Source organism: Mesorhizobium sp. WSM4820 (assembly GCF_055811075.1).
In genome coordinates this window covers 1-56,215 of record NZ_JBVVQN010000023.1, presented here as the reverse complement: position 1 = coordinate 56,215, position 56,215 = coordinate 1, and the positions used below count along the sequence as shown (strand labels likewise).

The following is a 56,215-nucleotide window of genomic DNA, read 5'->3' as shown; positions in this document are numbered from 1 at the left end:
GGAATGCTTTTCATTCCATCTCCATCAGTTCAAGCGCGCGCTGATGCGCCGGCATATCCAGGCCGATGTCGAGGATGGGCGCGCTGTGTGTCAGCCATCCGACTGAGATGAGGTCGACCCCCGTCGCAGCAATCAACGGAGCCGTTTTCGGCGTCACCCGACCGGAAGCCTCGGTGATGGCGCGGCCACCGACGATTGCCACGGCGCGCGCAAGGTCCTCAACCGACATATTGTCGAGCAGCACTGCGTCGACTCCCAGCGTGAGCGCTGTATCGAGCTGCTCAAGGGTCTCGACCTCGACCTCGATCTTCACCATGTGGCCTGCGGCGGCGCGCGCCCGCTCTATTGCCGTGCGAATGTCGCCGGCGATCGCGATGTGGTTGTCCTTGATCAGCACGGCGTCGTCGAGCCCGAAACGGTGATTGGCGCCGCCGCCGACGCGTACCGCATATTTCTCCAGCGCGCGCAGGCCGGGCGTCGTCTTTCGCGTGCACACGATCTTCGCCTTGTGGCCACGCACGGCCTCGACCATCGTCGCTGTGGCAGTGGCGATACCGCTCAGGCGGCACAGAAAATTGAGCGCCGTGCGCTCGGCCGTGAGCAGGCCTCGCGCCGGTCCGCACAACTTGGCGATAGCCTCGCCCGCCGCGACATCGCTGCCGTCAGCTCGCCAGATGTGCATGTCGATCGCAGGCTCGACGAGCATGAAGGCGAAGGCGGCCAGATCGAGACCGGCAACGATGCCCATCTGTCGCGACTTGAGCACCAAGGTGGCCGTGCGATCACGCGGGATCACGGCGTCGCTGGTCAGATCACCGCATCTGCCCAGGTCTTCGAGAAGAGCACCGCGCACGATCGGCTCGATCAGGGTTGAGGGAAGGGGTGAGAACGAATTCATGTCAGGGTGCTCCGTATCGGCGCCCGCCAGCTGAGTGCGACGGCGGTCTGTATTGCGCTGCGCAGTGTCAGCCGTGACTGGCGCGCATCTGCATCGCGTCCGGGGAAATCGGAACGACAGTGCGAGCCGCGGCTCTCTTCGCGCCGCAGGGCCGCAATGGCGATCATCAGCGCGACCAAGGCGGGGCCGGAGGTAGCGCTGTCGTGAGCTGCGATCGGCAACAGGGTCGCCACCCCGTCGCGTAGCGTCTCGCTATCGCGTATGATGCCGAGCGCGGCCGAGACGATTGGGCGGATGCCGGAGGCGTCTGGCCGTCGAGGCACGAACGCGGAACACACGCGCGGACGCCGGGTGTGTGATACGTCGGCGACGCTTTCAGCAACCCAGCTCGCTGTGACCGCCGCTTCGATAAGCGAGTTGCTGGCGAGTCGGTTCGCGCCGTGCAGACCGGTGCATGCGACCTCGCCACATGCCCACAATCCCTCGATGGAGCTGCGGCCGGCAGCGTCTACAGCAACACCGCCCATGTGATAATGTGCCGCCGGGCGCACCGGGATCGGGTCGATCGCGGGATCGATGCCGGCCTGGCGGCACAAATCGGCGATCGCCGGAAAGCGCTTGTCAAATCTGAGGCCGAGACATCGCCTTGCGTCCAGGAACACACGGCGTCCGGCAGCGAGCTGGTGCCAAACCGCGCGCGCAACCACGTCGCGAGGCGCAAGCTCGCCCCCGGGGGTTTCAGCGAGGAAACGCTCTCCTTGCTCGTCGATGAGCACAGCACCCTCGCCGCGCACCGCTTCGCTCACCAGCGGCATCGGCCGCCGCGGACCCTCGAGGGCGGTCGGGTGGAACTGCACGAATTCCAGGTCGGCGAACTCCGCCCCGGCACAGGCGGCGAGCGCGAGCCCCTGTCCACATGAGCCAGGCGGGTTTGTCGTATCGCTAAACAAGCCGCCGATGCCGCCGGTCGCCAGGACCGCGCGGCGCGTTGGCAAGGCGATTGCGCCCGTGCACCCGGCCGCGACCACGGCGATAATCGCCCCGTCTTCCACGACAAGCCGGCGGGCCTCCACGTTTTCCAGGATAGTGATCGAGGTTGTGCGCCGTGCCGCGGCGATCAGCGCGCGGACCAGCTCGCGACCGGTGGCATCGCCCGCCGCATGCACGATCCGCCGCTGCGAGTGCGCCGCCTCAAGCCCGAGCCGCAACGCGCCGTCAGCGCGTCGGTCAAATGCGACACCGAAGCGCTCTAGAGTCCTGATCGCTTCAGGTGCAGCTCGGACCGTTCGCCGCACCGTCGTCACGTCGCAGAGACCGTCGCCGGCCGCGACGGTGTCACAAAGATGAAGTTCGGGACTGTCCTCGCCGCCGACGCTTGCCGCAAGACCGCCTTGGGCGAGCTCGCTGCAGGCTCCGGTTCCCAGCCCCGCATTGGACAGAAGCACAACCGGTTCCGGCGCCAGATGAAGCGCCGTCATCAGGCCTGCCACACCGGCGCCGATGATGACCGGCGCCCCGCCGATGTCATGAACGTCGAGGCTCATATGGAAAGCATACGCTCGACCGAGCGGCGCGCGCGCCCTGCAATCCCGGGATCGATCCGAACCTCATGCCGGTTCTCCTCGAGTGCGACGCGAATGTTAGCCAGCGTGATGCGCTTCATGTGCGGACAGAGATTGCAGGGGCGGACGAACTCGACGTCGGGATTCGCGATCGCGACATTGTCGCTCATCGAACATTCCGTCATCAACACTACGCGGGGTGGTTTTTCCCGCTCGACATAATCCGACATGGCCGCGGTGGAACCCGAAAAATCCGCCTCTGTGACAACGTCCGGGGGGCATTCGGGATGGGCCAGCACGATGACACCCGGATGTGCGGCGCGCAGTTCGCGAATATCGGCCGGGGTGAAGCGCTCATGCACCTCGCAACGACCCTTCCAGGCGATGATCCCGACCTTCGTCTCGGCGGCGACGTTCTTGGCGAGATATTCGTCGGGCAGCATGATCACACGCGGCGCGCCGAGCGATTCCACCACCGCCTTTGCGTTGCCCGAGGTGCAACAGATGTCGGACTCGGCCTTCACGGCCGCGGAGGTGTTGACATAGGTGACAATGGGCACGCCGGGATAACTCTGTCGCATCAGCCGCACGTCTTGTGCCGTGATCGAATCGGCCAGCGAGCAACCAGCGCCCAGGTCGGGGATAAGCACGGTCTTGTCCGGATTAAGCAGCTTGGCCGTCTCGGCCATGAAATGCACGCCGGCAAGGACGATGACTTGCGCCTCGACTGTCACAGCCTTGCGGGCCAGCGCCAAGCTGTCGCCGACAATGTCTGCGACGCAATGGTAGATCTCGGGCGTCTGATAGTTGTGCGCCAGGATGATGGCATTGCGCTCGCGCTTCAGCGCAAGGATGGCTTCGATATCGTCCACGAAAGACGGCCATTCAATCGGCGGAATCACGCGCCGGACGCGCTCGTAGAGGAACGCGGCCGTAGGCAGCACGGCGCTCATTGATGCCCCCGCTTATACTCTAGTTGAAGATAACCGGCATATACTTGCCGTGAGTATAAGGGATGTCAACCCCGCGCCAGCGGCAATTTTGTCCCGGCGATGGCCCTTTCGTCGAGAACGGCGTGGCGGAAGCGGTAGAGCTTCGCCGGCCGACCACCGGTCTCCGCAGTGGTCTCACCGGTCTCCTCGACCAGTTCCTGTTGCTCGATCAGGCGGCGAAAGTTCGGCTTGTGGATGAGCCTGCCGGCGAGCGCCTCCACGGTTCGCTGCAGCTGCAGTAGCGTAAAGGTCGGTCGCATAAGCTCAAAGACAACGGGCCGGTATTTGATCTTGGAGCGCAGCCGCGCAATGCCCGTTGCCACGATACGGCGATGATCAGCGACCATAGGTTTGCTCGGCACCAGGGGAAGCGGCGTCTCCCGTCCGCTTCCGGCCTCTTGGACCAGGCCTGCTTCATAAAGTAACTCATATCGCTGAAGCACGAGCTCCTCGTTCCAATAACGGTCGTCGAAGCCAAAGGCGATCGCCGCCCGCTGCCGGCGTTCGCGTCGCGTGGCCGCGTCGCTGGCTCCGTCTGCCCAACCGATCAAGCGCGGTCGCACAACATCCAGCACCACCGGCGGGGTGCCGGAGCGGTGGTCCTCCCATGGAAAATAGTCGTACCAGCTTTGCCAGCCGCACTTGGATGAGCCCGCTGCCTGTTCTTTGCTGGTCAAAGCGAGATAGCTGATGGAGATGACGCGTTGCTGGCGTTCGACGCCGATTCGGTCCCGATCGGCGAAGGTGTAAAGCTGCTCGATGTACCCCAAGGGCTGGCCGGTCTGCTGCTCGACCCACCCCCTCAAACCGGATTGCGGCGACCGGTGCTCAAGCGCAAAAGGTCCGGACGGCAGGGTGTCAGCCTCGCCGATGGTTAGGAGACAGGGGTCACTTTCATTTACGGCCACGACGACGGCGATCAGGTCCACTTTGACTTGGTCCGCCTTGCCGGCTTTGTCTTTCCTGGTTCCTGTTGCCTGATCGTCCATGTTCGTGAAAGTGGTTGACCCGTGCCCGGGAGCCTTAATCGATTTAATGTAAGCGAGGCTGTCCGCACGTCAACACCGCACAGCTGCATGCCCATTTTTAGCTCTTCGCACTTGCACAAAAATGTGCCAAACGCGACACCTGCGGCGGGTAACGCTAGGGAAGGAGGGATGGGTTGAGCGCAGCTGGTGATCCAAAGGGAATTGCACCGCCGGATGTTCGGATGCGGAAAGGCCAGACTCCACTCGTCTGCCTGACGGCATATACCACGCCGATCGCCAGGTTGGCCGATCGACACTGCGACATCGTTCTCGTCGGCGACAGCGTCGGCATGGTCCTGCACGGCCTCTCGTCGACGCTGGGCGTCACTCTCGACATGATGATCATGCACGGCCAGGCGGTGCGCCGCGGTCTGGTGCGAGCATTGATGGTCGTAGACCTGCCATTCGGTTCCTATGAAGAAAGCCCCGAGCAGGCCTTCCGCAACGCTGCGCGCCTGATGGCGGAGACCGGTTGTGCAGCGGTGAAGCTCGAGGGGGGCCAGACCATGGCCGAGACGATCCGCTTCCTCGCCGCGCGCGGCGTGCCTGTCATGGCCCATGTCGGCTTGACGCCGCAGGCGGTCAATACTCTCGGCGGCTACCGCGTCCAGGGGCGGGGAGACGATGCCGAGCGCATCAGGCGCGACGCCGGTGCGGTCACGGAGGCCGGCGCTTTCTCTGTGGTGCTGGAGAAAGTGCCCGAGCCGCTTGCACGGCGCATCACTGCGGAGATCGCCGTCCCCACGATCGGCATCGGTGCCTCGCTCGCCTGCGACGGCCAGATTCTGGTCAGCGACGATATGCTCGGGCTTTTCAGCTCTTTCCGGCCGAAATTCGTCAAGCGCTACGCCGAACTAGGCGACCAGGCCGATGCGGCGATAGCGGCTTACGCCGCCGACGTGAGGGAACGGCGCTTTCCGGCGGCCGAACATCTCTACGCCAACGAGACGGAGGCCGGAGGCGTCACATGAGCGTGCCGATCGTTCGAACCGTTGCCGAGCTCCGCGCTGTTGCCGCGGGATGGCGTCGCTCAGGCACCCGTATCGCCGTTGTGCCGACCATGGGAGCCTTGCACGAAGGCCATCTGAGCCTCGTGCGTGCCGCGCTTCAGAAGGCCGAGCGGGTAGTCGTGACGCTGTTCGTCAATCCCAAGCAGTTCAACAGTGCCGCCGACCTTGCCGCCTATCCCCGGACGGAAAACGAAGATGCTGCCAAGCTCGTGCCGACAGGCGCACATCTGCTCTATGTGCCGGATGCAGACGAGATGTACCCAGCGGGCTTCGCCACGGCCGTTTCGGTGTCCACTCTCAGCGAGGGCCTGTGCGGCGCCTTCCGGCCCGGCCATTTCGATGGCGTGGCGACGGTCGTGGCCAAGCTCTTCCTGCAGACCGGCGCTGACTTCGCCTTCTTTGGCGAAAAAGATTTCCAGCAGCTTCAGCTTGTCAGGCGCTTGGTCCGGGACCTTGACCTCCCGATCACCGTGCTCGCATGTCCGACAGTCCGCGAAGCCGATGGTCTTGCCCTATCGTCGCGCAATAGCCGGCTCTCGCCAGCAGAACGCGCCATTGCCCCAAAGCTGGCTTCGGTCTTGCTCGACACGGCTGAGCGGCTTGCGCGTGGCTCTCCTGTCCTGCCCATGCTTGATGAAGCGCGTGCAACAATTCTGGCGACAGGCTTTCGCGAGGTCGAGTACCTGGAACTTCGCGGCGAAACAGACCTGCAGCCGCTAGCAAGGCTTGACCGACCAGCACGCTTGCTTATCGCGGCTTGGCTCGGCGACACACGGCTCATCGATAACGTCTCAACATCCCCGGTTGGTATGCGGCCAGGTGCGCGGCGTTCGCTTCACGGGGAAGCAACAAAGTAATGCCGGCGATGATGGCGACCAAATCGTCCGCGTCGCATCGATGCGGGGTCATTTAAACCCAGGTTTCCGTCTGGCGTCGAGCAACATTCGAGGAGGTGGCGCAAAGGGGCTAATGTATCGCGTATTCGAAAACTTCGTAGAGCAACTCTCTGCAAGCGTCGATGCGGTCGACCTCCATGAGGCGATTGCGTCCGCCGCAGCCGGCTTCGACTTTCCGCTCTTCGCCTATTTCAGTTACCCGTCGGTCTCCGGCCAGACGCCGCGATTGATTTCAAATTATCCTTCATCCTGGACATCGCACTATCTGCAACTGCGCTACCACAGCCATGATCCGGTGATCCTGCGCGGGCTGCAAGGCTGGGATACTTTTGGTTGGGGCGTGGATCGACCCCGCCAGTGTCTGCCGGCCTCGCAGCAAGAGATCCTGGAAAAAGCAGCTCACTTTGGCATTCGCGGCGGATTGACCATGTCCATGCATGACCACCGCGGCCGGTTTGCGGCGCTGACCTTTGCTTCCGACCAGTCCCGCCCGCCTCTCTTGCGGTCACTCACTCGCTACGAAAAAGCATTGCAGCTGGTCGCAATCAACTTTCATATACATGCCCGGCGCCAGCTCGCCGAAGATTGCGTGGTGGATGGCATAACGCTGACCCCGCGGGAGTTCGAATCCCTGAAATGGGCGGCGCGCGGTAAGTCCGCCTGGGATATCAGCCAGATTCTCGGCGTCTCGAAACGCACCGTGACCTTCCATCTGGAAAACGCCAAGGCAAAGCTTGGCGTGCGAACGATCAACCAGGGCATAGCACGGCTGACTGCTTCCCGTCAGTGGAGATCCTGACGCCTTTTGTTGGAAAGCTGTAAAGGTCTACAGGCTGCATCAATGTCGGCTTTGCTCTTCGATAGCGGGAACACATCCTGCACGGAGGCGACAGATGATGCAGCTGATAACACCTGAGCTCTATGGCGAGTTTCCAAACGAGCTCAATGAAATGCACGGGCTCAGGCATCGGGTCTTCAAGGAAAGGCTGGATTGGGAAGTTCAGACCGAAAGCGAGATGGAAACAGACGCATTTGACAGCCTGAACCCCGTCTATCTGCTTCTCAAGGGATCCGACTGGCGAATTTGCGGTTGCGTCCGTCTTTTACCGACTACCGGACCGACAATGTTGCGCGACACCTTTCCGATGCTGCTGGGTGAGACTGCGGCGCCCGCGAGTGCCCGCATTTGGGAGAGCAGTCGTTTCGCACTCGATCTCCCTCCATCAGCGCCTAAGTCTGGCGGACTGGCGCAAGCAACGTACGAGCTCTTCGCCGGCATGATCGAATTCGGCTTGGCGAACAATCTCACTCGGATTGTGACAGTGACCGATACGCGCATGGAACGGATCCTGCGTCTCGCAACGTGGCCGTTGTCGCGCATCGGACAGCCGAAGCCGGTTGGTAACACGGAGGCGGTCGCCGGTTTTCTCGAGATTTCCCACGCTAGCCTCAAGCGCATCCGCTGGAGGGGACGTCTGAACGGACCTGTATTATGGCAACCGGTTCTCGGCCTGTCGGCGTAGCGCTTAACGATGCTCAGCCTGACCAATGCTCCCGCCCGCGTGCGCTACGTACGGTTGATATGCTGGCCGGACGGCGTAGTGCGAAGCTTACGACTATTCCGGTCGATTCCCCCGCACGACCTGGGGAAGTTTTTAGGTGCAATCCGCAGTTCCAGCGTTGCCACGCCAAATGGCGCGCCCCGCCGCAGACACCCGAGTTTTTGGACACTGTAAAAGCCCGGATTTCTTTACGCCGCAAAAAAGCAGCAACTCCGGAATCGTTCACAAGCAGCCAAGGCCTGCACCGCTGGACGATTGCTCCTCTCAGCGGTGCCTTCTGGTACCAAAAAAGCCCCGGCGCTGGGTCGATGCGCCGGGGCTTTGGGCACGTACGAGCTACACCAACATGTCCGCTTCTGAACGTGCGCTAATAAAGTGAATGAATGGTGAATCGCGCAATAGCTCGGCGAACGGGGTTCGTATTCATGCTCCCACGTAAGAAGTGTTGCTGGCATGGATCAACGCTGCCGTAGGCCTAAGAGCCAAGGCTGGGGTGAAGCCCGCAGGATCGGTGAATGGCATGATCAGTTTGCCACCTGATTGTAAAGCACCAGCGGTAGTGTGCTGAGTTCTGCAAAATGGCGGGGCATTAGCGGTGACGTTGGCGTGTCCGTCGCGCAGCCCCGTGTTTAGCGGAGCGGCGGACATGGCGGGCCGCGTCTCAGGCGGCCAGTGCTCTCAGGCTCTCCTTCTTGTGCTCGCGCAGATGATCCATGTTGAGGTAGCGGGTCGCCTCGAGCCAGTTCTCGTGGATCTCCACTGATTGCGCGATTTTCCTGCTCGATTAACTGCAGAAGCGCGGCGTAACCGCCAAGCAGGCGCACCGGCGGAATATTTTCGCGCAATCCCTGTAACGTGAAGGAGAAGGTCACTTAGGAGGGCGGCTCGTGCGCGTGAGGTATATCCGAACGTGTGCAGCAGATCGTCGCGCTCTCCCCGGACACATCCGCGCGCCACAGAGCCTCGGTGGCCGGCAGCTCGGACGCGCAGATGGAGCCAAAAATCCACAGATGCATTCCGGTCATATGCTAGCTGCCAAGCATATGACCGGCATTTCGCAAGGCGCCTAGGAAGAGACCGGCATGGACGGTGATATCGATCTTGGCCTGCATTGACAGGGGCATGCCGGCCCAGTTCTCCAATGGCGAAATGAAATGTGAGAAAGTGCCATTGACCATGCAAGAGCGGGTAACAAGGCCTTGTCTGTCCAACGCGACCACGCCCGTCTGGTCGGCTCGATATCGGATGGCTGCGATCCGCTGGACCTCCGAGTCACCATCGACCCGCACGTCGAAAACCAGGACACCGTGGCTCCTCGTGGCTATCTCTGCGGCTTTTTGGTTGAAGCTTAGGGAGAGTGAGCGGACGCTTTCGACCGCCATCTGGAAAATCGCCAAATCCAGTTCATCCAACGCCATGTAGGCTATTGCGCGCAATATAGGGGTGATTGCAACGACGGATTCGTGTTCCAGATCGAACTGATCCTGAAGCAGGGCGCGCGCACTGTCCTTGAACTTGGGCTTCTGCACTTCCGCCGTTAACGAACTCCGTACCTTCCTCGTTACTTCGCCAATTCGCGTGTGGCCTATGCAAGCATCCCTAACGCAGATTGGATGGGTCATCTTCTTTCCCAGCAATGCCTCGAGGTCGCTTCGCATCTGTCCTTCTGAGCATATGCTTGGGTTTGGACATCCATGAAAGAGCCCGCTGTCGACGCCCGCTGCGCCACGGCACGTCAGCGATCAGACTCCACCGGGTTCACAAAGTTGACTCGCTGGGGTAGGGGGACCGCAGAGAAATCTCCGGTCGCAGCCTTACCCGGTCAAAACAAGGATACCACGATGAAGACTCTCGTCATCTGCTCCGGCGGATTGGACTCCGTTTCCCTTGCTCACAGCGTGGCAGCGGAGCACGAGCTCGCCGGCCTCCTGTCTTTCGATTACGGCCAACGGCACAGGAAAGAATTGGGCTTCGCCGCTCTCTGCGCGGAGCGACTGAACACTATGCACCAGATCATCAACATCCCCGAAATCGGCCGCGGCCTTTCCGGCTCAGCGCTCACCGATAATTTCGACGTGCCGGACGGCCACTACGCCGAAGACACGATGAAGATCACGGTAGTGCCGAACCGGAACGCCATCATGTTGGCAATTGCCTTCGGTCTCGCCACCGCGCACAAGGCCGAAGCGGTGGCGATGGCCGTCCATGGTGGGGACCATTTCATCTATCCAGATTGCCGTCCGGCCTTCATCGAAGCTTTCCAGATGATGCAAGACCGCGCGCTGGAAGGCTACGCAGAGATTCGCCTTTACACGCCTTACGTCAACCTCACGAAGGGCGACATCGTCCGGGATGGAGCAAGATGCGGAACGCCATTTGCGGAGACCTGGTCGTGTTACAAGGGCGGCGAGCGTCACTGCGGACGGTGCGGGACCTGCGTGGAGCGGCGCGAGGCGTTTCATCTCGCGGGGCACGCTGATCCTACCGACTACGAAGACCCTGTCTTCTGGCTCGAGGCGCTGCGGAGGAGGAGCGCCTGATGTTCCGCATCACCAAGGAATTCCACTTCTCGGCCTCGCACCAGCTCACCTCTTTGCCGCCGGATCATCAGTGCGCACGCCTGCACGGGCATAACTACATCGTCGAAGTGGAACTTTCGGCGAAGGACCTGGACGCGCACGGCTTCGTGCGTGACTATCACGATCTGGCGCCGCTCAAACGCTATATCGACGAGAGCCTAGACCATCGGCACCTCAACGAGGTGCTGGGACATGAGCAAGTCACGGCGGAATACTTGGCCAGACATTTCTATGAATGGTGCAAGGCACGTCTGCCGGAAACCGCGGCCGTGCGGGTGAGCGAAACCCCGAAAACCTGGGCGGAATACCGGCCGTGACGGACACGCGTCCCGCAATCCGTGTGAGCGAGATATTTGGGCCCACGATCCAGGGCGAGGGAGTGCTCATCGGGTTGCCTACAGTCTTCATCAGAACCGGCGGGTGTGACTACCGGTGCTCCTGGTGCGACAGCCTCCATGCGGTGGACAGCCAATTCCGCCACGAATGGGAGATGATGCCAATCGATGCGGTGTGGCAAAGCGTCGTTGGGCTTTCCGGTGGCCGGCCAGTGATGGTGTCGCTGTCAGGCGGCAATCCGGCCATTCAGCCCTTCGGTGCGCTGATCGAGCGAGGCCATGGTGAAGGTTACCGTTTTGCGCTGGAAACCCAGGGTTCGGTGGTCAGCGACTGGTTTGCGGATCTTGATGTGCTGGTTCTCAGCCCAAAGCCGCCGTCAAGCGAAATGAGGACCGATTGGGCTGCATTCGAGGCGTGCATAGAAGCGGCGCAGCAGAAGCCGCAAATCGTGCTCAAGCTCGTTGTTTTCGACGAGAGTGACTACGCCTATGCCAAAGACGCCGCCGCGCGATTTCCGCGCCTTCCGGTCTATCTGCAACCCGGCAACCACACGCCACCGCGCCCTGGCAATGAAGACGCACCTGTCGACCTGGACGGAATAATAAAACGCATGGAGTGGCTTGTGGAAAAGGTGACACACGACAGGTGGTTCGAAGCACGCGTGTTGCCGCAGTTGCACGTTATACTCTGGGGAAACAGGAGAGGCGTCTAGTCGCGCCTGTGCGGGAATGCGCCCGCGGATTTTCGGTTCGACGGGTTGGCCGCCATTTGGCGGCGCTGCCGGGTACTTCCGGAGGTGCTCGATGCCGAGATGGTGCTGGGCGCTTCGAAAGTGAGCGCGCACCGGAGCGGCTAGGCTACCGCTCCGCTGTATTGTGGCCGCAAACTTTGGCAGCCATCTATCCATGGCGTGGATGGGCTTCATCGAAACAAACGATTTTCTCAACCTTCCGGAATCTCGCATTGACGTCAGCACCGGCACGCATCGACCATCCGCTGCCTCTGTCGCGTGAAAAGGGGCCCGAAAGGGGAAAAATCTTTGCATGACCTCAGACGTGCGCTGGAAATTGTCCTGGGAATGAGTTGCAGCAGGCCGACGATTTCGAATTGTCCGACCTCGATTTCTTAGCGGAGTCTTCCCCTCTCAGAACCGTTGAACGACCGGCGTCACCCAGGCCTAACTCATTCAGGCCAGTCCGCACCTGCCTCTTCCCGCAAAGAAATTCGACAGCCCATCTTTCCGCTCGTCGTTGCCGTCGCTGGTCGGCAAAGCTTCCGGACTGACCGGGGCTGACGCCGGAACTCCTCTTTCGGTTCGCAGACGCGAACACCGCAAATCACCAGTCGTTTCAGAGTCGCTTGCCGCGTTAATTTGTTAACGCGGATCAGATTGGAAGAATCCAACCTACACACACATAACTTGGCTAGCAATGTTGTACGTATAACCTCGGAATGGCAATGGGATACTTTACAAAGCGCGACGCCAATCAAATTATATACCGCAGTTGGGAAGAGTCGGAACAGCCAAGCGCCAAGATGAGAATTTTGGCGCTTAAGCTTGATCGTGTCGGGGACTTTTGGATGTCTCTAGCGCCCCTGATGGACCTGCGTCAGCGCTTTGCCGATGCCCACATTACGCTGGTGGTCGGAAGCTGGAACATCGACACTGCAAAACAGTTCGACCTCGCCGACGATTACGTTGCTTTTGACTTCTTTCCTCGCAACCCGAAGGTCGATACCCGCAAGAAAGCGGCCGACATACGGCCGCTGCTGACCGGCGAGTTTGATCTCGCCATTGATATGCGTGTCCCGGATGAGACAAGGCCCATTTTGCTCGAAATCCCCGCCAGGCATCGTGCGGCGATAGTTGATCCTTACGGAATGCATCAGATCGATATTGCGATAGCGCCATTCGATCTGAAATTGCGCAGAACCATCTTCTACAAGCTGGCTCAAAAAATAGGGATCGCCGACAAATTCCCTCGCACATGGCTTGATTGGTTCGTTGACCGTAAGCAGGTACGTCTCCAGCATGTGTCGGAAATCCTCCTGTTTCTGGTCGCAAAGGCAGCGGCCTGTTTCGACGCAGAAAGTGAAGCGGGCCGCCGACAGAGTTCGGCAGAAGGCAAGTCCCCGATCGTCGTGGCTCCGTTTTCGAATTCCAGCCTTCGCGATTGGCCGATCGAAAACTTTGGCAAACTTGTCGCTGCTCTTTCTACCCGCGGTGAGGTGGTTCTCGTCGGCCGTGGCGAAAGCCGGGAAGCGCTTGAGGAGGTCGCGATGACAGCTCGCGACCGTGGAGCCGCGGAGATTCGAACGGCTGTCGACTTGTCAGAATTGGAATTCAATCATCTCATGAATTCGGCCGCGCTCGTGGTGTCGAACAATTCAGGCACTGGGCATGTCGCTGCCCAGCTTGGCCGCCCTACTGTCGGCATTTTCACCGCGTCACATCTACCGGAAATTTGGGGTTTCCGTGGTCCCCTGGTCAGCATGCTTATGAGCGTTATTGAATGTCGCGGATGTGGTCTGGACAAAGTGCGGCGCTGTCCGGTCAAAGTCCGCTGCAAGTTCGACATCACGCCCGATCTGGTGATTGCCGAGGTAGACGCCTTGATGAATTATTGTAAGAGGCGGGACAAACTTATTGTGGCTCGCGGGCGGTGCGGCCAGAACGACGATCGCGCGCGAAGAGGCAGCTCAGGGCCCATGCCGTAACCCGGCCGGTCGATTACTCCATCTGTGGAGCGCCAGACTATACGGATCGCGGTAGCGATCCCCTGTCGACGGCGGTGTTTGATATCCGACAAGCTCAGCCGACTGGGCGATGGCTTGGACATAGCCATAGCCAGATGTCGACCATCTAGATCCCGATCGCAGCCACCAAGGCAAACAGGTTGCCTCTGCGCGTTATCGCGCCGCCGCTGCTTGGCACGGCGCTTGCGCCCGAGATGGCAGCAGCGTTCGATCGGAGCGCCGCCAGTGAGAGGCCTTGAAGCGAGGAAGAGCCCGCCCCGATCCGGCAGGGAGAGAAACGGTGTTAGCTCCACAAGTCCACAGCGCGAACGCCGGGCCTCGTAAGCCCCATATTGCGCGGCTTTACGTTCAGGTGCTTGCCGCCGTCGCCCTCGGCGTCGCTGTTGGCTTTTTCTATCCGGGGAGCGGAGAGGCTCTGAAGCCGCTCGGCGATGCTTTCATCAAGCTCGTGAAGATCATCATCGCGCCTGTCATCTTCCTGACAATTGCAACCGGCATCGGCGGCATGAACGATCTCAAGAAGGTCGGCCGGGTCGCCGGCAAGGCAATGATCTATTTCCTCACCTTCTCGAGCCTCGCATTGATTGTCGGTCTCATTGTCGCAAATGTCGTTCAGCCAGGTGCCGGCCTCAACATCGATCCAGCCTCGCTCGATGCTCAGGCCGTGAAGGGCTATGCGGCGAAGATCCACGAGCAGTTCGTGACCGGCTTGCTGATGCCGTCAATCGTTGGTGCCTTCGCCGAAGGCGACATCATGCAGGTCCTGTTCTTCTCGGTGCTGTTCGGCATCGCTCTGGCGATGGTCGGCGACACGGGCAAGCCTGTGCTTTCTTTGCTTCAGGCGCTCCTCGCGCCGGTGTTCAAGCTGGTCGGCATTCTGATGAGGGCCGCGCCCGTCGAAGGGGCGAGCGCCAGGCGTTCGGTCGTGGGCCTCGGCATCCCGGCCGCATATTCATTCAATCTGCACGGCACCAATATCCACCTGACGCTGGTCCCCCTCTTCCTCGCCCAGGCGACGAACACGGAAATGTCGATCGGCGGTCGGATCCTGCTGCTGTTCGTCGCCTTGCTCTCTTCGAAGGGAACAACTCGCATTACCGGTGCGGGCCTCCTCACGTTGGCCGCGGCGCTCTTTGTCGTTCCGACCGCCCCAGCTGTCGGCGTGACGCTTATTCTTCGCGTCGACCACTTTGTGTCGGAGTGCCGTGTGCTGACCATTTTTCTCGGCAACGCAGTGGGAAGGTTCGTGTTGCCCGAAGCAGGGCGAGCCGGATGATGGACGATTGGCAAAGGCTCTCGCGAGCGGGTCCTTCGGCGCTCGGGCGTTCGTTGAAGGGCAGATCGCCCGGCGTGATGACCGGTGGTCTCGGCTGGCAACTCGCGAACGCCGCTCAGCTATTGCAGTCAGCCCATTGGAGCGAAGCCGTCATAAAGCAACCGCCAGATGGCGCCGGCATCGAATTGTGAGCCCCCCCCGCGACTGCCGATACTGCGGGAACTGCCGGGCACGCGATCCAAAGCGACGACCAACTTTCACGCCAAAAGGCCAGCCGTTGCTGCCCCGTTAACGGCTGATTGGAGCCCGACCCATGTCAAAGCAAAACGCCGTCCTTGTCGCCGTAATCGGTTTTTTAGTCCTCGCCCTGTCCGTGCTGGGAACGCTAAGGCGACAGCCAGATAGGTTGACGACCTGCAACGGCTCGGAGATGAACGCCTTGCTCGCGGCGGACTTGAGGATACTCATTCCGCAGCATCGCGACGCACTCCTCAACGACCTCGCCTCGCCAGTCGCCGGCAATCCGCAGGGCGACGTCCCCCTGGCCTCATTCCTCGACTACAACTGCCCGCTGTGCAAGGAAATGGACCTCATTCTCCAGCAAGCCCTCAAGCATGATCCCAATCTGAGGATTGTGCGTAAACAGCTCCCGGTCCTGGGACCTGCTTCCGAATTCGCCGCGCGTGCGGCGCTCGCCTCCCACAAACAGGGAAAATATGAGGCGTTTAATCGCGCCCTTTTTGCTTTTCCCGGCTTGGTGAACCAAAGAACTACCCTAGTCATTGCGGCACGTGTCGGCCTCGATGTTGAGCAGCTCAAGCGGGATATGGAAGGCCCGGCCATCACCGAAGCCATCGCACGCGATCGCGCGCTCGCGAACGAGCTGTACATCACCGGCACGCCGGCGTTGGTGGTCGGCGACGAAGTGATAGCCGGGGTGGTAGAGACGGCCGGGCTGCGAAGCTGCATCGCCGATGTGCGCGCAAACGCCAAGGTTCAGTCTTCCACAGCTGCAAAATGGGCATTTTGACCGCATCAACTGCTCTCGGGACCAGAGTCCTGAGCGCCCGCGCGCCTGAAGGCGCGCGCCGGGTGCTCGTGCACCGAGCCCGCTTTTCTTCGACAGGCTCAGGCGGTCTCGGCCATCCGGCTTCGCCCCCTGACGCCGGCAGCCTGTCGGCTGCTGACGGTCGCCGGCCAGCTGGCCGGCGTCGATTTTGTGGTGGCCTTCCCCGGTGGCACGGGGTGGGCGGCACTCCCTTCTAGGCCAGCCGCGGCATCCCGCAACCCTCCGCTTGCCGCTCCGGGTCCTCCTCTTCGTTCCGGTCCTTCGGATGCGGTCCGCCTTCTACGGCGGGCCTTTCCGGTCGCTTTCGCCGCCCACCCCGCTTCCGGGGAGGGCGCGATTGGCGAATGGAGGACCAGACAATGCGTGCAAACAACAAGCGTTCCGGCAGCCGAGGGGCTGGCGCGGGCAAGGGCGGGCGCTCAGGCGCCAGCCTCTATCAGGAGATCACAGATCGCATCGTTGCCGAACTGGAGCGCGGCACCGTGCCATGGGTCAAGCCCTGGGGCAGGGCAAAGGCAGGCCTTGGCCTGCCCAGGAATGCAGCCACCCAGCGCCGCTATTCCGGCATCAATATCCTGATCCTGTGGGGCGCCGTCCTCGAGCGCGCATACCCCAGCCAGAACTGGCTCACCTTCCAGCAGGCGCTTGCCCTTGGCGGCAATGTCAGGAAGGGCGAGCGCGGCACGACCATCGTTCACGCTGACCGATTTATTCCCAAGGACGAAAAGGAACGCGCCAAGGCCGATGGCGACGAACCGCAGGCTGTGCCTTTTTTGAAGCGCTTTACCGTCTTCAATGTCGCGCAGTGCGATAATCTGCCCGACGATCTCCATGCCGCCGCCGAGCCGCTGCCGGCGCGCGAAATCGTCCCGCAGGCCGAGCAACTTATTCGCAGAAGCCGTGCGGATTTCCGTATCGGTGGCGATCGCGCTTTCTACATGCCCGGAAGCGACACCATCCAGGTGCCGCCCCAGCCGGCTTTCTTCCACCAGATCGACTACTACCGGACCTGCTTTCACGAGCTTGGCCACTGGACCGGCCACCCGACGCGACTCGCGCGCGACCTGTCAGGCTCATTCGGCTCCAGAACCTATGCGCGCGAGGAACTGGTCGCCGAAATCGCAGCGGCTTTCGTCTGCAGCAGTCTCGGCATTGAGCCGACGGTGCGCCACGCCGACTATATCGGCTCATGGCTGAAGGTGCTGCGCGAGGACAATCGCGCCATCTTCCGCGCCGCCAGCCACGCCTCGAAAGCCGCCGATTTCCTGCTCGGCCTTAAGACCGACGTCGAAGGTGAGGCGCATGCCGAGATCAAAAGTGAGGCGAATGCCGAGATCGCCGCGTGAGCACGCTCCATCGCCATGCGCGACCGCCTTGCGCTTCTGAGGGCGCGCCGATGCGCGCCCGCGCGCGGCGCACCAGCCGCTCGTATCCGCCTGTTTCAAAAAGCCGCAACTCAGTCAGCCCGAACCGTCTTGAAGGAATTCCGCAATGATCCTGATCACCGATGAACTGCGCGCCCGGCTCCTCGCCAACGGCGCTGCCGACACCGAAACCGACCACGCACCGGTCGTGAAACTGTTCGATCCGGCCGGTCCTGCGATCTGGCTCCTGACCGAACTCGATGTGGACGGCGACACGCTGTTCGGCCTTTGCGACCTCGGCTTCGGCTTCCCTGAACTCGGCAGCGTCAGCCTTGCCGAACTCGAATCCATCAAGGGTCCGCTCGGACTGGGCATCGAGCGCGACCTTTATTTCATAGCGCGTTGTCCGCTGTCCGTTTATGCGGAGGCCGCGCGCAGCGCCGGCCAGATCACCGAAGCCGAGCGGCTTCTGAGGCAGGCAGCGGAAGCACTTGCCAAATCCCATTCCGAGCGCCGCTAGGCGCGGCGGAGCCAGAGCGCCGCTAGGCGCAAACCCGTCCCCGCCGCATCGGTCTTCGGTCTCTCCGGCGGGGACAATCGCACCCCAAACGAAGGAGAAAGACACGAAGCTTGCCCATATTCGCTCGACCGACTGAATATTTCCGCCCTCAACATGCGCCACGGAAAACGCACGCCCGACCTGTCCGACATTCTGCCGTCCGTCCGCGCGCGGCGTCCTCGTGCCGCTTCTGGTGCGGCCCAACGGCTCGCCGGAAAGCTTCGAGATCGTCGCCGGACGGCGCGCTATTTCGCCTCGAAATCGCTCGCCGACGGGCGAGGTAAAGCCAATCCCTTGCCCTGCGCCATCATGGAGGCTGGCGAGGACGCCGATGCTCTCGAAGCCTCGTTGATCGAGAACGTCGCCCGCCTCGACTCCGACGAAGCGTCGCAATGGGAGACGTTCTCACGGCTGATCAGAGAGGCGTGCGCTTGGGGCTGCTCGACCATCCGAGCGCAGCACTTCGCCCGATGGTGGCGCATGCGATAGCCGGTTCCGGCCTGTGGCAGGTTCGCCGCGAACCGTAGCGCGCTTGCAGCGAGATCATGGCCGCAAGCCTCGCCGGAAGCAGGGCGGAAGCTGCGTTCGCCGCCTGCATGTTCGAGCTTCCTTTGCCCCGCATCGCGCACCAAGATCCAGGCCGGCAAACTCCTGATCCCCATGGATCGGTCCGCCCGCCCGATGCCTGATCTGCGCCCAACCTGCGGTCACGATCTCGATCGGCGTGGGCACCTGATCAGCCGCAGGCCTTGTAAATTCCCGCCCCTCCTGCCTGGCTGTAGCGACCGCGTTTCCCACGATCTCCTGCTCTCTTCAAGGACCATTCCCCTGCGGCTGGCTTGTGACCTATGGTGGGATCCGGCCGCCCGAAACCCTCGCCGATCAGCTTTTTTCCCCGCCGCCTGCGGCGGCTTCCTCGCGCCGCTTCGCTTCAAAAAAGCTGCCCGCTCAGGTCCTCCGCTATCGCTTCGGCCCTGTCGGGTTCAGGCGGTCCGGACGCGCCCATTACGGTCCGCCATCGCAGGGGATGGTCCCCGGCGACAGCAAAAGGAGACTTCGAAATGACCGCGATCGGTTACGTCAACAAGCAGGAAAACGGCGGCTACAAGGGCCAGCTCAAGACGCTCAGCGTCCGCGCCGACATCGACATCGTCCCCAACCAGGCCAAGAGCGCCGACAACCATCCCGACTTCCGGGTGCTGACGCAAGGGGTCGAAGTTGGCGCCGGCTGGATCCGCACCGGCGAAACCTCCGGCAAGGACTATGTGAGCCTGTCGATTGCGGCGCCGGAGTTCGGACCGCGCAAGCTCTACGCCAATCTCGGCCGCGCCGCCGGCCAGGACGATGACGACACCTACGCCATCATCTGGAACCCGGCCGACTGATCGGCCGACCCGAGCCTCGCGCCCCAGCCGGCGCGGGGCTCATCATTCCCAGGCGCTCTAGCCAAACCCGTCCGCCCGAAAAGGCGGCGAAAACTCTCCCCGGACTCTTCGCCCGTCCCGGAGGCGATCTCGCTAGCCCATCCTCGCCCTCGCTTGTCCGAAGCGAAACGAGGATCACCATGGACGACGAAAACGAACGCGCGGCCCGCGCCAAAAAGGGCAGTCCCTTTCTCAGCACAGCCCAAGCAGCCTTCTATATCGGGCTCTCCCAGCGCACCCTGGAAAAGATGCGGCTCACGGGCGGCGGCCCGAAATTCCGCAAGCACGGCCGCTATGTCCGCTACCACATCGACGAACTCGACGGATGGTCGAAAGGACACCCGCAGTACGCCCGTAACGCGGGTGGTGAGGCCGGTTCCGGCCAAGCCGGCCAGGGAGGCCGAGCATGAGCCGGCGCCCTTCCATCCGTCTGATCGGCAGCGGCCTGCCGCGCCTCCAGGCACGCAAAACCATCGCCGCTGCCGTGATTGGACTGACCCTGATCGGCTTCGCCGGCACCGTCAAACCAAGGCCCTGGCTGGTCTGGAACGCCTCGGCCAGCGCGCCCGTCGGCCTCTATCGCCTCGGGCTTGCAGCACCGGCTCGGGGCGATCTGGTGCTCGTCCGCCCGCCAGAATCGCTCGCCGAACTCGCCGCCGAACGCGGCTATCTGCCCCGCAACGTGCCGCTGGTAAAACGTCTTGCGGCGCTGCCGGGCGACGAAGTCTGCACCTTCAATGACGCGGTCATCATCGACGGCGAGATCGTTGCGCGACGGCTGGCGAAGGATACCAGAGGCCGCCCGCTGCCACGGTGGAACGGGTGCCGGACACTCGCCGACAACGAAATCTTCCTGCTCGGCAGCGACGATATTCGGTCATTCGACAGCCGCTATTTCGGGCCGGTGCCGCGCGCAAATGTCATCGGGAGGCTCGTGCCGCTATGGACCGAGTGACCCTGCTGATGTTCGGCATAATCGCCTTTGCGCCATGCGCCTGTTCCGCCTCGACCGGCGCTGAGCCGGTCGCCATCTCCCAAAATCCGCAGCTTCAAAGGTGGCAGGAGTTCACAGACGAAGCAAGCAGACGCTTCCGTATTCCTCAGGCCTGGATTTACGCCGTCATGCATGCCGAAAGCGGCGGCAAGACCACGCTCGACGGCCTCCCAATTACCTCACGCGCGGGCGCAATGGGCCTCATGCAGGTGATGCCGGAAACGTATGAGGACATGCGTGCCGAATACGGTCTGGGAGCCGATCCGCACGATCCGCGTGACAATATTCTCGCCGGAACCGCCTATCTCAGCGCCATGTTTGACCGCTTCGGATTCCCCGGCCTGTTTGCCGCCTACAACGCAGGACCCGAGCGCTACGAAGAGCATTTGAAGCGTGGGAAGCCGCTGCCCAAGGAGACCGTTGCCTATCTCAAACAGCTCAGGAGGACGGGGATTTCGGCGGACGACATTGATGAATTCGAAGGGGACTCCAAGGCGCCAGACAGCCAAAACGCTCCCTCCGGCCGCTCGCTCTTCTTCCTTCGTCACGGCGTTCGCGCCGGCGAAGCGAAAGGCGATCTCTTTGTGCCGCTGCGCGTCAATCGCGCTCGGACGAACGAGCCGAATGGCGGGTGACTCGGCGAGCGGGGGCGCGGTTTTGCGGGGCGGGAAAGAGCAGGTGCGGAAGCCGGAAGGGGAAGGGCGGCGTAAGGCAAGATAAAGGCAGTGCCTCCAGGAGGCGGCGAAGTCTTTGTCTGCACATCGTTTTTCCCGGAGGCTGCTGGCAGAGCCGGGAGTGTGGGACACGCAAGTAACTGACTCTGCTTGAAATTTCTGGGAGGCCACGATGCAGGATGACGAATTCAGGCCGAAGCTCGGCAGAATAGGTTCGCGCGGCTCGAAGGCAGGCAAACGCTTCGCCAGCCAGGTCCGGGCGGCGATTAACAGAGCCGGCGGCCGACCGCAGGGCGGCGGCCGCTTTAACGGCAGCCGGGCAGGGCGCGGCGGAGCGGCCGCCGCGCTGCTGAAATCACGCGACAGGTATGCTGCCTTCCGGCAGCGGCGGGTGGTGGTCAAGGCGCGCGTCGTCAAGCTGGCCGGCAAAGGCCAGGGTGGGGCGCGTGCGCATCTGCGCTACATCCAACGCGACGGCGTTACCCGGGAAGGCGCGCCTGGCGAGCTCTACAGCGCCGACAGTGATCGCGTCGACAGCAAGGCCTTCCTTGATCGTGCCGATGGCGATCGGCATCAATTCCGCTTCATCGTCGCACCCGAAGACGGCATCCAGTATGACGACCTGAAGCCACTCACGCGCCGGCTCATGGCGCAGATGGAGGAGGATCTCGGCACGAAGCTCGACTGGGTTGCCGTCGATCATTTCAACACCGGCCACCCGCACACCCATCTCATCGTCCGTGGCAAGGACGACCGCGGCGAGAACCTCGTCATTGCGCGGGAATATATCTCAAGCGGAATCCGCGAACGGACCGCCGAGCTGGTCAGCCTCGATCTCGGTCCACGAACCGATCGCGAGATCGAGCACCGCCTGCGCCAGGAAATGGAGCAGGAGCGCTTCACCAGCATCGACCGGCAGCTGCTCAGCATGCGCGACAGCGATGGACTGGTTTCTCCGGTCGGCCGCGACGCCTTTCGACAGACCCTGCACCAGGGCCGCCTGCGCAAACTCGGACGGATGGGTCTGGCCGAGGAGATCAGCTCCGGCCGCTGGCGCCTCGACGATGAGCTCGAAGCGACACTGCAGCGCATCGGCGAGCGCGGTGACATAATCAAGACGATGCACCGAGACATTGCGGATAGAGGACTATCCCGAAGTGCAGCCGACTGTGTGATCCACGATCAATCCGGGCAGCTCGCGCAACCTTTCGTTGGCCGCCTTGTGGCGCGCGGGCTTGCCGACGAGATCAACGACCGCCACTACCTCATTGTGGATGGGGTGGACGGGAAAAGCCACTACATCGATGTCGGCAAAGGCGAGGCCACCGAACCGACGCCCGACGGCTGCATCGTCCGTGTCACGCCGAGAAACACCGGGCCGAGGCAGGTTGACCGCACCGTCGCCGAGATCGCTGCCGTCCACGGCGGGCGCTACAATGTTGATATCCACCTGAAGCATGATCCGTCTGCCAGCGAACGCTTCGCCGAAACCCATGTGCGTCGTCTGGAAGCCATTCGCCGCGAAACCGGCACTGTCAGGCGCGAAGCCGACGGCACATGGATTATCGCGCCGAACCATCTCGACCAAGTCGCCGACTACGAGCGCAAGCGAGCCATGGCTGTGCCTGTTGTCGTCGACAAGCTCTCATCAATGCCGCTTGATCAGCAAATCGGATTCGACGGTGCCACCTGGATCGACCGGGAAATGGTTTCCGATTCACCGGAGGCCCTGCGCAACTCCGGCTTTGGCCGTGACGTGCGGGAGGCGCAAGCCCGCAGGCGGCAATGGCTGATTGCTCAGGGTCTCGCGCATGAAGAGCAGGACCGCACCGTCTATCGCGCCAACATGATTTCGATCCTCCGCCAGCGTGAACTGAACCGTGTTGCCGGTCAGCTCTCGGAAGAGCTCGGTCTGTCCTATGCTGAAGTGCGACCCGGAGACCGGGTACAAGGCACTCTCCGCCGCTCAGTTGAGCTCGCCAGCGGCAAATACGCCCTTATCGAGAAATCGCGCGAGTTTGTCCTCGTCCCGTGGCGGCCGGTGCTCGAGCGGCATGTCGGCAAAGAGATTTCTGGCATAGTGCAGCGAGACGGTATCTCCTGGAACATCGGTCGGCAAAGGAGTGGGCCTAGCGTTTCATAACTTGTGTGGCAGCCATGCGTGAGTGCGGTGTGCCTTGGATGGCCCGGCAAGAGTTCGACCAAGGCGCTCCGATAGCGTGAGTGCCACCAGCTCTGGTAGGTCTATCGGACCAAGGACAGCGCGCCCCGTGGCCAATTGCGATCCCATTCTAACCAAGATGCTCGGGCTCGCGCCAGATCGCCGTTAAGCTTGCCGGAGCTCGCGCAAAGGTCGAGGACATTTACTGAACCAGCTCGACAAAAAACAAGGGATCGAGCTCCTCCCAGCTGCTGTCGCTGTGGATGCCCTTCCACATGGCATGAGGTTAAGGGCATTCCGAGCAACGAGTCCGCCTCCGCTTCAATGGCTCGCGAACGATCTGACGAGGTCGAGCAGTTTGGCCATGCGCTTCGAGCATCAGAGTATCGCCGCTTTCCAAGCTGATCGGTGGACGAGGTGAACCGCTCTTATGCTCGGAAAAGGCGAGGCTCGTCGCACCGATAGGGTGTAACGATGTCGACATCGGCGATAAACGTTACGAGCATCGTCGGCTGTAGGCGAGCATCATGCACCCGTCCCAACTCGGGAGGGAGCCATGAGCAGCCCCAACACCTCGAAAATTGGCCTTGCCTACTCAAAAGACCGCGACCGTGCGCAGCCGATTCATAACCCAGCAACGGCACATAAAAACGAACTGCTGCTGCGCATGTCTCCGGCCGACCCGCAATTGCTCAGCCCACACCTTCACCGCAGCTACCTGCCATTGAGAACCCAACTCGAAACGGCAAACGCCCCTATAGAGGCTGTCTACTTCTTTGAGATGGGGATCGGCCCGGTGGTGGCGAAACTCCGGCCGGAGCTCGACGCCGAAGTTGTCGTAGTCCGGTTTTTGTAGCACATCAGCTGTCCGCTTTGGGTTGACGGCGAAGCCCGGATGAAAGCGGAAGAACACCCGGGGCCGCTTGCTGGTTCAGTTGACTGCCGCGGCAGGCTCCTGCGCATGTGCTTGTCGCTGCCCTTGCGTCGTTTCCGGTGAAGCGCCGACCTCGTGTCGAGACGCAGTCAAGGTTGGCCGCCGCGCTGCCGCGGGCGCTGCGACGCTTCCAGGCCACGCCTTGAGGGGCGTTGAGCCGCCGGCCGGGATGTCAGCGTGCCGATGGAAGTCAGGGTCGTTGCCACGCGCTGTTTGGCATTGTCCAGAACTGATGAGTTTGGCGCAAGTTCCAGACGGCCGACAGTGCGCGTGAGCAATCATGCAGGAGTTTGCCAAGGCGGCCAGCAAGGCAGTCGAACAGGCAAAGGGAAGGTCCGGGTGACTGCATCCCTCAGCGGAGATGACGAGTAGCCCGCCGCTTCGATCTGATGAGTTCAAGCAGCTCAGCCTCATCCGCGTCAGCCTCTTCTTCCAACGTGACCAAAATATCCAGGGCGAGATTGTCCGCCTCCAACGATGAGCGGGCGATATGCTCGTCACTGCATATCTGGTCGAATACCCGTTGGCATAGATCGAGATCGGCAGGGTATAGACCGGCCCGTTTGAACGGCATTTTGAACACCCCTAAGCATTGTAGCAGTCAATGGTTCTAAGGGCCGTTAACTGGGCGAGTCAACAGCATGTAAAAAGCGGACATTGCGATGATCGTTACGCCTCAGCCGACTACGGAAACTCGTCCCAACTGGCGGTTGGTGGACGCAAGCCGGCACCGCGCGTACCGTTTCTCGCTGGTCAACACGTCCTCTTCTATCCACTGGCTGGATGGCAGCCATCCCAACAATCGATTTTACCTGTTTTACCGAATTCTACTAGGAGGCTCAGCGCCGGGCGGTGCCCTTCGGGTCGGCTGAGGCTACCGGGAAGAATTCGGAGACGATCATGTGCGGGATTGTTGGCATCGTTGGGCATCAGCCGGTGTCTGATCGGTTGGTCGACGCTTTGAAGCGTCTCGAATATCGAGGATATGACTCAGCCGGCGTTGCCACCATCACCGAGGGCTCGTTGCACTGCCGGCGCGCCAAGGGCAAGCTCATCAATCTCGAGACGAGGTTGAAGGAAGAGCCGCTGAGTGGCACCATCGGCATCGCACACACGCGCTGGGCAACGCATGGGGCACCGACTGAGCGCAACGCGCACCCGCACTTTACGGACGGTGTGGCCGTCGTTCACAACGGCATTATCGAGAATTTCGCCGAGTTGAAGGACGAACTGGTGGCGGCGGGCGCCGAGTTCCAGACCGACACCGACACCGAGGTCGTCGTGCATCTCTTGGCAAGACACCGCCGGGAGGGCATGGGACGGGGTGAGGCAATGCACGCCATGCTGAAGCGCGTCAGGGGCGCCTACGCGCTTGCCATTCTCTTCGAGGATGATCCGTCGACCATCATGGCGGCGCGCAATGGACCACCGCTGGCGATCGGTCACGGCGACGGCGAGATGTTCCTGGGCTCCGACGCCATGGCGCTAGCTCCCTTCACAAATGCAATCACATATCTCGTCGACGGCGACTGGGCCGTTATCGGCAAGGCAGGCGCCGATATCTTCGATTTCGATGGCCATCCCGTCGAACGTCCGCGCCAGACTTCCACGGCCGGGGCATACCTGACCAATAAGGGCAACCGTCGCCACTTCATGGAGAAGGAAATTTACGAGCAGCCCGAGGTCATCGCCCGTGCGCTCGGACATTACATCAACTTCGAAGGGAATCGCGTCGATACGGTTTCGAGCATAGATTTCTCCAGCATCCCGAGCCTGGCGATCTCGGCTTGCGGCACCGCCTATCTGGCCGGACTGATCGCAAAATACTGGTTCGAGCGCTATGCGCGCCTGCCGGTCGAAATCGACGTTGCGTCCGAATTCCGCTACCGGGAGATCCCGTTGCCGCCTGAATCGGCGGCTCTTTTCATTTCGCAATCCGGCGAAACCGCCGATACGCTCGCGTCCCTGAGGTACTGCAAGGGGCGTGGGCTGAAAACCGGCGCTGTCGTCAATTCCCGCGAATCGACCATCGCTCGGGAGGCCGACGCGATCTTCCCGATCCTTGCCGGCCCGGAGATCGGCGTCGCCTCCACCAAGGCTTTCACGTGCCAGCTTGCGGTTCTGGCAACACTCGCCATCGGCGCTGCCAAGGACCGTGGAACGCTAACTGAATATGAGGTGAAGGCGCTCGTCGGGAGCCTTGCCGAAATGCCGGGCGTCATGGGCCGGGTACTGAACAGCATCCAGCCAGATATCGAGCTCCTGTCGCGCGAACTGTCAAAGTGTCATGGTGTCCTGTATATTGGCCGCGGCACCAGTTTCCCACTGGCGATGGAAGGTGCGCTGAAGCTCAAGGAGATTTCCTACATCCATGCGGAGGGCTATGCGGCTGGCGAATTGAAGCATGGTCCGATCGCATTGGTAGACGAGAATATGCCAGTGATCGTCATCGCGCCACATGATCGTTTTTTCAACAAGACCGTCTCCAATATGGAGGAAGCGGCCGCCCGTGGAGGGCGGATTATTCTCATCACCGATGAAAATGGGGCCGCTGCGTCGAAACTCGACACGATGCATACGATCGTGCTGCCGGCCGTCGACGAGATTATCGCGCCGATGATCTTCTCGCTGCCGATACAGCTTCTTGCCTATCATACGGCGGTCTCCATGGGCAAAGATGTCGACCAGCCGCGCAATCTCGCAAAATCGGTCACCGTCGAATGATGTGACGCGCTCATAGGTGGCATGCGTACATCGGAAATACACTTCAAAGCGTCACCGGCATTTGGATGTCGACGAGAGGCAGATCAGGTCTGCGGCCAAGTGGGCATATTTGCTCCACCGAAAGTTTCCAGTCTGAGCGATCCAGCCCATTCCCTCATCGCACCTGGTCGTGCGTAGTGTGCATTTCAGTTCACATCGCGCCGCGCGATGCTTGGCCCCGCATGTCCAGAACTGCGGAGAAAGCCAATGACGCCTACGAAGTTGCTGATTGGGCAGATCGCCGTCGTGTTCGCAATCGTGATACTCGGCGTATGGGCGGCCACGCAGTGGTGCGCCCACATGCTCGGCCATCAACCGCCACTCGGCGCGCCATGGTTAGTCGCGGCTGGCTGGCAGATCTACAAGCCGTGGAAACTGTTCGAATGGTGGTTCCACTTCGACGCTTATGCGCCCGAGGTCTTCGATAAGGCCGGTGCGCTTGCCGGCGCCAGTGGGTTGCTGGGCTGTGCCGCCGCGATCGCCGGCTCGCTCTGGCGCGCGCGACAGCTCGGGTCGGTCACCACATATGGCTCGTCAAGGTGGGCCGCGACTCACGAGATCGAGACGGCAGGGCTGTTTCGGCCGGCCGGCGTTTTCCTAGGCAAGCTGAAGGATCGTTATCTGCGCCATGACGGGCCCGAGCACGTCATGGCCTTTGCCCCAACACGATCAGGCAAGGGCATCGGACTGGTTGTTCCAACTCTTCTGTCCTGGACCGGCTCGGCCGTCATTCACGATATCAAAGGCGAGAACTGGCAGTTGACCTCCGGCTGGCGCTCGAAGTTCTCCTACTGTCTTCTGTTCAATCCGACCGATCCGAGGTCGGCGCGCTATAACCCGCTGCTGGAGGTACGAAAAGGTCCAGACGAGGTCCGCGACGTCCAGAACATCGCCGACATCCTGGTAGATCCGGAAGGCGCGCTGGACCGGCGGAACCACTGGGAGAAAACCAGTCACTCACTCTTGGTCGGCGCCATTTTGCACGTGCTTTACGCCGAAGAGGAAAAGACGCTCGCTCGCGTCGCCACCTTCCTGTCCGACCCGCAACGCTCGTTTGCCGCGACACTACGGCGGATGATGACGACCAACCATCTCGGCGCGGCGGATAAACCCCAGGTCCATCCTGTCGTGGCCTCGGCAGCTCGCGAGGTGTTGAACAAGTCGGAGAACGAGCGTTCAGGCGTTCTTTCGACCGCCATGTCGTTCCTCGGCCTCTATCGCGATCCTACGGTGGCGGCAGCGACATCAGCCTGCGACTGGCGCATTGCCGACCTCCTGGATGCTGAGCGACCGATGTCACTCTATCTGGTCGTGCCGCCATCGGACATCTCGCGCACGAAGCCGCTGGTGCGACTTGTGCTCAATCAGATCGGCAGGCGTCTGACGGAGCGGCTGGAGGGGGATCCTAAGAAGAGCAGGAACCATCAACTGCTCATGATGCTGGACGAATTCCCGGCGCTCGGTCGCCTTGATTTCTTCGAAACCGCGCTCGCCTTCATGGCCGGCTATGGCATCCGTGCATATCTGATCGCGCAATCCTTGAACCAGATCTCCAAGGCGTATGGGGACAACAATGCCATTCTCGACAACTGCCATGTGCGGATTGCCTTTTCCTCCAATGACGAGCGCACGGCCAAACGCATTTCGGACGCGCTCGGCACGGCGACGGAGCTGAGGTCCATGCGCAACTATGCCGGCCATCGCTTGGCCCCCTGGCTGTCGCACGTGATGGTTAGCCGCCAGGAGACCGCCCGCCCACTATTGACACCGGGCGAGGTGATGCAGTTGCCGCAAGCCGATGAACTGGTGTTGGTTTCAGGGCTGCCGCCGATCCGGGCGACGAAGCTGCGCTACTACCAGGATCGAAATTTCACCGAGCGCGTGCTTTCTGCGCCGGTATTGCGCGACGGCGCTTACGCGGATCGGCCAGTACCGCGCCCGGACTGTTGGATCGGGCAGGTGCGGAGCGTTGACCGCCGTCTGGCTGGCGGCGGCGGAAGCGCGGGCGAGGCAATTGAAGATGAAGGAGGTGTCCAGCAACAGCGACATCCGGGTCTGCCTGAAGAGCATACAGCCGTCACTCTGGAGCCCGACCGGGACGACCTGCTCAAGCCCGCGGACGATGATAGCGAGGCAGTTGCCGACAGGCGCGTGATGGACCGAATTTCCACTGCCGCACGCGCCTATGGCATCAACGAGGGAACGGGCGACAACAAGGACATCGTGCCCGGCTTCTGAAAGAAGCTGCCGAAGGCAGAGCGCAAATCAGCGTAGATAACGGCCATAAGCAATTTCGAGGAAGTCGCCGATGCTCGTTCCCGCCCGCGCAACAGCGCTGGGACAGTTGGAACGAGCCACATGAGCCCTCAGCGCATTCGTCATCAGTTTCTGCTCGAACCCGACCTGAGCAAGAAACTGGACGACCTCAACCGCGATCCATCGACGACCAAATCAGCGATCGTGGCGAAGGCAGTCGAGGCCTTTATCGAGCGGCGTGGCGAGAACGAGCTCGACCGGCGCTACGGCGTAAGGCTCGACCGTCTTTCTCGTGACCTCGGTCATCTCAGACGCGACGTCGAGATGATCCTAGAGAGCCTGGCGCTCTTCATTCGCTTTTCCATCACGCTTCATGCTCACACGCCAGTCCCGGACAGGGCGACGCAGGCGATAGCCCAGGAGCGCTTCGACAAATTCGTCGAGCAAGTGGGCCGCCAGATCGCCTCCGGCAAACGGTCGCTTGGTACGGATAATGGCGGGGGAGGGGAAGGATGACTTCTCATCCGGAGGTCGACCATCGCCATCGTGCCATGTTGCGCACCGCCATGGGCCCGGCAATCGCTGAGGCCCTTGCCGATTCATCTGTTGTCGAGGTGATGGTCAATCCCGACGGTGCGCTGCGGCTCGACCGGCTGGGAGAAGGTCGGGTCGGTACCGGCGTGCATATGCACCCATCCGAGGCGGAACGCATCGTTCGCCTGGTCGCTTCCCATGTGCGTGCCGAGGCGCATGCGGGTAGTCCGATCGTCAGCGCCGAACTGCCCTCGGGCGAGCGCTTCGAGGGGCTGTTGCCGCCAGTCGTTCTGGCGCCATGCTTCGCCATCCGCAAACCGGCCGCAAAACTCTACACGTTGGCCAACTATGTCGCCGACCAAATCATGCTGCCGCTGCAGGCCGATGCGCTGAGGAAGGCCGTGCGCGAGCGGCGCAACATATTGGTCGCAGGCGGCACGTCGTCGGGTAAAACCACGCTCGCCAATGCGCTGCTGGCCGAAGTCGCGGAATGCGACGAGCGGGTGATCTTGATCGAAGACACACGCGAGCTGCAGTGCGCTGCCAAGGACTGCGTTGCACTCAGGACAAGACGGGGCTCGGTGACGCTTGCCGATCTCGTTCGCTCGACGCTGCGGCTCAGGCCCGACCGCATCGTCGTCGGCGAAGTCCGGGGTGCGGAAGCCCTCGATATGCTGAAGGCATGGAACACTGGCCACCCCGGCGGCATCGCAACGGTTCACGCCAATTCGGCGCGCTCCGCCCTCTACCGGATCGAGCAACTCGCGCAGGAAGCCGTCGTCACTGTACCACGCCGTCTGATCGCCGATGCCATCGATCTGATTGTCTTCATCGCCGGGCGCGGATCCTCGCGCCGCATTGACGCCATCGCCCAGGTCACCGGTCTCGACGGCAGCGGCGATTACGCCGTCACCCAACTGACGCTCCCGCAACTTCAGCAGTTTTGAAAGGCCAATTCATGTGCAAGAAGCTTCGCTTTCTTTCGTCCACCGCGCTCGTGCTTGTTCTCACGGTCTCAGCCCGCGCAGCAGGCTCCGGCATGCCTTGGGAACAGCCGCTGCAGCAGATCCTGGAGTCTGTACAGGGACCGGTCGCCAAGATTATCGCCGTGATCATCATCATCACCACGGGCTTAACCCTTGCCTTCGGTGACACCGCAGGCGGTTTCCGCCGGCTGATCCAGATCGTCTTCGGGCTGTCGATCGCATTCGCGGCATCGAGCTTCTTTCTCTCCTTCTTCTCCTTTGGCGGCGGAGCACTCGTCTGATGGTCGCTGGAGAGCAGCATATTGAAGGCTTCGCGGTTCCCGTTCACCGGGCATTGACCGAAGCCATCCTGCTGGGCGGTGCACCGCGCGCGGTGGCGATCCTCAACGGCACGGTGGCCGCAGCTATCGGCCTCGGTTTGCAGCAGTGGATCGCTGGGCTGGTGCTGTGGATTGCCGGCCACACGCTGGCGGTCTTTGCCACAAGACGCGATCCAGACTTCGCCAGCGTGCTCGTTCGTCACCTTCGTCTGAAGGGATGGTTGGCATGCTGAACCTGTCAGAATACCGCAGCAAAGCCGACAAACTTGCCGACCATCTGCCCTGGGCAGCGCTCGTCGCGCCCAGCATCGTGCTCAATAAGGACGGCAGCTTTCAGCGGACCTTACGGTTCCGCGGGCCCGATCTCGAAAGCGCGACGGAAGCAGAACTTGTCGGCATCTGCGCCCGGGCAAACAACGCGTTGAGAAGGCTCGGTTCCGGCTGGGCATTGTTCTTCGAAGCCGAGCGCATAGAGGCGCTCGGCTATCCTAACTCAACCTTTCCCGACGCCGCGTCTTGGCTGGTCGATGAAGAACGACGCGCGGCCTTCGAGGGCAAGGTCGCGCATTACGAGAGCCGCTATCATCTGACTCTGCTGTTCATGCCGCCCCCGGACGCACGGGCGAGGGCTGAAAGCGCGCTCGTTGACGCACACCAATCTGGCGGCGGGAGAGACTGGCCCCAGGAGCTGGCGCGGTTTCGCGACGAGACCGACCGGGTCCTCGATCTTTTGTCCGGCTTCATGCCCGAGGTGCGCGTGCTCGACGATGCCGAGACCCTGACTTACCTGCACGGCACAATCTCGACCCGCCGCCATCCACTCGCTGTCCCGGAAACGCCGATGTATCTCGACGGCATCCTGGTCGACGCGCCGCTTACCGGCGGCTTGGAGCCGATGCTCGGCGAACACCATCTTCGCACCCTTACCGTCCTCGGATTCCCGAATCTCACCCGGCCCGGAATTCTCGACGCGTTGAATCATCAAGATTTCGCCTATCGCTGGGTGACGCGCTTCATCCCGCTCGACAAGACGGAAGCCACGAAGACGCTGACACGGTTGCGCCGCCAGTGGTTTGCCAAGCGCAAGTCGATCGCGGCCATCCTGCGCGAGGTCGTGACCAACGAACCTGTCCCGCTGGTCGACAGCGATGCCGACAACAAGGCGCTCGATGCCGACGCAGCCCTTCAGGCGTTGGGCGGCGACCATGTCGGCTTCGGTTATCTCACCACAACGGTGACAGTGTGGGATGAGGACCATCAAGCCGCCGCGGAGAAACTTCGCGCGGTCGAGCGCATCATCAATGGGCTCGGCTTCACCACCATCCGCGAAAGCGTCAATGCGGTCGAGGCGTGGCTCGGCTCGCTGCCTGGTCATATCTATGCCAATGTTCGCCAGCCGCTCGTTCACACATTGAACCTTGCGCATCTCATGCCGTTGTCGTCGGTCTGGGCAGGTCCTACGGCGAACGAGCATCTCGCCAAGGTCACCCAGCGAGAGGCCTCGCCACTTCTGTTCGCAGAGACCAACGGGTCGACACCATTCCGGCTATCCACCCATGTCGACGATGTCGGCCACATGCTGATTGTTGGCCCGACCGGCGCCGGCAAATCGGTGCTGCTTGCCCTGATTGCACTGCAGTTCCGGCGCTATGCCGGCGCGCAGGTCTATGTCTTCGACAAAGGCAATTCAACGCGCGCGGCAGTCCTTGCCACGGGTGGAGAACACCACGCGCTGGGTGCTGACGGTGCGCTCGCCTTCCAGCCCCTGCGCAATATCCGCGACCAGGCTGCCCGCAGTTGGGCAGCCGAGTGGATTGCCGGCCTCATTGCCCATGAGAATGTCACCGTCACGCCGGAGGTGAAGGAGGCAATCTGGTCGGCACTCACCAGCCTTGCCACCGCACCGGCGCAGGAACGCACGCTGACCGGCCTTTCGGTCCTGCTTCAGTCCAACAGGCTGAAGTCCGCGTTGATGCCCTACACACTCGACGGTCCTTTCGGCCGCCTGCTCGACGCCGATGATGATCGGCTGGCCTTATCGAATGTGCAGTGTTTCGAGACGGAAGAGCTGATGCAGAGCCAAGGCGCTGTGCTGCCTGTGCTCACTTACCTGTTCCATCGTCTTGAAGAGCGGTTCGATGGACGGCCGACGCTGCTGATGCTCGACGAGGCTTGGCTCTATCTCGACAATCCGCTCTTCGCCGCCCGTATCCGCGAATGGCTGAAGGTGCTCCGAAAGCGGAATGTTTCGGTGATCTTCGCTACGCAATCGCTGGCTGATATCGCGGGCTCTTCAATCGCGCCGGCGATCGTCGAGAGCTGCCCCCAGCGCATTTTCCTTCCCAATGATCGTGCTGTGGAACCGCACGCGCGGGCAGCCTACGAGCGCTTCGGCTTGAACGAGCGGCAGATCGAATTGATCGCCCGCGCCACGCCGAAGCGCCACTACTATCTTCAGTCACGTAGCGGAAACCGTCTCTTCGAGCTCGGGCTTGGCCCCATCACTCTTGCGCTTTGCGGCGCTTCCGATCCGGCGACGCAGACCCTGATCGACAAAATCCAGTCCGAAAACGGGCAAGACAGCTTTGCCTCCCGCTTTCTGAGCGCGCGCGGGCTCGATTGGGCTGCCGAGCTTCTCCAGCAATTCCCTCAACCAGACATGGAGCAATCCTCATGATTGGACGCCGTCTTTTCACCAGCCTGATCACCGTTTCCCTGATCGCCAAGCCAATGGCCGACTATGTGCAGCCGGCCTACGCCCTTATCGTGTTCGATCCATCCAATTATGCGCAGAACGTGCTGACGGCGGCGCGCGCGCTGGAGCAGATCAACAACCAGATCCAGTCGCTGCAGAACCAGGCAACCATGCTGCAGAACATGGCGCGCAATCTTCAGCGTCTGGATTTCTCTTCCGTGGGCCAACTCACCGGTTCGCTCCATCGCATTGACGGTTTGATGGACCAGGCGAGTGGCCTCAGCTTTGATCTGGGCAAGCTTCAAAACCAGTGGCGCAGCCAATATCCAGAAAGCTACGAGGCCACGATCAAGGTCAGCGATGTGGCAACCGCTGCGCGCGAGCGCTGGCAGAGCGCCATGCAGGCGTTCCGCCAGACCATGCGGGTCCAGTCGCAGATCGTCGAGAACGTCCGCGCCGACGGCGACCTGCTTGCCGATCTCGTCAACCGCAGCCAAGGGGCAGCCGGTGCGCTTCAGGCAAGCCAGGCCACCAACCAGCTGATCGCGCTTTCAACCAAGCAGCAGATGCAGATCCAAACGCTGCTCGCGACTCAGTTTCGAGCTGAGGCCGAGGATGCCGCGCGCAAGGCGCAGTCCGAGGAAGCCGCCCGCGAGACGACCAAGCGCTTCCTGGGTACCGGCTCGGCCTATCCCGGCAATTGATCACCAACTCTGACGAGGAAGGCGGCGGCATGAACGACCTTGGCGTCATCGATCGCTTCATGGAGACGTTCATCCGCTATATTGACAGCGGGTTCGGTCTGCTTTCGGGCGACGTCGCCTTCCTCACCACCATCCTGATCGGCATCGACATCACGCTGGCCGGGCTGGCCTGGGCGCTCGGCGATGAGCCCAACATTCTCGGCCGGCTTACCCGCAAGGTGCTCTTTGTCGGCGTCTTCGCCTTCATCTTGAACAATTTTAAGAACCTCGCCGACATCATCTATCGCTCCTTTGCCGGGCTCGGCATCAACGCGTCCTCCGGCAATCTCTCCCCAGACAATCTCCTGCGCCCGGGCCGCATCGCCGCGACCGGTTTCGAAGGCGCTTGGCCGCTGCTTGATCAGGCAAGTCAGCTGCTCGGCTTTCCAGAAATCTTCGGCAACGCGCTCACCATCTTCGTGCTGCTCATGGCCTGGTTCCTGGTCATCATCGCATTCTTCATCCTTTCCATTCAGCTGTTCATCACAATCCTTGAGTTCAAGCTCACCACGCTTGCCGGCTTTGTTCTGGTTCCCTTCGCACTCTGGAATCGATCGGCGTTTCTGGCCGAGCGCGTGCTCGGCAATGTCATCTCTTCAGGCATCAAGGTGATGGTACTTGCCGTCATCGTCGGCATCGGCTCCACCCTCTTCGGCGAGTTTGCTTCCGCGCTGCAAGGCAAGGAGCCGGACCTGGCCGCCGCCATGTCACAGGTGCTGGGCGCGCTGGCGCTGCTTGGGCTCGGCATCTTTGGGCCCGGCATCGCGTCGGGTCTAGTGTCCGGCGCGCCGCAGCTTGGCGCGGGCGCCGCCCTTGGCACTACTGCGGCGGCAGCTGGTGCATCGCTCGTTGCCGGAGGCACGGCATTTACTGGCGCGCGCATGGCAACCGGCGGCAGTCTCGCCGCAATTCGGGCCGGCACAACGATGGGATCGGCTGCTTTAACGGCCTGGCAGATCGGGCGAGCAACCTCGCCCCACACCGGCCTGTCCGGTGTGGCTGCTGGATTGCGGGGCGTGACCAGTGCCGCCGGCGGCGCCGCGATGCGAGCAGCAAGAGCTGCCGCGGGAACGTTCGGGCGCAGCGCCGATGACGGCCGGGAAGCCGCACGGACCGCGACCGGTGGTGCGCCCACCGCGTCCATGACTGGAAACCCAACCGCTGCAGACCCTAATGCCGCTCCGACGTGGGCAAGGCGCTTGCGTTCCGAACAGACCGCCCGTGCCCACCGCCACGCCGCCATGCAGGCTGTCCGTGAAGGCGACAGCCAGGGAGGCAGCGCCAATCCATCTCTCAACGACAAGGACGACTAGATGCTGTTCAAGCGACCCGTTCAACGTTACGGCAAGACACCCGAACCGGTCACGCCGTATCAAAAGGCCGCCCAGCTATGGGACGAGCGCATCGGCTCATCTCGAGTACAGGCTAGGAACTGGCGGCTCATGGCCCTCGGCTGTCTGGCCTTGGCGACCGGGCTCTCTGGCGGACTCGTATGGCAGTCGATGCAGAGCCGTGTTGTGCCTTACGTCGTCGAGGTCGACCGCTTCGGCGAGGCACGCGCCGTCGCGCCGGCGATCCAAGGCTACGAGCCCTCCGACGCCCAGATAGCCTGGCACCTCGGCCGCTTCATCCAGAATGTCCGTTCCGTCTCCACTGATCCGGTGCTGGTGCGGCAGAACTGGCTGGCGGCTTACGACTTTGCCACCGACCGTGCGGCACTCTTCCTCAATGAGTACGCCAAGGCGAACGATCCCTTCGGTCAGATCGGAACGCGCAGCGTGTCCGTCCAGGTGACCAGTGTGGTCAGGGCTTCCGACAGCTCGTTCCAGGTTAAATGGACTGAGCAGGTCTTTGAGCGCGGCAGCCTTGCCAGCACCACGCGCTGGACCGCGATCCTCACCATCGTGATCCGCCCGCCAAGCAATACGGATCAGCTGCGCAACAATCCGCTCGGTGTCTTCATCAACGCCATCGACTGGTCGCGCGAGCTCGACAGTGCCGCACCGACATCCGTTTCCCCGAAGGAGCCCGCCGATGACAAATAGAGCCCAATCGTTCCGTGCCGCGCTGATCCTATCCGCATCGGCAGCAGTTCTCTCGGCCTGCGCATCAAAGCCGGTGCCGCCTGAGATTTCGTATGATGCTGCCGACTTCAAAGCAGCGGCAATCGAGAAGGCGCCAGAGACACCGGTCAAGATAGTCGAGGTGCCAAAGCCGTTGCCGCTCCCCGGCCAGTTGCAGCCAGAACCGGGCAAAATCGCCGACAAGCGCTCTCCTGAAGAACGCGTCGCAGACGCCAACAAGGCGGCGACGCAGCAACCCACCCGGTACGGCTACGTCAATGCGGTGCAGGTCTATCCCTTCACCGATGGCGCGCTTTATCAGCTCTATGCCGCGCCGGAGCGCGTCACCGATATCGCCCTACAGCCGGGCGAGAAACTGACAGCCGTGTCGGCCGGCGACACGGTGCGCTGGGTCATCGGCGATACCGTCAGCGGCACCGGTGACGACCAGCGCACCCATGTGCTGGTAAAGCCCTTCGCGCCGGGGCTTAGCACCAATCTGGTGATCACCACGGAACGACGCACCTACCATTTGGAGCTTCAAAGCACCGATAAGGCCGCTATGGCGGCGATCTCCTGGACATACAGCGAGGACCAGATCGTCGCGCTCCGCCAGCGCAACGCTCAGGCCGAGGCTACCATGCCGGTGGCGGCGAACGTGGCGCTCGAAAACATTCGCTTTCGCTACTCGATTAGGGGCGACACACCGCCCTGGAGACCGACGCGAGCCTTCGATGATGGCAGCAAGGTTTATATCGAGTTCCCGCGCCGCATAGACCAGGGAGATGCCCCGCCACTCTTCATCGTCGGCTCTGACGGGGACAACCAGCTCGTCAACTACCGCATGCGCGGCAACTACTACATTGTCGATCGGCTCTTCGCCGCGGCCGAACTACGCCTCGGCACCAAGCAGCAGCAAGTGGTGCGCATCACAAGGACGGACGGCCGTCAACCGCCGCGTCGCGTATCTCTCTTTGCGCGCTCCAGCAGGTGAGGAGAGGGGCCTTATGACCGACACTTCCCCATCCAATGCTCCGCCAAAACTCGATCCCGAGCAGCTGCAGTTACGGGCCTCGCCCCGCCGCGCCGTGCGGTTCAGGCGCGGCGTGATCGTCGCCATCGCTGCCGTCGGGTCCAGTGCCATCCTGGGCGTCACGATGATGGCGCTGCAGGGACCGGCGCTTCGCTTCAAAGAAAAGGCGGAATATCTCTACAACACTGACCGCAAGCCAACCCCTGAAGGACTTGAAACACTTCCCAAGGACTATTCCGGAGTGAAGCCGAACCCTCCTGTGCTTGGACCACCACTGCCGGGCGACCTCGGTCGCCCCATCCTTGAGCGGAGGCGCCAGCTCGGCATCGCGCCAGGGCAGGACAACTCCGCCGAGGAGCAGCGTGTTGCCCAGCAGGCGATTGAGGCGCGCGAATCACAAGTCTTCTTCCGCATTGAAAATCAACCCAAGGAGGCGGGCATCGGCGGTAATGCGAAAAGTGCCCAGCAGCCGTTCGGGGCGCCTCCGCAATCTGATGCAGCTCGGCCGTCAGATTCCGTTGCCCCGGCTGAGGGCGATCAGAACAATCAACAACGCAAGCTCGATTTTGTCAGCCAGCGCAACACCAGCGGGATCTACAACCCGCATGCATTGCAGACGCCAGCTTCTCCAAATCAGCTCATGGCTGGCAGCGTGATCGCCGCAAGTCTCATCACCGGCATAAATTCCGACTTGCCCGGGTTTGTCGTCGCGCAGGTCACCGAGAACGTGCACGATACGCTCACCGGCAGCATCCTGCTTATCCCGCAGGGCTCGCGGCTGATCGGGACCTATGACAGCGTCGTCGCTTTCGGGCAAAAACGGGCGCTTCTGGTTTGGCAGCGAATAATACTGCCAGACGGTTCTTCGATCGAAATCGACAATCTGCCGACGACAGACACTGCCGGCTATGCCGGGCTCGCGGACAAGATCGATTTCCACACCTGGCAGCTGATCAAGGGAGTCGCGCTGGCCACATTGCTGGGCGTCGGCACCGAGTTAAGTTTTGGAGAAAACGAAAGCGATCTGGTCAAAGCGATCCGGGAATCCACTCAGCAGAACGTCAGTCAAGCCGGCCAGCGCATCACCGAGAAGAACCTCAATGTTCAGCCCACCATCACCATCCGCCCAGGTTGGCCACTGCGCGTCATCGTGCACAAGGATCTGGTGCTACGGCCATACGCGAGTTGAGCGGGAGTGAATATGGCCAACTTGAAACTTGGAAAGCTTCCAGACCGAACACCTTCGAAGATTACCATCACCGTCAGCGCGGAGTTGGGCCAAGCACTCAAGGAGTATGCTGCCCTTTATCGTCAGGCCTATGGCGAGTCTGAAACGGTGGCAGAACTCATCCCTTTCATGCTGGCGGGGTTTCTGGAAGGCGACCGAGCGTTTGCCAAGGCCAGAAAAGAAGGTTTGCCGACGTCCAGCATGCCGGAGAAGTCGCGGCGTCTGGCACGCTCAGATTCCGAGTAACCGAGGCAATGAGTGAATCGCCCGCACACGAGCCTCGATGGGCTAACTCCGCTTGAATATGTAACCCGATCCGTCAAGGATCACACGTGAACAGGCTCACTCACAAATGGAGGCAAACAGGGGAGCACGTCACCGCGACCGCACTCTTTGGCTCAAACTGCAACCGAGTGCCTGGCCCTTCCGCTTTGGAAATATTTGTCGAACCTGGCCGCGATGCTTCGGACGAATGGGCGACTTTCAGCCGGCACGACGAAACGGTCGCCATCCAGTTCAAGCAATCGAACGGGATCGTGGAGGGCCATGGTACTCGACTCAAGAAGGAGCTTCTGGCCGGCTTTGCCGAAGCGTTCCACCAGATCGACTGCCGAGAAGGCGAAATCACACATTAGCCTCTCGATGATCCAGCCGCGAACGCGGTCGTCGTCGGAAAGCGCGATACCGCGGACAACCGCCAGCCCGCCATGCGCGACTATACTTCCGTACTCGGCGGTTGAAATATTGTTCTGCACGTAGCCCTGGCGAAAACGGCCGATGGACGAAGGGCCAAACCCGATCAGTGTCTCGCAGCGATCCTCCGTGTAGCCCTGAAAACTGCGATGCAAAGCCCCTGCGCGCGCCGCTATCGCCAAGGCATCGCCTGGCTTGGCGAAATGATCGAGCCCTATTGCTTCATACCCCTTGTCCACAATCGCTCGCGCGGCGAGTTGCGATTGCGCCAAGCGCTCCGTGGGGCCAGGCAGCCACGCCTCTTTGATTATCGTCTGATGCTTCTTGAACCAGGGCACATGCGCGTAGCCGAACAGCGCCATCCTGTCCGGTTCCAGGGTCAGCGCCTGCGCTACGGTGGAACAGACGCTCTCCCTGCTCTGGTGAGGCAATCCGTAAAGCAGGTCCAGATTGACGGAACCGACGCCGCGGGAGCGAACTCCGTCGACGACAGCTTTCGTTTGCAAAAAGCTTTGCTCGCGGTTGATTGCCTTTTGCACTTTTGGCTCAAAATCCTGGACGCCGAGACTCGCCCTGGTCATGCCGATTTCGGCCAGCGCATCAAGGCGCGCCTCATCGATGTCGTTTGGATCGATCTCGACGCTGATTTTTGTGTCCGGGACAAAATCGAAGCTGTCCCGCAAGAACGCGCCAAGCGCCACCATGTCCCCGGGCTTCAGCATGGTGGGCGAACCGCCGCCGAAGTGGACTGCGCGGACATGCCCCTTGCCGCTGACGAGTCCCGCAACCGTCGCGATCTCCGCGTGTAGCGAGCGCAGATAGGCCGTCACCGGCTCATAGTGGCGCGTCTGTTTGGTATGACACGCACAGAACCAGCAGAGTCTGTCGCAATAGGGGATGTGCAGATAGAGCGAGATCTCGCCGCCACTTTTGAGCGCCTCCAGCCAGCCACGATAAACCGCAGGATTGACGCCCGTGTGGAAATGCGGTGCAGTCGGATAACTGGTATAACGCGGGACGTTCTCGCCAACCCGGGCAGCTAATTCGGACTGCATGTCGTGGTCCACCATGTTTGCATCGCTGGAACTCTGGGCTTATTGGCAAGCCAAAGCCCTGATTTCGGTCAATCAGCAACTCGGACAAACTGCCGCAAGGATTTTTCTACCTTAGATTGGTATCCTGCCGGCACTTGGGATCGGGTTGAGCGAGCGCATGTCAGTACGGCGAGACATTTACATTTCCGGTATCCCCGTTCTTTGCGTCCATTGCGAAGCACGGCATCGCGGCGTCTGCGGTTCGCTTCGTCCAGACAATTTGGTTGGGCTCGCCAAGACTTGCTCGCGGCGCCAGATCGAGTCAGGAGTGGAACTGATCGGCGACGCACAGGCGGTCGACAGCTATTCGAACCTGGTTTCAGGCGTGGTTAAACTGACAAAGAGCCTTTCCGATGGTCGCCAGCAGATCGTCGGTCTCCAGTTTGCACCGCATTTTCTGGGACGTCCTTTTAAGGTGGAAAGCTCGATCAATGCGGAAGCGGTGACAGCTGTCACGCTGTGCTCGTTTCCAAGGGCAGCCGTCGAACGGATGATGAAGGGGTCGCCGGAATTCGAGCATCGCCTGCTCAAGCAGACGCTGAATGAACTCGATGAAGCACGCGAGTGGCTGGTGACGTTGGGGCGCAAGACCGCATCGGAAAAGGTGGCGAGTTTTCTCCTCATGATCGCTCGGAATATGGATTCCGGTGTTGACCCGGTAGCCAGGTCAGCGTCCTTCGATCTGCCGCTGACGCGCGCCGAGATGTCTGATTTTCTTGGAATTACGAACGAGACTGTGAGCCGGCAGCTGACGCAATTGCGGGCTGACGGCGTGATTCGGATCGAGAACACACGCCATGTGACGGTGGACAGCATGAGCCGGCTGCGCTCGATGTCGATGCCGAGCCTGAGCCAGAAGACCGACAGCCTGGACAGGTTATAGAGGCCGTTCGGCGAAGAGAAGGTACAGGCCGTTGTCGCTCCTGATGGCGGAAGGCAGGCCGCGTTCCCTGAACAGGCGGATGGCGGCCTCGATGACCGGTCCTTCCTTCTTCGATTCGAGCGCTTCGCAGGCGAGCAGGTAGCGCGAGGCCTGGTCGGTGACCGTCACAATTCGACCATCGCCCGCCGGAATTCCCCTTAGAAGTCCGTGCACCATAACGCGTTGGTGCTAGTTGCGTGCCGAAGCGCTGCCGCTGACGGGCGCGCTTTACAGGCCGTGACGATCGAGCAGGCATGCGCCGTGCTCTTCGAGGGTATGCGGACATCGCCGGCGAGCCTCCTAATCAGGAGCTCCCTAATCTTCCTGGCGCCCAGTGGGTTGGCTTGTCCTTCTTGGTTGCGACGATCGTCAGCTCGATCTGGTCGGGCAGGCTTGGCGTAGCGCACCGGCCGCCGTGAAGGTCAACCTAGCTGCCGAAAAATCGTGCGGCCCCCTGACATGGATCAGGGCGAGCAGGCGGCGGCTGCGCAATTGATGCACAGCGGATTTGGCGTCCGCCGGGTTCGAGATCGGGATTTGCGATGAAATTCGGCACAGAGATCGTGCTTCTAAGCCTGTTTGCTTTTGCGGCCCTGGTGGCTGCCGGTTTCGGCGTAGATGAACCTTTCCGCCAGCATATGTGGGTGTTGTTCTTCGCCGTAGCTGGTTTCACCGCGATCCTGTTGCGCAATACGGAGTTCAAGCCCGCAGTTCCGATAGACCCCGCCGCTTTTATGGACGGTCCAATCCGTTACGGGGCCGTCGCGACGGTGTTTTGGGGCGTCGTAGGCATGCTGGTTGGTGTGGTCATCGCGCTGCAGCTTGCCTATCCCGATCTCAGCGTCGAGCCCTGGTTCAACTTTGGCCGCTTGCGGCCGTTGCATACATCCGGCGTGGTTTTTGCCTTCGGCGGCAATGCGCTGCTTTGCACGTCCCTTTATGTCGTACAGCGCACCTGCCGCGCCCGGCTGTTCGGCGGCAATCTCGCCTGGTTCGTGTTCTGGGGCTATCAGCTGTTCATCGTCATGGCTGCGACGGGCTACCTGCTCGGCATCACCGAAAGCCGCGAATACGCCGAGCCCGAATGGTATGTGGATCTTTGGCTGACCATCGTCTGGGTCGCCTACCTCGTCCTGTTCCTCGGCACCATCCTGAAGCGCAGGGAACCGCACATCTACGTCGCCAACTGGTTCTACCTGTCCTTCATCGTGACCATCGCGATGCTGCATGTGATCAACAACCTGTCGATGCCAGCCTCGTTCGTGGGTTCAAAAAGCTATTCAGCCTTCTCCGGCGTCCAGGACGCCTTGACGCAGTGGTGGTACGGCCACAATGCCGTGGGCTTCTTTCTCACCGCCGGCTTCCTTGGCATGATGTACTATTTCGTGCCCAAGCAGGCGAACCGGCCAGTCTATTCCTACCGGCTGTCGATCATCCACTTCTGGGCGCTGATCTTTCTCTACATCTGGGCCGGCCCGCACCACCTCCACTATACCGCCTTGCCCGACTGGGCGCAGACTCTCGGCATGGCGTTCTCGATCATGCTTTGGATGCCCTCCTGGGGCGGCATGATCAACGGCCTGATGACGCTGTCCGGCGCCTGGGACAAGCTGCGGACGGACCCGATCATCCGCATGATGGTCATGGCCATAGCCTTCTATGGCATGTCCACTTTCGAAGGCCCGATGATGTCGATCAAGACGGTCAATTCGCTCTCGCACTACACCGACTGGACCATCGGGCACGTGCATTCCGGCGCACTCGGTTGGGTCGGCATGATCTCGTTCGGCGCGATCTATTTCATGGTGCCGAAGTTGTGGAACCGCGAGCGGCTCTATTCGCTGCGGCTCGTCAACTGGCACTTCTGGCTGGCAACGCTCGGGATCGTCGTCTACGCCGCGGTGATGTGGGTCTCCGGCGTTATGCAGGGCCTGATGTGGCGCGAATACGACGAGCAGGGCTTTCTGGTCTTCTCGTTCGCCGAAACTGTCGCCGCCATGCATCCGTACTACATCATGCGTGCCATCGGCGGCGCGATGTACCTGTCCGGCGCGCTGATCATGGCATGGAACGTCACCATGACAATCCTCGGCTACCAGCGCGAGGAGAAACCGATGCCGCGTCCCATCGCCGCCGTCCGACCTGCGCGATCAGGAGCCAGAAAATGGGCTTGATGGACAAACACGCCGTAATCGAGAAGAACGCCACGCTTCTTCTCGTCGGCTCCCTTCTGGTGGTGACGATCGGCGGCATCGTCGAGATCGCGCCGCTCTTCTATCTCGACAATACGATCGAGAAGGTCGAAGGCATGCGGCCCTATTCGCCGCTCGAACTCGCTGGCCGCAACATCTATGTGCGCGAGGGCTGCTACCTCTGCCACAGCCAAATGATCAGGCCGTTCCGCGATGAGGTCGAGCGCTATGGGCACTACAGTCTGGCGGCCGAGTCGATGTACGACCACCCGTTCCAGTGGGGATCGAAACGCACAGGACCGGATCTCGCGCGGGTGGGCGACCGTTATTCCAATGGATGGCACGTTCAGCACCTTGTGGATCCGCGCTCCGTGGTGCCGGAATCGATCATGCCGAGCTACGCGTTCCTGAAGGAAATGCCGATTGAGGTGAAGGACTTCTCGACGCACCTGATCGCGAACAGCCGTGTGGGCGTGCCCTACTCCGACGACATGATCGCGAGCGCGAATGCCGATCTCATGGCGCAGGCAGATCCCAACATCGACACATCCGGTCTTGAAGCGCGGTATCCAAAGGCCAAGCTCGGTGACTTCGATGGCAATCCGCAACAGGTCAGCGAGATGGACGCGCTGGTCGCTTACCTCCAGATGCTTGGCACTCTGGTCGATTTCAAAAACTACGACGAAGCCGCCGGTTACCGCTGAGGAGAATGGTGATGACCTACAACTTCATGCGGGCGTTTGCCGACACTTGGGGCCTGCTCGCTATGGCGCTGTTCTTCGTCGGATGCATCACCTTTGCGCTCCGTCCCGGCAGCAGGACGCGAGCCGACGAAGCTGCTCAAATCCCTCTCAAGGACGACTGATCATGAGCGGTGAGCACATTGACGAAGTCTCCGACGTCTCGACCACCGGCCATGAATGGGACGGGATCAAGGAGCTCAACAATCCGCTCCCGCGCTGGTGGGTGATCACCTTCTACGTCACCATAGTCTGGGCGATCGGCTACACCATCGCTTATCCCGCATGGCCTATGCTAAGCTCCGCCACCCGAGGCGTGCTCGTCTATTCCAGCCGCAACGATGTCAAGAATGAGCTGGCAGCGGCCGAGGTCGCCGAGGGCAAGTATGTTGCCGCCCTTCAGGCGAAGACTGTCGCCGAGATTGCCGCCGACGATGTTTTGCGCGGATTCGCTATCGCGGCCGGTGGCGCCGCCTTCAAGGTCAATTGCGTTCAGTGCCATGGCTCCGGCGCCCAGGGTTCGAAGGGCTTTCCCAACCTGAATGATGACGATTGGCTGTGGGGCGGCAAGGCCGAGCAGATCCAGCAGACAATCACGCACGGCATCCGCGTTGCCTCAGACCCCGACACGCGCCTGTCGGAAATGCCGGCGTTTGGTGACATCATTACGCCCGAGCAGATTACACAGGTCAGCGCTTATGTCTCGAGTCTCTCCGGCGCTGTTGGCGATCAAGCAATGGTCATACCCGGCGCCAATGTTTTCGCCGAGAATTGTGCCGCCTGTCATGGTGATAATGCAAAGGGAAACACGGAGCTTGGCGCACCCGACCTGACCGACGCGATCTGGCTCTACGGGGCGGGCGAGACGGCTATTGCCGCGCAGGTTCGCGCGCCAAAGCAAGGCGTCATGCCGGCCTGGGGTGGGCGTCTCGGCGAGGTCAAGGTCAAGGAACTTGCGGTCTATGTCCATTCGCTTGGCGGCGGAGAATAGGAACGGAAGCCTATTCTCGGCCCTCCCCCTGCCAAGCGACGAGGCCCGGCGCGAGCCGGGCCTCGACACCATTCCGGCTGCGACCTGCATCAACACGGGGCGGACTGCCCACGGCGAGGCTGTTCGTTGGGCGGCCCTGACATCGGCAGGGGGACTGGAGATGCTATGTGGGTGAAAACGCAGACAGAACCGCCCGAAGCAGAAGCGATCGACTCCCCCAACACCCGTGAGCCGCTTTATGCCCCACGCAAGAAGGTTTTCCCGAAGCGAATCTCGGGCAATTTCCGTCGCTTCAAATGGCTGGTGATGGCGATCACCCTGGGCATCTACTATCTGACGCCCTGGCTGCGCTGGGACCGAGGTCCGTTTGCTCCCGATCAGGCCGTGCTGATCGATCTTGCCAACCGCCGCTTCTATTTCTTGTTCATAGAGATTTGGCCGCAGGAATTCTTCTATGTGGCCGGCCTTCTCGTGATGGCCGGCATCGGCCTTTTCCTGATCACATCCACAGTCGGCAGAGCCTGGTGCGGCTATACCTGTCCGCAGACCGTATGGGTCGATCTGTTTCTGGTTGTGGAGCGTGCGATCGAGGGAGATCGCAATGCCCGCATGAAACTTGACGCCGGACCGTGGACCGCGCGCAAGCTTGTGCTGCGTGGATCGAAACACGCGATCTGGCTGGCCATAGCGTCAGCGACCGGCGGCGCCTGGATCTTCTATTTCGCCGATGCGCCAATGCTGATTGGCGAGGTCTTCGTTGGCACCGCGGCGCCGGTCGCCTACATCACCATCGGCGTGCTGACGGCAACCACCTACACATTCGGCGGGCTGATGCGCGAGCAGGTCTGCACCTATATGTGCCCGTGGCCGCGCATTCAGGCGGCCATGCTCGATGAAAATTCGCTCACCGTGACCTACAATGACTGGCGCGGCGAACCTCGCTCGCGGCACGCCAAAAAGGTCCAGGCCGCGGGGCAGCCGGTCGGAGACTGCGTCGATTGCAATGCCTGTGTCGCCGTCTGCCCGATGGGGATCGACATTCGCGACGGCCAGCAGCTCGAATGCATCACTTGCGCGCTGTGCATCGATGCCTGCGATGGCGTCATGGACAAGCTCGGCAAGGAGCGCGGGCTGATCTCCTATGCGACGCTGTCCGATTACAACGCCAACATGGCGGTAGCGACTGCAGGCGGCTCCTGCTCGGTGAACCCGTCGCTCGTCCGGACCGACGGCGGCGCTTTCTCCGACAGGTTTGCCCATTTCCATATCCGCAAGATCTTTCGGCCGCGCACCTCCATCTACATGGGTGCATGGTCGGCGGTCGGCATTGCGCTGCTCTATTCGCTGCTGACGCGCGACCGGCTCGAGGTCAACGTTCTGCACGACCGCAACCCGCAGTTCGTCACGCTGTCCGACGGTTCAATCCGCAACGGCTACTCCGTCAAGCTGCTCAACATGATCCCCGAGCCAAGGACGATCGTTGTCACGATGCAGGGCCTGCGGGGAGCCGAAATGAGCGTCGTTGGTATCGACCTTCCCGCAGACCGGTCCTTCGCCGTCGCGGTCGAACCCGACCGCCTGAAGATGCTGAAGGTTTTCGTGCGTCAGCCGGCGGACCAGGTCGGAAGCGCAACACAAACGTTCAAATTCCTGGTCGAGGACAAGGCGAGTTTCGAAACGGACGAATACACCGCCACCTTCAACGCCCCGGAGATCGCCAGATGAGCGCCAATACGCAAAAAACCCGCGAATTCACCGGCAGGCATATGTTGCTCATCATTCTCAGTTTTTTCGGCGTGATCGTTGGTGTGAATCTGACCATGGCAACACTCGCCAGCACAAGCTGGACCGGTCTTGTCGTCGAAAATACCTATGTCGCGAGCCAGCAGTTCAACCGGATCGCCGAAGAAGGGCGCGCGCAGGCCGCACTCGGCTGGACAGGCAAATTGACGATCTCTTGGGGTGAAGTCCGCTACAGTCTCAGCGATGCCGCCGGCAAACCGATTCCGTTGCGCAGTGTCAAGGTGCTGTTTCGTCATCCCGCCTACGAGGGCGCGGACAAAGCCGTCACTCTCGCCACTGCCTCGGGCCAGGAATTTGCCGCCCAGCACACGCCAAGGGACGGCGTCTGGATCGTCCAAGTCGACGCCGATGCTGGTCTCGCAGAACCCTATCGCGACGTCCGTCGAATTATAATTTCCCATGGAGCGTTACAATGAGCTGCTGTGCACCGGGCGCCGAAACGGCGCTGGATCTGGAAAGCAGCATATCCGTCCTGCCATCAACCCAGGAGGTCAGGCTGGCGAGCCGCTCGCTTGGCGGCGATCTGCACCAAACCGACCTCTCGGTCCCGACGGTGCATTGCGCAGCCTGCATCCAGAGTATCGAGACGGCGCTTGGAAAACTCGATCGCGTCGAGGGTGTACGTGTCAACCTGTCGACGAAACGGGTTGCGATCCGGTGGCGCGGAAATGAGGTTCCACCGTTTGTCGCCGCGCTTGGACGGCTGGGATACGAAGCGCATTTGTTCGCGCCCGAGACAGGGGAGAAGGACAAGACGCTATCGGAGCTGATCCGGGCCGTGGGGGTTGCCGGCTTTGCAGCGGGCAACATCATGCTGCTTTCAATGTCGGTCTGGTCCGGCGCTGAAGGTGCGACCCGCGACCTGTTCCACTGGGTCTCGGCACTGATCGCCATCCCCGCGCTCGCCTTCGCCGGTGGCATCTACTTCCGCTCGGCATGGAACGCATTGCGTCACGGCCGCATGAACATGGATGTGCCGATTGCGGTTGGTGTCTCGCTCGCCTACGCGATGAGCCTTTACGAAACCATCAACCATGGCGATCACGCTTACTTCGATGCATCGGTATCGCTGCTGTTCTTCCTGCTGATCGGCCGCACGCTTGATCACGTGATGCGCGAGCGTGCCCGGACCGCGGTGAACGGTCTGTCACGGCTGGCGGCGCGCGGCGCCACAGTATTGCGCGACGATGGCACGCGCGACTACCGGCCGGTTGGCGAGATCGAACCAGGCATGCAGTTGCTGATCGCTGCCGGCGAACGGATTCCCGTCGACGGCAAGGTCATTCGAGGCTCTTCGGATCTCGACTGTTCACTGGTTTGCGGTGAGAGCACACCCAGAACCGTGGCGACAGGGGAAACCGTGCAGGCCGGCACGCACAATCTCACCGGCCCGCTGACCATCGAGGCGACAGCCGCCGCAAAAGACTCCTTCCTGGCCGAAATGGTCCGGCTGATGGAAGCCGCCGAGGGCGGTCGCGCGCATTATCGCAGGATCGCCGAGCGCGTTTCAGCGCTCTATGCTCCAGTGGTTCATCTGACCGCCTTCCTGACGTTCCTTGGCTGGATGGCGGCGACCGGCGATTGGCACCGGGCAGTAACAAACGCAATCGCCGTTCTCATCATCACATGCCCATGTGCGCTCGGTCTCGCCGTGCCGATCGTGCAGGTCGTCGCTGCGCGGCGTCTGTTCGAAAGCGGTGTCATGGTCAAGGATGGTTCGGCCATGGAGCGCCTGGCGGCGATCGACACGGCCGTGTTCGACAAGACAGGAACGCTTACGCTCGGACAGCCCCGGCTCGTCAATGCGTCGTCAGTCGATCCGGCCATGCTGGCAATCGCTGCCGAGATGGCCGCGCACTCCCGTCACCCGCATTCAAACGCCATTGCCACCTTTGCCGGTTTCGCCGGTCAGCCAAAGCTCGAAGCTGTCAGCGAACACCCCGGATTCGGCATCGAAGCCACCGCGAGGGGAAGCACCTGGCGACTGGGGCGGCGCGATTGGGCTGGATGGAAGGCCCGAACCGGTGGCGAAAGCAGATACGGCGGAACGGTTCTGACCAAAGACGGGATCATCGTGGCGTCCTTTGTCTTCAAGGACGCGCTGCGTCCGGACGCCAGGGCGGCCATCGAGCAATTGAACAACGCCCGAGTTTCCGTGGAAATGCTGTCGGGCGATACCGGGGCTGCCTGCGGCGAGGTCGCGACGACGTTGGGGATACATCACTTTGTTCCGGCGCTGCTTCCTTCGGGCAAGGTCAAGTATATTGAAAGCCTGGCGAAGGACGGCCACAAGGTGCTCATGGTTGGCGACGGCCTCAACGACACCCCTGCGCTGGGCGCGGCACATGTCTCGATCGCTCCAGCCACGGCGGCCGATGTCGGCCGCAAAGCTGCGGATTTCGTGTTCCTGCACGAAAGCCTGTCGGCCGTCTCCCTTGCCCTCGACGTTTCGCGAAAGGCCGGACAACTGATCCGGCAAAACATCGCCATCGCGATTGTCTACAACGCCATTGCCGTCCCGATCGCCATTTTGGGGCAGGTAACACCATTGATTGCGGCAATCGCGATGTCGGCCTCATCACTGCTTGTCATTGGCAATGCGTCGAGGCTGCAAGGTTTTGTGCCAGACGTGCCAAGGAGAACTGCTCCGCCTGATAGCCGCTCCCACACCGGCACATTGACGCAACCCTCATGACAATCCTGGTCTATCTCATACCGGTGGCTCTGTTGTTGGGCGGGCTTGGACTGTCTGGCTTCCTGTGGGCCCTGAGGAGTGGTCAATACGAGGATCTCGACGGAGCCGCCGAGCGTATCCTCATTGACCGGGACGAGAGGCCGGAACGCTGATTCCGTCACTCGAGGGCCTGCGTCGCCCATTCCGCCATGCAAGCGGCTGATGCCACGAAGTACCTCCCACGGCCGGACGAGCGCTGGCGATCCAACGGAGCGGATAGACCGGCGGCGCGGGTTTGTCGTGTCTGGCTGACCCAGATCAGTGCTGTCTCCTCATCGCCCTGATTTCAATGGACGAGTCTTTTCAAGGGGAGAACGCATGTCTAGCGGGACGGAAGCTGAGCGGCATCAGGTGCTGGCCGTGTTCGCCGGGGGCGCCGGCATTGTCGAAGCCGTGAGCAGGCCGGCGCACGTCATTGCAGGAGCCGATGCGTTCGAATGAGCGAGTTCAAGCCAGTTCGGTTCGTTGATGTCGCGCTGGAGGGGAAATTCTGGCGCGAGAGGCTGGAGACGGTGCTGACACGGACCATCCCCAGCCAGCACGTCCAGCTTGGCAAGCAAGGTGTATTGCTGTCCCTCACACTGCCGAACCAGTCGCTGCCACTGAGCGTCCCAGGCAACGAGCACGATTCCGGGCAGGTGTTCTGGGATTCCGACGCTGGCAAGTGGATAGAAGCAGCATCCTACGCGCTGTCACACAGGCGTGATCCCGACATCGAGGCATGGATCGAAAATATTGTCGATGATCTCGAAAAGGCGCAGGCTCCCGACGGTTATCTGAACTGCTGGTACCTGCAGCGCGAGCCCGACAAGCGCTGGACCAACCTGCGCGACAATCACGAACTCTACAATCTTGGACATCTGCTCGAGGGCGGTATCGCCTACTTCCTCGCGACGGGCCGGCGCCGGCTCCTGGACATCCTTGAGCGGTATGTTGACCATGTGCGCAAGACATTCGGCCCGAACCCCGGCCAGAAGCGCGGCTATTGCGGCCATCAGGAAATCGAGCTGGCCCTCGTTAAGCTCTATCGCTTGACTGGAGACAGAATGCATCTCGACCTCGCGGCCTATTTCATGAATGAGCGCGGGCGTCAGCCGCACTACTTCGATCAGGAAGCGGTCGCGCGCGGGGAGAACCCCAGGGATTTCAGGGCGCAAAAATATGAGTACAACCAGTCGCACAGGCCGGTGCGCGAGCAAACTAAGGTGGTCGGACATGCGGTCCGAGCGATGTACATGCTTTCTGCCATGGCCGACCTCGCGGCGGAACTGAATGACGACAGCCTCAAGAAAGCATGCGAGGTGCTCTGGGCCGACGTCATCTCCTCGAAAATCTACATCACGTCCGGCTTGGGTCCGGCTGCCGCGAATGAAGGCTTTACCGAGGATCACGAACTGCCGAACGATACGGCGTATGCGGAGACCTGCGCCTCGGTAGGCCTGATCTTCTGGGCACATCGCATGCTGCATCTCGAACTCGACGGCCGATACGCCGACGTTCTGGAACAGGCGTTGTTCAACGGCGCGCTGACCGGCCTTTCGCGCGATGGCGAGCGCTATTTCTACTCCAATCCGCTCGAGAGCGATGGGCGACGCAGCAGATGGGCCTGGCACTCATGCCCATGCTGCACGATGAATTCGTCTCGTTTGATTGCTTCGATCGGAGGCTATTTCGTCTCGGCCAGTGAAAACGCAATCGCCTTCCATCTCTACGGCGGCGTTTCGACGAACATCCAACTCGCTACGGGCAATGTGTTCCTGCGGGAAACCAGCGCCTATCCATTTTTCGGCTCGATCAGGATCGAGGTCAGCCCTGACGCGCCGGCCGAATTCACGATCAACCTCCGCATTCCCGGTTGGGCTCATGAAGCCGAAGCTTCGGTCGGGGGATGTGCAGTCGACGTGACGGCATGCACCAGAAATGGCTATCTTGCGATCTCGCGGCTATGGAATGCCGGAGACACCATCGCCCTCGAACTACCGATTTCTCCCGAGCGCATCTATGCTCATCCCTCGGTCAAGCAGGATATCGGCCGGGTGGCGCTCAAGCGCGGGCCGTTGGTTTATTGCGTTGAAGAAGTCGACAATCCCGGAGGGGCGGTGCAGCAGCTCAAACTGCCGCGAGGCGCCAGGATCGAAACGGTGGAACGGGGCGATCTCTTCGATGGGCGTGGTCACGCTGACCGCCTCCGCAGAGCGTGTCGAAGACCAAGCGTGGGGAGACAGCCTGTACAGGAATGCGCCCCCGATCGTTTCGGGCTGCCGGCTAACCGCCCTGCCATACTATCTCTGGAACAATCGGGCAAAAGGCTCGATGCAAGTGTGGCTGCTGGAAAGCTGAATGGCCGAGGTGAGAAACCCGTTGGTTGGCTGGCTATCTGCCCAGGTGAGCGGAGTATGCCAAAGTTTTGTTTGCAGGAGTGAACGGATGTCGCGATTTCGCCTATTGACGATCTTCATGTCGGGAATGCTGGGAACGGCGACGTTGCCGGATCCAGTCGCCTCGGCACCAGTCCTCAACCCCGCCAATCGCAATGGGCTGGTCGAGCAGAACGAACTACTGATGCTGGAGAACAGGCTGCGGCGGCAGCAATATCAGCAGCAGCAGCAGCAGTTCCGTTCCCAGGATCGCGAGATCGCGCCGCAGCAACGGCCCGATCGACCGCTTACTTGCCAGCTACAGCCGTCAAGCAACGGCTTTGTGAGCATCTGCCGCTGATGAGGCGGCTTGCCACTTATTTAGGCGGCCATAGCTTGTGCGCGTCGTGCTTAACTAGCATCAGAGGCGTTTTTTCGCAGCTCGTGCTTGGGCACTGGAGAGCCTACGCGATGGCGCCACGCTGATGGCCGACTCCGATGACAGCTTCGACATCATTGTCGTTGGAGCGGGGCCGGTCGGACTTTGTTTCGCCGCATCACTCGCTCAAAGCCAACTCAAGGTCGCAGTTGTCGAACAGAACTCAATTGATACTCTCGCCAATCCGCCTTTTGACGGCCGGGAAATCGCGCTGACCCACGCCTCGATCAGAATCCTTCGCGAGATCGGCGCCTGGGATGCCATCCCCGCTTCGGACAAATCACAGCTTCACGGCGCGCGCGTGCTCAACGGTTCGAGCCCTTTCGCTCTGCGTTTCGATCCTCCCAGCGGGTCTGGAGAACCCCTCGGAGTTTTGGTCCCAAATTGCCGGATCCGCGACGCGCTGTTCAAGACAATCCACGTGCAGAATCACGCGCGGCTGCTGTGCGGCCACTCGGTCGTAGATGCAACAACCAGCCACACAGGAGCACTCGTAACGCTGTCTAATGGCGTGCAGTTGAACGCTAGCCTTGTGGTTGCCGCCGATTCACGTCTGTCGGCCACTCGTGATCTGCTCGGCATAGGCGCCGATATCAATCGGCTTGGCTACTCGATGCTAATATGCCGGGTGCGGCATGAGCGCCCCCACCACCAGGTGGCAATCGAATGGTTCGATCACCATCAGACGATAGCGATGTTGCCCCTGGCGGAGGGAGTGTCGTCGCTGCTGCTCACCCTGCGCTCAAACGAGGCCGATAGACTGCTTGCCTTCAGCGACCATTTGTTTCTGAGGGAATTGACGAACCGGTGTCGAGGGCGCCTTGGAAAAATGACCTTGGCAAGCAAGCGCCATACCTATCCGCTGGTCACGACTTGGGCGCACAAATTCCGAGCTCCCAGCGCCGCACTCATCGGCGACGCTGCCATCGGCATGCACCCGGTGACTGCGCATGGTTTCAACATCGGTATCAGCGGCCAGAAGCAACTCGCCTATGGAATCCTAACAGCATGTCGCGACGGTCGCGAGATTGCCGATCCCGACATGCTGCACGGATACGAAAGTTGGCTGCGCCTGTCAGCGGCGCCGCTCTTCCACGGCACGAACATTCTCGTCGGACTCTACTCAAGCGAGCACCCGGCGGCACGGCTTGCACGACATGTGGGGCTTCGGTTCGCCCAACATGCCCCCTTTATGCGGCATGGCATTTCGGCCATGCTTAGGCGATGAAACCGTACCAGCAGCTTTGGACCTTGCGCGATGAAAGAGGGCCTCATTCGCCGGAGTAATCGCTGCCCCTGCACGCAGAGGCGTAGCTTCCCGCGGGAGGCCCTAAATGTCGCCCCGAAGAGGTATTGTCACCGCGCGAATTGGAAGCCGGCGATATCGACGACATGGTTCTGAATGGTCTGGCGGCAAAAGACCTCCCAGCAACGATGTTCGAAATCGAGATTACCGAAGAATCCCCAGTAGATGGGCGCCTTTCACATGCCGGCATTTGCATCGCGCTCGATGACTTCGCCACCGGCTTTTCCACGTTGGCATCGCTCAAGGACAGTCGGATACGCAAGGTGAAAATAGACCAAGGCTTCATTCTCGGCCTAACCAAGTCTCGGGAGGACCGGCTGCTTGTCAAAACGGTGATCGATCTTGGTCGGGCGCTCGGGATCGATGTCATGGCCGAGGGCGTCGAAACAGAGGCAGACCGGCAAATTCTGCACAAGCTTAGCTGCAGAACCGCTCATATTCTCCAAGGCGGTGCCTTTGAGCCAAGCGCTTGAATTGGCACTAAAAGAGCACGCGAAGCAATGTTGATCGCCGCCGTCATCAGTCACTGCATCGAGCAGAGCGTAAAAGGACCGATGGGCCGGGCGAGGCGGAAATCGGGAAACACGTTGATCACTGGCGTGCCATATGCTGTTCGTGGCGCAGGTTAGGTTTTCCAGGGTGGCAAGTCGCCTCCAGTCCGCGATTCACTTCGGTTACGCCGATCATGATGTCCGGAAGCAAAGCGAAGGCTTAGAAGGGTAGTCCGCTTGCTCAGGTCAGACGAATCCCAGTTGTTGGGCGGTCTGGAACAAAGCGAGCAGCATGATCAGGCAACCGACGAGCCGCAAAAGCGTCCGCTCGGCAATCGCCTTGAGCACCCATCCGGCAAGCGGAGCGGCGACTATGCCGCCCACGATCAGCCCCAGTACCGAGCTTGCATGTGTCGACAGCGCCCCCGCTTCCTGCCAGTGCCCACTGACGAGCGCGACGATGAAGGTGACGGACACCGCTAGCGTGATCAGGAACTCGGCCGCATTGACAGTGCCGATCACGTAGCGGGGCGGCGCGCCGGCGCCAAGCAATCCGGTCACGACCATCGGGCCCCATCCGCCGCCACCTGCGGCGTCGAGGAAGCCGCCTACAGTACCCAGCGGCGCCACAAGACGGGTAGGAACCGGATTGCTGGGGATCTTGCGGAACGACCGGAGGAACAGCCAGAGCCCGATCACAGCGAGATAGGTCGTGACGTAGGGCTTCACCATGTCGCCGTCGAACGAGGTCAGCACGAAGGCGCCGAGGCAGCCGCCGAGAATGCCGAAAGGAGCAAGCCGCCAGAACAGCTTCCAGTCGATATTGCGGTGGTAGTGGTGCGCCGTGCCGGAAGCGGCCGTGGTGAACACTTCCGCCGCGTGTACCGCGGCGGAAGCCTGCGCCGGCGGAACACCGAAGGAGAGCAGCACGGTGGAGGAGATCGCGCCATAGGCCATGCCTAACGCGCCGTCAACCGCCTGGGCGAGGAAGCCGACAATGGCGAACAGAATGAAGTCAGTCATTGGTGTCCGCCGTGAACGTGCCGCCGTATGTACCCTTGTGGATGTGGCATCCGGCTTGGCTCCGAGTCAGAGAAAAGGGCGGCATCGCTGCCGCCCATCGAGATTGTTGAAGTGCGTGGACCTTAGAAATCCATACCGCCCATACCGCCCATACCGCCCATGCCACCCATGCCACCGCCGGGCATGCCGGCAGGCATGCCGCCGCCAGCCGACTCCTTCTTCGGAGCCTCCGCGATCATGGCTTCGGTGGTGACCAGCAGGCCGGCGACCGAGGCCGCGTCCTGGAGAGCTGTGCGCACGACCTTGACCGGATCGACGATACCCATGGCGATCATGTCGCCATATTCACCGGTCTGGGCATTGAAGCCGAAGGTCGGGCCCGTGTTCTCGAGGATCTTGCCGGCAACGATCGATGCTTCCGCACCGGCGTTGGCCGCGATCTGGCGGGCCGGAGCCTGCAGCGCGCGACGCACGATGCTGATGCCAGCGGTCTGGTCGGAGTTGGCGCCGCTGACGGTGATGGCCAGCGAAGCGCGCAGAAGTGCGACGCCGCCGCCGGGAACGATGCCTTCTTCGACGGCCGCGCGGGTCGCGTTGAGGGCGTCGTCGACGCGGTCCTTCTTTTCCTTGACTTCGATCTCGGTCGCACCACCGACGCGGATGACGGCAACGCCGCCCGCCAGCTTGGCGAGACGTTCCTGCAGCTTCTCCTTGTCGTAGTCCGAGGTGGTCTC

The 56,215-nt window shown here is 61.5% G+C and carries 55 protein-coding genes and 2 pseudogenes; 47 read left to right on the top strand and 10 right to left on the bottom strand.

Annotated elements, in window-relative coordinates; translation table 11 throughout:
• Positions 1-10 precede the first annotated feature (10 nt).
• The 4 genes from nadC to AC0L2R_RS28575 all read right to left on the bottom strand — a co-directional run bounded on the left by nadC (position 11) and on the right by AC0L2R_RS28575 (position 4,441).
• The gene (nadC, locus tag AC0L2R_RS28590) at positions 11-898 is read right to left on the bottom strand and encodes a carboxylating nicotinate-nucleotide diphosphorylase (RefSeq protein WP_473512887.1); all 888 of its coding nucleotides are present in this window, start codon (positions 896-898) and stop codon (positions 11-13) included.
• A complete protein-coding gene (locus AC0L2R_RS28585; RefSeq protein ID WP_473512886.1) occupies positions 895-2,442 on the bottom strand; it encodes an L-aspartate oxidase in 1,548 nt (515 codons plus the stop codon). The genes nadC and AC0L2R_RS28585 overlap by 4 nt, the downstream gene beginning before the upstream one ends.
• The gene (nadA, locus tag AC0L2R_RS28580; protein ID WP_473512884.1) at positions 2,439-3,413 is read right to left on the bottom strand and encodes a quinolinate synthase NadA; all 975 of its coding nucleotides are present in this window, start codon (positions 3,411-3,413) and stop codon (positions 2,439-2,441) included. The genes AC0L2R_RS28585 and nadA overlap by 4 nt, the downstream gene beginning before the upstream one ends.
• Positions 3,414-3,478: 65 nt before the next feature.
• Positions 3,479-4,441 carry an NUDIX hydrolase gene (locus AC0L2R_RS28575; RefSeq protein ID WP_065010606.1) on the bottom strand — a complete coding sequence of 321 codons (963 nt, stop codon included), beginning with the start codon at positions 4,439-4,441 and terminating at the stop codon, positions 3,479-3,481.
• Between the two features lie 173 nt (positions 4,442-4,614).
• On the opposite strand from AC0L2R_RS28575, the gene panB reads away from it, so the two are divergent.
• From panB to AC0L2R_RS28555, 4 genes are all read left to right on the top strand, one after another.
• Complete coding sequence (gene panB, locus AC0L2R_RS28570) at positions 4,615-5,451, top strand: 3-methyl-2-oxobutanoate hydroxymethyltransferase (RefSeq protein ID WP_473512882.1); 837 nt, start codon at positions 4,615-4,617, stop codon at positions 5,449-5,451.
• Entirely contained in the window at positions 5,448-6,347 is a 900-nt protein-coding gene (gene panC / locus AC0L2R_RS28565; RefSeq protein ID WP_473512881.1) for a pantoate--beta-alanine ligase, read from the top strand. The genes panB and panC overlap by 4 nt, the downstream gene beginning before the upstream one ends.
• 112 nt (positions 6,348-6,459) lie before the next feature.
• Positions 6,460-7,185, top strand: a complete 726-nt coding sequence (locus tag AC0L2R_RS28560) for a LuxR family transcriptional regulator (protein ID WP_473512879.1) — start codon at positions 6,460-6,462, stop codon at positions 7,183-7,185.
• Between the two features lie 94 nt (positions 7,186-7,279).
• Positions 7,280-7,909, top strand: a complete 630-nt coding sequence (locus tag AC0L2R_RS28555) for an acyl-homoserine-lactone synthase (RefSeq protein ID WP_065010610.1) — start codon at positions 7,280-7,282, stop codon at positions 7,907-7,909.
• Positions 7,910-8,976: 1,067 nt separating this feature from the next.
• Here AC0L2R_RS28555 and AC0L2R_RS28550 read toward each other — a convergent pair.
• Positions 8,977-9,366, bottom strand: a complete 390-nt coding sequence (locus AC0L2R_RS28550; protein WP_473512911.1) for a hypothetical protein — start codon at positions 9,364-9,366, stop codon at positions 8,977-8,979.
• A gap of 423 nt (positions 9,367-9,789) precedes the next feature.
• Here AC0L2R_RS28550 and queC point away from each other — a divergent pair, with 423 nt between their 5' ends.
• The 16 genes and pseudogenes from queC (at position 9,790) to AC0L2R_RS28470 (ending at position 23,997) form a co-directional block, all read left to right on the top strand.
• Positions 9,790-10,488 carry a 7-cyano-7-deazaguanine synthase QueC gene (gene queC / locus AC0L2R_RS28545; RefSeq protein WP_473512877.1) on the top strand — a complete coding sequence of 233 codons (699 nt, stop codon included), beginning with the start codon at positions 9,790-9,792 and terminating at the stop codon, positions 10,486-10,488.
• The gene (queD, locus tag AC0L2R_RS28540) at positions 10,488-10,844 is read left to right on the top strand and encodes a 6-carboxytetrahydropterin synthase QueD (protein WP_065010611.1); all 357 of its coding nucleotides are present in this window, start codon (positions 10,488-10,490) and stop codon (positions 10,842-10,844) included. The genes queC and queD overlap by 1 nt, the downstream gene beginning before the upstream one ends.
• Entirely contained in the window at positions 10,841-11,575 is a 735-nt protein-coding gene (gene queE, locus AC0L2R_RS28535) for a 7-carboxy-7-deazaguanine synthase QueE (RefSeq protein ID WP_473512876.1), read from the top strand. Before queD ends, queE begins: the two co-directional genes overlap by 4 nt.
• Positions 11,576-12,321: 746 nt before the next feature.
• Positions 12,322-13,581, top strand: a complete 1,260-nt coding sequence (locus tag AC0L2R_RS28530) for a glycosyltransferase family 9 protein (RefSeq protein WP_473512874.1) — start codon at positions 12,322-12,324, stop codon at positions 13,579-13,581.
• A gap of 319 nt (positions 13,582-13,900) precedes the next feature.
• Positions 13,901-14,872: pseudogene (locus AC0L2R_RS28525) on the top strand (cation:dicarboxylate symporter family transporter); the annotation flags it as partial.
• Between the two features lie 20 nt (positions 14,873-14,892).
• Positions 14,893-15,087: a hypothetical protein gene (locus AC0L2R_RS28520; protein ID WP_473512873.1), complete on the top strand. Its 195-nt coding sequence runs from the start codon at positions 14,893-14,895 to the stop codon at positions 15,085-15,087.
• A gap of 122 nt (positions 15,088-15,209) precedes the next feature.
• The gene (locus AC0L2R_RS28515) at positions 15,210-15,926 is read left to right on the top strand and encodes a DsbA family protein (RefSeq protein ID WP_473479462.1); all 717 of its coding nucleotides are present in this window, start codon (positions 15,210-15,212) and stop codon (positions 15,924-15,926) included.
• Between the two features lie 398 nt (positions 15,927-16,324).
• Positions 16,325-17,311, top strand: coding sequence for an ArdC family protein (locus AC0L2R_RS28510; protein WP_473512872.1), 987 nt, complete (start codon positions 16,325-16,327; stop codon positions 17,309-17,311).
• A 145-nt stretch (positions 17,312-17,456) separates the two neighbouring features.
• Complete coding sequence (locus tag AC0L2R_RS28505; protein WP_473512871.1) at positions 17,457-17,849, top strand: DUF2958 domain-containing protein; 393 nt, start codon at positions 17,457-17,459, stop codon at positions 17,847-17,849.
• 153 nt (positions 17,850-18,002) lie between these two features.
• Positions 18,003-18,377, top strand: coding sequence for a hypothetical protein (locus AC0L2R_RS28500; RefSeq protein ID WP_473512869.1), 375 nt, complete (start codon positions 18,003-18,005; stop codon positions 18,375-18,377).
• Between the two features lie 572 nt (positions 18,378-18,949).
• On the top strand, positions 18,950-19,273 hold the full coding sequence (locus AC0L2R_RS28495) for a DUF736 domain-containing protein (RefSeq protein WP_065010508.1): 324 nt from the start codon (positions 18,950-18,952) through the stop codon (positions 19,271-19,273).
• A 179-nt stretch (positions 19,274-19,452) separates the two neighbouring features.
• Positions 19,453-19,722 (top strand): helix-turn-helix transcriptional regulator, encoded by a 270-nt coding sequence (locus tag AC0L2R_RS28490; protein ID WP_473512868.1) that lies wholly within the window; start codon positions 19,453-19,455, stop codon positions 19,720-19,722.
• On the top strand, positions 19,719-20,267 hold the full coding sequence (gene traF, locus AC0L2R_RS28485) for a conjugative transfer signal peptidase TraF (RefSeq protein WP_473512867.1): 549 nt from the start codon (positions 19,719-19,721) through the stop codon (positions 20,265-20,267). Before AC0L2R_RS28490 ends, traF begins: the two co-directional genes overlap by 4 nt.
• Positions 20,255-20,941 (top strand): lytic transglycosylase domain-containing protein, encoded by a 687-nt coding sequence (locus AC0L2R_RS28480; RefSeq protein WP_473512865.1) that lies wholly within the window; start codon positions 20,255-20,257, stop codon positions 20,939-20,941. Before traF ends, AC0L2R_RS28480 begins: the two co-directional genes overlap by 13 nt.
• A 211-nt stretch (positions 20,942-21,152) precedes the next feature.
• Positions 21,153-23,123 carry a relaxase/mobilization nuclease RlxS gene (gene rlxS, locus AC0L2R_RS28475; RefSeq protein WP_473512863.1) on the top strand — a complete coding sequence of 657 codons (1,971 nt, stop codon included), beginning with the start codon at positions 21,153-21,155 and terminating at the stop codon, positions 23,121-23,123.
• Between the two features lie 574 nt (positions 23,124-23,697).
• Positions 23,698-23,997, top strand: coding sequence for a hypothetical protein (locus AC0L2R_RS28470; protein WP_473512862.1), 300 nt, complete (start codon positions 23,698-23,700; stop codon positions 23,995-23,997).
• Positions 23,998-24,427: 430 nt separating this feature from the next.
• Here the strand turns inward: AC0L2R_RS28470 and AC0L2R_RS28465 are convergent, their stop codons facing one another.
• Complete coding sequence (locus AC0L2R_RS28465) at positions 24,428-24,649, bottom strand: hypothetical protein (RefSeq protein ID WP_065010489.1); 222 nt, start codon at positions 24,647-24,649, stop codon at positions 24,428-24,430.
• Between the two features lie 326 nt (positions 24,650-24,975).
• Between AC0L2R_RS28465 and glmS the strand changes: the two genes are divergently transcribed.
• From glmS to AC0L2R_RS28400, 13 genes are all read left to right on the top strand, one after another.
• Positions 24,976-26,799 carry a glutamine--fructose-6-phosphate transaminase (isomerizing) gene (gene glmS, locus AC0L2R_RS28460; protein ID WP_473512860.1) on the top strand — a complete coding sequence of 608 codons (1,824 nt, stop codon included), beginning with the start codon at positions 24,976-24,978 and terminating at the stop codon, positions 26,797-26,799.
• A 246-nt stretch (positions 26,800-27,045) separates the two neighbouring features.
• Complete coding sequence (locus AC0L2R_RS28455) at positions 27,046-29,076, top strand: conjugal transfer protein TraG (protein ID WP_473512859.1); 2,031 nt, start codon at positions 27,046-27,048, stop codon at positions 29,074-29,076.
• A gap of 120 nt (positions 29,077-29,196) precedes the next feature.
• Complete coding sequence (locus AC0L2R_RS28450; RefSeq protein WP_065010491.1) at positions 29,197-29,610, top strand: CopG family transcriptional regulator; 414 nt, start codon at positions 29,197-29,199, stop codon at positions 29,608-29,610.
• The gene (gene trbB, locus AC0L2R_RS28445) at positions 29,607-30,575 is read left to right on the top strand and encodes a P-type conjugative transfer ATPase TrbB (protein ID WP_473512857.1); all 969 of its coding nucleotides are present in this window, start codon (positions 29,607-29,609) and stop codon (positions 30,573-30,575) included. The genes AC0L2R_RS28450 and trbB overlap by 4 nt, the downstream gene beginning before the upstream one ends.
• A gap of 11 nt (positions 30,576-30,586) precedes the next feature.
• Complete coding sequence (locus tag AC0L2R_RS28440; protein WP_008871922.1) at positions 30,587-30,895, top strand: TrbC/VirB2 family type IV secretion system protein; 309 nt, start codon at positions 30,587-30,589, stop codon at positions 30,893-30,895.
• Positions 30,895-31,167, top strand: coding sequence for a VirB3 family type IV secretion system protein (locus AC0L2R_RS28435; RefSeq protein WP_008871923.1), 273 nt, complete (start codon positions 30,895-30,897; stop codon positions 31,165-31,167). The genes AC0L2R_RS28440 and AC0L2R_RS28435 overlap by 1 nt, the downstream gene beginning before the upstream one ends.
• Positions 31,161-33,611, top strand: coding sequence for a conjugal transfer protein TrbE (gene trbE / locus AC0L2R_RS28430; protein WP_473512855.1), 2,451 nt, complete (start codon positions 31,161-31,163; stop codon positions 33,609-33,611). Before AC0L2R_RS28435 ends, trbE begins: the two co-directional genes overlap by 7 nt.
• Positions 33,608-34,333 carry a P-type conjugative transfer protein TrbJ gene (trbJ, locus tag AC0L2R_RS28425; protein WP_473512854.1) on the top strand — a complete coding sequence of 242 codons (726 nt, stop codon included), beginning with the start codon at positions 33,608-33,610 and terminating at the stop codon, positions 34,331-34,333. The genes trbE and trbJ overlap by 4 nt, the downstream gene beginning before the upstream one ends.
• Before the next feature lie 29 nt (positions 34,334-34,362).
• Positions 34,363-35,685 (top strand): P-type conjugative transfer protein TrbL, encoded by a 1,323-nt coding sequence (trbL, locus tag AC0L2R_RS28420; RefSeq protein ID WP_473512852.1) that lies wholly within the window; start codon positions 34,363-34,365, stop codon positions 35,683-35,685.
• A complete protein-coding gene (gene trbF, locus AC0L2R_RS28415; RefSeq protein WP_473512850.1) occupies positions 35,686-36,417 on the top strand; it encodes a conjugal transfer protein TrbF in 732 nt (243 codons plus the stop codon).
• A complete protein-coding gene (gene trbG, locus AC0L2R_RS28410) occupies positions 36,407-37,429 on the top strand; it encodes a P-type conjugative transfer protein TrbG (RefSeq protein ID WP_473512848.1) in 1,023 nt (340 codons plus the stop codon). Before trbF ends, trbG begins: the two co-directional genes overlap by 11 nt.
• 13 nt (positions 37,430-37,442) lie before the next feature.
• Complete coding sequence (locus AC0L2R_RS28405) at positions 37,443-38,657, top strand: TraB/TrbI/VirB10 family type IV secretion system protein (RefSeq protein ID WP_473512846.1); 1,215 nt, start codon at positions 37,443-37,445, stop codon at positions 38,655-38,657.
• Between the two features lie 12 nt (positions 38,658-38,669).
• The gene (locus AC0L2R_RS28400) at positions 38,670-38,942 is read left to right on the top strand and encodes a DUF2274 domain-containing protein (protein ID WP_473479515.1); all 273 of its coding nucleotides are present in this window, start codon (positions 38,670-38,672) and stop codon (positions 38,940-38,942) included.
• A gap of 152 nt (positions 38,943-39,094) precedes the next feature.
• Here the strand turns inward: AC0L2R_RS28400 and hemN are convergent, their stop codons facing one another.
• The gene (gene hemN / locus AC0L2R_RS28395; protein ID WP_473512910.1) at positions 39,095-40,444 is read right to left on the bottom strand and encodes an oxygen-independent coproporphyrinogen III oxidase; all 1,350 of its coding nucleotides are present in this window, start codon (positions 40,442-40,444) and stop codon (positions 39,095-39,097) included.
• A 157-nt stretch (positions 40,445-40,601) separates the two neighbouring features.
• Between hemN and AC0L2R_RS28390 the strand changes: the two genes are divergently transcribed.
• Entirely contained in the window at positions 40,602-41,366 is a 765-nt protein-coding gene (locus AC0L2R_RS28390) for a Crp/Fnr family transcriptional regulator (protein WP_473512909.1), read from the top strand.
• Here the strand turns inward: AC0L2R_RS28390 and AC0L2R_RS28385 are convergent.
• Positions 41,303-41,824: pseudogene (locus AC0L2R_RS28385) on the bottom strand (IS481 family transposase); the annotation flags it as partial. The gene AC0L2R_RS28390 and the pseudogene AC0L2R_RS28385 overlap by 64 nt on opposite strands.
• Positions 41,825-41,947: 123 nt before the next feature.
• Between AC0L2R_RS28385 and ccoN the strand changes: the two are divergent.
• From ccoN to AC0L2R_RS28320, 13 genes are all read left to right on the top strand, one after another.
• Complete coding sequence (gene ccoN / locus AC0L2R_RS28380) at positions 41,948-43,579, top strand: cytochrome-c oxidase, cbb3-type subunit I (RefSeq protein WP_473512845.1); 1,632 nt, start codon at positions 41,948-41,950, stop codon at positions 43,577-43,579.
• Positions 43,570-44,301 carry a cytochrome-c oxidase, cbb3-type subunit II gene (gene ccoO / locus AC0L2R_RS28375; protein WP_077376382.1) on the top strand — a complete coding sequence of 244 codons (732 nt, stop codon included), beginning with the start codon at positions 43,570-43,572 and terminating at the stop codon, positions 44,299-44,301. The genes ccoN and ccoO overlap by 10 nt, the downstream gene beginning before the upstream one ends.
• A gap of 11 nt (positions 44,302-44,312) precedes the next feature.
• A complete protein-coding gene (locus tag AC0L2R_RS28370; RefSeq protein WP_040591650.1) occupies positions 44,313-44,462 on the top strand; it encodes a CcoQ/FixQ family Cbb3-type cytochrome c oxidase assembly chaperone in 150 nt (49 codons plus the stop codon).
• A 2-nt stretch (positions 44,463-44,464) separates the two neighbouring features.
• Entirely contained in the window at positions 44,465-45,328 is an 864-nt protein-coding gene (gene ccoP, locus AC0L2R_RS28365) for a cytochrome-c oxidase, cbb3-type subunit III (RefSeq protein ID WP_473512844.1), read from the top strand.
• Between the two features lie 171 nt (positions 45,329-45,499).
• A complete protein-coding gene (ccoG, locus tag AC0L2R_RS28360) occupies positions 45,500-47,053 on the top strand; it encodes a cytochrome c oxidase accessory protein CcoG (protein WP_473512843.1) in 1,554 nt (517 codons plus the stop codon).
• A complete protein-coding gene (locus tag AC0L2R_RS28355; RefSeq protein WP_473512842.1) occupies positions 47,050-47,547 on the top strand; it encodes a FixH family protein in 498 nt (165 codons plus the stop codon). The genes ccoG and AC0L2R_RS28355 overlap by 4 nt, the downstream gene beginning before the upstream one ends.
• On the top strand, positions 47,544-49,826 hold the full coding sequence (locus AC0L2R_RS28350) for a cation-translocating P-type ATPase (protein ID WP_473512841.1): 2,283 nt from the start codon (positions 47,544-47,546) through the stop codon (positions 49,824-49,826). The genes AC0L2R_RS28355 and AC0L2R_RS28350 overlap by 4 nt, the downstream gene beginning before the upstream one ends.
• Positions 49,823-49,978 carry a cbb3-type cytochrome oxidase assembly protein CcoS gene (gene ccoS, locus AC0L2R_RS28345; RefSeq protein WP_008871940.1) on the top strand — a complete coding sequence of 52 codons (156 nt, stop codon included), beginning with the start codon at positions 49,823-49,825 and terminating at the stop codon, positions 49,976-49,978. The genes AC0L2R_RS28350 and ccoS overlap by 4 nt, the downstream gene beginning before the upstream one ends.
• 205 nt (positions 49,979-50,183) lie before the next feature.
• Entirely contained in the window at positions 50,184-50,306 is a 123-nt protein-coding gene (locus tag AC0L2R_RS28340; protein WP_473512840.1) for a hypothetical protein, read from the top strand.
• Entirely contained in the window at positions 50,303-52,288 is a 1,986-nt protein-coding gene (locus AC0L2R_RS28335; RefSeq protein ID WP_473512839.1) for a glycoside hydrolase family 127 protein, read from the top strand. The genes AC0L2R_RS28340 and AC0L2R_RS28335 overlap by 4 nt, the downstream gene beginning before the upstream one ends.
• Before the next feature lie 22 nt (positions 52,289-52,310).
• On the top strand, positions 52,311-52,583 hold the full coding sequence (locus AC0L2R_RS28330; RefSeq protein ID WP_473512838.1) for a hypothetical protein: 273 nt from the start codon (positions 52,311-52,313) through the stop codon (positions 52,581-52,583).
• 124 nt (positions 52,584-52,707) lie between these two features.
• Positions 52,708-53,889 (top strand): 5-demethoxyubiquinol-8 5-hydroxylase UbiM, encoded by a 1,182-nt coding sequence (gene ubiM, locus AC0L2R_RS28325; protein ID WP_473512837.1) that lies wholly within the window; start codon positions 52,708-52,710, stop codon positions 53,887-53,889.
• A 125-nt stretch (positions 53,890-54,014) separates the two neighbouring features.
• Entirely contained in the window at positions 54,015-54,440 is a 426-nt protein-coding gene (locus AC0L2R_RS28320; protein ID WP_473512836.1) for an EAL domain-containing protein, read from the top strand.
• A gap of 264 nt (positions 54,441-54,704) precedes the next feature.
• Here the strand turns inward: AC0L2R_RS28320 and AC0L2R_RS28315 are convergent, their stop codons facing one another.
• Both AC0L2R_RS28315 and AC0L2R_RS28310 read right to left on the bottom strand, forming a co-directional pair.
• Positions 54,705-55,481 (bottom strand): sulfite exporter TauE/SafE family protein, encoded by a 777-nt coding sequence (locus AC0L2R_RS28315; RefSeq protein ID WP_065010507.1) that lies wholly within the window; start codon positions 55,479-55,481, stop codon positions 54,705-54,707.
• 122 nt (positions 55,482-55,603) lie between these two features.
• Positions 55,604-56,215 (bottom strand): TCP-1/cpn60 chaperonin family protein (locus AC0L2R_RS28310; protein ID WP_473512835.1); only part of this gene is annotated, 612 nt, incomplete at its 5' end.

Excerpts from the sequence above, each read along its gene's own strand:
- nadC (WP_473512887.1), bottom strand. The coding sequence starts at position 898 with ATGAATTCGTTCTCACCCCTTCCCTCAACCCTGATCGAGCCGATCGTG.
- AC0L2R_RS28585 (WP_473512886.1), bottom strand. The coding sequence starts at position 2,442 with ATGAGCCTCGACGTTCATGACATCGGCGGGGCGCCGGTCATCATCGGC.
- nadA (WP_473512884.1), bottom strand. The coding sequence starts at position 3,413 with ATGAGCGCCGTGCTGCCTACGGCCGCGTTCCTCTACGAGCGCGTCCGG.
- AC0L2R_RS28575 (WP_065010606.1), bottom strand. The coding sequence starts at position 4,441 with ATGGACGATCAGGCAACAGGAACCAGGAAAGACAAAGCCGGCAAGGCG.
- panC (WP_473512881.1), top strand. The coding sequence starts at position 5,448 with ATGAGCGTGCCGATCGTTCGAACCGTTGCCGAGCTCCGCGCTGTTGCC.
- AC0L2R_RS28560 (WP_473512879.1), top strand. The coding sequence starts at position 6,460 with ATGTATCGCGTATTCGAAAACTTCGTAGAGCAACTCTCTGCAAGCGTC.
- AC0L2R_RS28555 (WP_065010610.1), top strand. The coding sequence starts at position 7,280 with ATGATGCAGCTGATAACACCTGAGCTCTATGGCGAGTTTCCAAACGAG.
- AC0L2R_RS28550 (WP_473512911.1), bottom strand. The coding sequence starts at position 9,366 with ATGGCGTTGGATGAACTGGATTTGGCGATTTTCCAGATGGCGGTCGAA.
- queC (WP_473512877.1), top strand. The coding sequence starts at position 9,790 with ATGAAGACTCTCGTCATCTGCTCCGGCGGATTGGACTCCGTTTCCCTT.
- queD (WP_065010611.1), top strand. The coding sequence starts at position 10,488 with ATGTTCCGCATCACCAAGGAATTCCACTTCTCGGCCTCGCACCAGCTC.
- AC0L2R_RS28530 (WP_473512874.1), top strand. The coding sequence starts at position 12,322 with ATGGGATACTTTACAAAGCGCGACGCCAATCAAATTATATACCGCAGT.
- AC0L2R_RS28520 (WP_473512873.1), top strand. The coding sequence starts at position 14,893 with ATGATGGACGATTGGCAAAGGCTCTCGCGAGCGGGTCCTTCGGCGCTC.
- AC0L2R_RS28515 (WP_473479462.1), top strand. The coding sequence starts at position 15,210 with ATGTCAAAGCAAAACGCCGTCCTTGTCGCCGTAATCGGTTTTTTAGTC.
- AC0L2R_RS28510 (WP_473512872.1), top strand. The coding sequence starts at position 16,325 with ATGCGTGCAAACAACAAGCGTTCCGGCAGCCGAGGGGCTGGCGCGGGC.
- AC0L2R_RS28505 (WP_473512871.1), top strand. The coding sequence starts at position 17,457 with ATGATCCTGATCACCGATGAACTGCGCGCCCGGCTCCTCGCCAACGGC.
- AC0L2R_RS28500 (WP_473512869.1), top strand. The coding sequence starts at position 18,003 with ATGCGCCACGGAAAACGCACGCCCGACCTGTCCGACATTCTGCCGTCC.
- AC0L2R_RS28495 (WP_065010508.1), top strand. The coding sequence starts at position 18,950 with ATGACCGCGATCGGTTACGTCAACAAGCAGGAAAACGGCGGCTACAAG.
- AC0L2R_RS28490 (WP_473512868.1), top strand. The coding sequence starts at position 19,453 with ATGGACGACGAAAACGAACGCGCGGCCCGCGCCAAAAAGGGCAGTCCC.
- traF (WP_473512867.1), top strand. The coding sequence starts at position 19,719 with ATGAGCCGGCGCCCTTCCATCCGTCTGATCGGCAGCGGCCTGCCGCGC.
- AC0L2R_RS28480 (WP_473512865.1), top strand. The coding sequence starts at position 20,255 with ATGGACCGAGTGACCCTGCTGATGTTCGGCATAATCGCCTTTGCGCCA.
- rlxS (WP_473512863.1), top strand. The coding sequence starts at position 21,153 with ATGCAGGATGACGAATTCAGGCCGAAGCTCGGCAGAATAGGTTCGCGC.
- AC0L2R_RS28470 (WP_473512862.1), top strand. The coding sequence starts at position 23,698 with ATGAGCAGCCCCAACACCTCGAAAATTGGCCTTGCCTACTCAAAAGAC.
- AC0L2R_RS28465 (WP_065010489.1), bottom strand. The coding sequence starts at position 24,649 with ATGCCGTTCAAACGGGCCGGTCTATACCCTGCCGATCTCGATCTATGC.
- glmS (WP_473512860.1), top strand. The coding sequence starts at position 24,976 with ATGTGCGGGATTGTTGGCATCGTTGGGCATCAGCCGGTGTCTGATCGG.
- AC0L2R_RS28455 (WP_473512859.1), top strand. The coding sequence starts at position 27,046 with ATGACGCCTACGAAGTTGCTGATTGGGCAGATCGCCGTCGTGTTCGCA.
- AC0L2R_RS28450 (WP_065010491.1), top strand. The coding sequence starts at position 29,197 with ATGAGCCCTCAGCGCATTCGTCATCAGTTTCTGCTCGAACCCGACCTG.
- trbB (WP_473512857.1), top strand. The coding sequence starts at position 29,607 with ATGACTTCTCATCCGGAGGTCGACCATCGCCATCGTGCCATGTTGCGC.
- AC0L2R_RS28440 (WP_008871922.1), top strand. The coding sequence starts at position 30,587 with ATGTGCAAGAAGCTTCGCTTTCTTTCGTCCACCGCGCTCGTGCTTGTT.
- AC0L2R_RS28435 (WP_008871923.1), top strand. The coding sequence starts at position 30,895 with ATGGTCGCTGGAGAGCAGCATATTGAAGGCTTCGCGGTTCCCGTTCAC.
- trbE (WP_473512855.1), top strand. The coding sequence starts at position 31,161 with ATGCTGAACCTGTCAGAATACCGCAGCAAAGCCGACAAACTTGCCGAC.
- trbJ (WP_473512854.1), top strand. The coding sequence starts at position 33,608 with ATGATTGGACGCCGTCTTTTCACCAGCCTGATCACCGTTTCCCTGATC.
- trbL (WP_473512852.1), top strand. The coding sequence starts at position 34,363 with ATGAACGACCTTGGCGTCATCGATCGCTTCATGGAGACGTTCATCCGC.
- trbF (WP_473512850.1), top strand. The coding sequence starts at position 35,686 with ATGCTGTTCAAGCGACCCGTTCAACGTTACGGCAAGACACCCGAACCG.
- trbG (WP_473512848.1), top strand. The coding sequence starts at position 36,407 with ATGACAAATAGAGCCCAATCGTTCCGTGCCGCGCTGATCCTATCCGCA.
- AC0L2R_RS28405 (WP_473512846.1), top strand. The coding sequence starts at position 37,443 with ATGACCGACACTTCCCCATCCAATGCTCCGCCAAAACTCGATCCCGAG.
- AC0L2R_RS28400 (WP_473479515.1), top strand. The coding sequence starts at position 38,670 with ATGGCCAACTTGAAACTTGGAAAGCTTCCAGACCGAACACCTTCGAAG.
- hemN (WP_473512910.1), bottom strand. The coding sequence starts at position 40,444 with ATGCAGTCCGAATTAGCTGCCCGGGTTGGCGAGAACGTCCCGCGTTAT.
- AC0L2R_RS28390 (WP_473512909.1), top strand. The coding sequence starts at position 40,602 with ATGTCAGTACGGCGAGACATTTACATTTCCGGTATCCCCGTTCTTTGC.
- ccoN (WP_473512845.1), top strand. The coding sequence starts at position 41,948 with ATGAAATTCGGCACAGAGATCGTGCTTCTAAGCCTGTTTGCTTTTGCG.
- ccoO (WP_077376382.1), top strand. The coding sequence starts at position 43,570 with ATGGGCTTGATGGACAAACACGCCGTAATCGAGAAGAACGCCACGCTT.
- AC0L2R_RS28370 (WP_040591650.1), top strand. The coding sequence starts at position 44,313 with ATGACCTACAACTTCATGCGGGCGTTTGCCGACACTTGGGGCCTGCTC.
- ccoP (WP_473512844.1), top strand. The coding sequence starts at position 44,465 with ATGAGCGGTGAGCACATTGACGAAGTCTCCGACGTCTCGACCACCGGC.
- AC0L2R_RS28355 (WP_473512842.1), top strand. The coding sequence starts at position 47,050 with ATGAGCGCCAATACGCAAAAAACCCGCGAATTCACCGGCAGGCATATG.
- AC0L2R_RS28350 (WP_473512841.1), top strand. The coding sequence starts at position 47,544 with ATGAGCTGCTGTGCACCGGGCGCCGAAACGGCGCTGGATCTGGAAAGC.
- ccoS (WP_008871940.1), top strand. The coding sequence starts at position 49,823 with ATGACAATCCTGGTCTATCTCATACCGGTGGCTCTGTTGTTGGGCGGG.
- AC0L2R_RS28340 (WP_473512840.1), top strand. The coding sequence starts at position 50,184 with ATGTCTAGCGGGACGGAAGCTGAGCGGCATCAGGTGCTGGCCGTGTTC.
- AC0L2R_RS28335 (WP_473512839.1), top strand. The coding sequence starts at position 50,303 with ATGAGCGAGTTCAAGCCAGTTCGGTTCGTTGATGTCGCGCTGGAGGGG.
- ubiM (WP_473512837.1), top strand. The coding sequence starts at position 52,708 with ATGGCCGACTCCGATGACAGCTTCGACATCATTGTCGTTGGAGCGGGG.
- AC0L2R_RS28315 (WP_065010507.1), bottom strand. The coding sequence starts at position 55,481 with ATGACTGACTTCATTCTGTTCGCCATTGTCGGCTTCCTCGCCCAGGCG.